33 protein-coding genes and 2 tRNA genes are annotated in these 48,390 nt (G+C 60.8%); 10 read left to right on the top strand and 25 right to left on the bottom strand.

Annotated features, from left to right (window positions below):
- The 3 genes from H3V08_RS07555 to H3V08_RS07215 form a co-directional block, all read left to right on the top strand.
- Nucleotides 1-184 (top strand): hypothetical protein (locus H3V08_RS07555; RefSeq protein ID WP_232340447.1); only part of this gene is annotated, 184 nt, incomplete at its 5' end.
- A 148-nt stretch (nt 185-332) separates the two neighbouring features.
- The gene (locus H3V08_RS07220) at nt 333-503 is read left to right on the top strand and encodes a hypothetical protein (RefSeq protein ID WP_198182218.1); all 171 of its coding nucleotides are present in this window, start codon (nt 333-335) and stop codon (nt 501-503) included.
- A 34-nt stretch (nt 504-537) separates the two neighbouring features.
- Nucleotides 538-1,299, top strand: coding sequence for a Sir2 family NAD-dependent protein deacetylase (locus tag H3V08_RS07215; protein WP_198182217.1), 762 nt, complete (start codon nt 538-540; stop codon nt 1,297-1,299).
- On the opposite strand, the gene ilvA is transcribed toward H3V08_RS07215, so the two are convergent.
- The 6 genes from ilvA to H3V08_RS07185 all read right to left on the bottom strand — a co-directional run bounded on the left by ilvA (nt 1,293) and on the right by H3V08_RS07185 (nt 10,569).
- Nucleotides 1,293-2,558 carry a threonine ammonia-lyase gene (gene ilvA / locus H3V08_RS07210; protein WP_198182216.1) on the bottom strand — a complete coding sequence of 422 codons (1,266 nt, stop codon included), beginning with the start codon at nt 2,556-2,558 and terminating at the stop codon, nt 1,293-1,295. The two genes, H3V08_RS07215 and ilvA, sit on opposite strands and share 7 nt — an antisense overlap.
- Before the next feature lie 179 nt (nt 2,559-2,737).
- Entirely contained in the window at nt 2,738-5,188 is a 2,451-nt protein-coding gene (locus tag H3V08_RS07205) for a bifunctional alpha,alpha-trehalose-phosphate synthase (UDP-forming)/trehalose-phosphatase (RefSeq protein ID WP_198182215.1), read from the bottom strand.
- 174 nt (nt 5,189-5,362) lie between these two features.
- Complete coding sequence (locus H3V08_RS07200) at nt 5,363-7,273, bottom strand: glycoside hydrolase family 13 protein (protein ID WP_198182214.1); 1,911 nt, start codon at nt 7,271-7,273, stop codon at nt 5,363-5,365.
- A 161-nt stretch (nt 7,274-7,434) separates the two neighbouring features.
- The gene (locus H3V08_RS07195) at nt 7,435-8,328 is read right to left on the bottom strand and encodes a carbohydrate ABC transporter permease (protein WP_198182213.1); all 894 of its coding nucleotides are present in this window, start codon (nt 8,326-8,328) and stop codon (nt 7,435-7,437) included.
- 1 nt (nt 8,329) lies between these two features.
- On the bottom strand, nt 8,330-9,247 hold the full coding sequence (locus tag H3V08_RS07190) for a carbohydrate ABC transporter permease (RefSeq protein WP_045920938.1): 918 nt from the start codon (nt 9,245-9,247) through the stop codon (nt 8,330-8,332).
- Nucleotides 9,244-10,569, bottom strand: coding sequence for an ABC transporter substrate-binding protein (locus tag H3V08_RS07185; RefSeq protein WP_442859361.1), 1,326 nt, complete (start codon nt 10,567-10,569; stop codon nt 9,244-9,246). Before H3V08_RS07185 ends, H3V08_RS07190 begins: the two co-directional genes overlap by 4 nt.
- A 164-nt stretch (nt 10,570-10,733) precedes the next feature.
- Here H3V08_RS07185 and H3V08_RS07180 point away from each other — a divergent pair, with 164 nt between their 5' ends.
- Nucleotides 10,734-12,059, top strand: a complete 1,326-nt coding sequence (locus tag H3V08_RS07180) for an ROK family protein (RefSeq protein ID WP_232340446.1) — start codon at nt 10,734-10,736, stop codon at nt 12,057-12,059.
- Between the two features lie 77 nt (nt 12,060-12,136).
- On the opposite strand, the gene H3V08_RS07175 is transcribed toward H3V08_RS07180, so the two are convergent.
- The 4 genes from H3V08_RS07175 to H3V08_RS07160 all read right to left on the bottom strand — a co-directional run bounded on the left by H3V08_RS07175 (nt 12,137) and on the right by H3V08_RS07160 (nt 19,118).
- A complete protein-coding gene (locus H3V08_RS07175) occupies nt 12,137-14,428 on the bottom strand; it encodes an alpha-galactosidase (RefSeq protein WP_198182212.1) in 2,292 nt (763 codons plus the stop codon).
- Nucleotides 14,429-14,598: 170 nt separating this feature from the next.
- Complete coding sequence (locus H3V08_RS07170; protein WP_197068961.1) at nt 14,599-15,576, bottom strand: ketopantoate reductase family protein; 978 nt, start codon at nt 15,574-15,576, stop codon at nt 14,599-14,601.
- A 191-nt stretch (nt 15,577-15,767) separates the two neighbouring features.
- Nucleotides 15,768-16,259 (bottom strand): nucleoside deaminase, encoded by a 492-nt coding sequence (locus H3V08_RS07165; RefSeq protein ID WP_332461792.1) that lies wholly within the window; start codon nt 16,257-16,259, stop codon nt 15,768-15,770.
- A 60-nt stretch (nt 16,260-16,319) separates the two neighbouring features.
- Complete coding sequence (locus H3V08_RS07160; protein ID WP_198182211.1) at nt 16,320-19,118, bottom strand: cation-translocating P-type ATPase; 2,799 nt, start codon at nt 19,116-19,118, stop codon at nt 16,320-16,322.
- A gap of 568 nt (nt 19,119-19,686) precedes the next feature.
- On the opposite strand from H3V08_RS07160, the gene H3V08_RS07155 reads away from it, so the two are divergent.
- Nucleotides 19,687-22,128, top strand: coding sequence for a cation:proton antiporter domain-containing protein (locus H3V08_RS07155; RefSeq protein WP_232340445.1), 2,442 nt, complete (start codon nt 19,687-19,689; stop codon nt 22,126-22,128).
- On the opposite strand, the gene H3V08_RS07150 is transcribed toward H3V08_RS07155, so the two are convergent.
- From H3V08_RS07150 to H3V08_RS07135, 4 genes are all read right to left on the bottom strand, one after another.
- A complete protein-coding gene (locus tag H3V08_RS07150) occupies nt 22,129-22,911 on the bottom strand; it encodes an alpha/beta hydrolase (RefSeq protein WP_198182209.1) in 783 nt (260 codons plus the stop codon).
- 220 nt (nt 22,912-23,131) lie between these two features.
- A complete protein-coding gene (locus H3V08_RS07145; RefSeq protein ID WP_198182208.1) occupies nt 23,132-23,950 on the bottom strand; it encodes a hypothetical protein in 819 nt (272 codons plus the stop codon).
- A 134-nt stretch (nt 23,951-24,084) separates the two neighbouring features.
- Nucleotides 24,085-24,318, bottom strand: a complete 234-nt coding sequence (locus tag H3V08_RS07140; RefSeq protein WP_033491456.1) for a DUF2188 domain-containing protein — start codon at nt 24,316-24,318, stop codon at nt 24,085-24,087.
- Nucleotides 24,319-24,598: 280 nt separating this feature from the next.
- Nucleotides 24,599-24,669 (bottom strand) — tRNA-Gly (locus H3V08_RS07135).
- A gap of 43 nt (nt 24,670-24,712) precedes the next feature.
- Here H3V08_RS07135 and H3V08_RS07130 point away from each other — a divergent pair.
- Nucleotides 24,713-24,928, top strand: coding sequence for a hypothetical protein (locus tag H3V08_RS07130; RefSeq protein WP_198182207.1), 216 nt, complete (start codon nt 24,713-24,715; stop codon nt 24,926-24,928).
- A gap of 46 nt (nt 24,929-24,974) precedes the next feature.
- Here the strand turns inward: H3V08_RS07130 and htpX are convergent, their stop codons facing one another.
- The 4 genes from htpX to H3V08_RS07110 all read right to left on the bottom strand — a co-directional run bounded on the left by htpX (nt 24,975) and on the right by H3V08_RS07110 (nt 31,950).
- Entirely contained in the window at nt 24,975-25,919 is a 945-nt protein-coding gene (gene htpX / locus H3V08_RS07125; RefSeq protein WP_198182206.1) for a zinc metalloprotease HtpX, read from the bottom strand.
- Between the two features lie 151 nt (nt 25,920-26,070).
- Complete coding sequence (locus tag H3V08_RS07120; protein WP_198182205.1) at nt 26,071-27,567, bottom strand: FAD-dependent oxidoreductase; 1,497 nt, start codon at nt 27,565-27,567, stop codon at nt 26,071-26,073.
- A gap of 193 nt (nt 27,568-27,760) precedes the next feature.
- Complete coding sequence (locus H3V08_RS07115) at nt 27,761-29,737, bottom strand: heavy metal translocating P-type ATPase (RefSeq protein ID WP_198182204.1); 1,977 nt, start codon at nt 29,735-29,737, stop codon at nt 27,761-27,763.
- Nucleotides 29,738-30,051: 314 nt separating this feature from the next.
- Nucleotides 30,052-31,950 carry a trypsin-like peptidase domain-containing protein gene (locus H3V08_RS07110; RefSeq protein ID WP_198182203.1) on the bottom strand — a complete coding sequence of 633 codons (1,899 nt, stop codon included), beginning with the start codon at nt 31,948-31,950 and terminating at the stop codon, nt 30,052-30,054.
- A gap of 262 nt (nt 31,951-32,212) precedes the next feature.
- Between H3V08_RS07110 and tgt the strand changes: the two genes are divergently transcribed.
- Together tgt and H3V08_RS07100 are read left to right on the top strand one after the other, a co-directional pair.
- A complete protein-coding gene (tgt, locus tag H3V08_RS07105) occupies nt 32,213-33,511 on the top strand; it encodes a tRNA guanosine(34) transglycosylase Tgt (protein WP_033498595.1) in 1,299 nt (432 codons plus the stop codon).
- A gap of 58 nt (nt 33,512-33,569) precedes the next feature.
- A tRNA-Leu gene (locus tag H3V08_RS07100) sits at nt 33,570-33,652 on the top strand.
- 102 nt (nt 33,653-33,754) lie between these two features.
- Here the strand turns inward: H3V08_RS07100 and H3V08_RS07095 are convergent.
- Nucleotides 33,755-35,107, bottom strand: coding sequence for a dicarboxylate/amino acid:cation symporter (locus H3V08_RS07095; RefSeq protein ID WP_110444363.1), 1,353 nt, complete (start codon nt 35,105-35,107; stop codon nt 33,755-33,757).
- Between the two features lie 169 nt (nt 35,108-35,276).
- Nucleotides 35,277-35,558 carry a metal-sensitive transcriptional regulator gene (locus H3V08_RS07090; RefSeq protein WP_033498596.1) on the bottom strand — a complete coding sequence of 94 codons (282 nt, stop codon included), beginning with the start codon at nt 35,556-35,558 and terminating at the stop codon, nt 35,277-35,279.
- Between the two features lie 136 nt (nt 35,559-35,694).
- On the opposite strand from H3V08_RS07090, the gene H3V08_RS07085 reads away from it, so the two are divergent.
- The gene (locus H3V08_RS07085; protein ID WP_198182202.1) at nt 35,695-38,550 is read left to right on the top strand and encodes a heavy metal translocating P-type ATPase; all 2,856 of its coding nucleotides are present in this window, start codon (nt 35,695-35,697) and stop codon (nt 38,548-38,550) included.
- 36 nt (nt 38,551-38,586) lie between these two features.
- On the opposite strand, the gene H3V08_RS07080 is transcribed toward H3V08_RS07085, so the two are convergent.
- From H3V08_RS07080 to H3V08_RS07070, 3 genes are read right to left on the bottom strand one after another with little or no spacing between them, the layout of a single operon-like run.
- The gene (locus tag H3V08_RS07080; RefSeq protein ID WP_198182201.1) at nt 38,587-39,678 is read right to left on the bottom strand and encodes an alpha/beta fold hydrolase; all 1,092 of its coding nucleotides are present in this window, start codon (nt 39,676-39,678) and stop codon (nt 38,587-38,589) included.
- An 11-nt stretch (nt 39,679-39,689) separates the two neighbouring features.
- Nucleotides 39,690-42,020, bottom strand: a complete 2,331-nt coding sequence (locus H3V08_RS07075) for a YhgE/Pip domain-containing protein (protein WP_198182200.1) — start codon at nt 42,018-42,020, stop codon at nt 39,690-39,692.
- Nucleotides 42,017-44,752, bottom strand: a complete 2,736-nt coding sequence (locus tag H3V08_RS07070; RefSeq protein ID WP_198182199.1) for a YhgE/Pip family protein — start codon at nt 44,750-44,752, stop codon at nt 42,017-42,019. The genes H3V08_RS07075 and H3V08_RS07070 overlap by 4 nt, the downstream gene beginning before the upstream one ends.
- A 305-nt stretch (nt 44,753-45,057) precedes the next feature.
- Between H3V08_RS07070 and H3V08_RS07065 the strand changes: the two genes are divergently transcribed.
- Nucleotides 45,058-45,759 carry a MerR family transcriptional regulator gene (locus H3V08_RS07065; protein ID WP_198182198.1) on the top strand — a complete coding sequence of 234 codons (702 nt, stop codon included), beginning with the start codon at nt 45,058-45,060 and terminating at the stop codon, nt 45,757-45,759.
- A 118-nt stretch (nt 45,760-45,877) separates the two neighbouring features.
- On the opposite strand, the gene H3V08_RS07060 is transcribed toward H3V08_RS07065, so the two are convergent.
- Nucleotides 45,878-47,125: an MFS transporter gene (locus tag H3V08_RS07060; protein WP_198182197.1), complete on the bottom strand. Its 1,248-nt coding sequence runs from the start codon at nt 47,123-47,125 to the stop codon at nt 45,878-45,880.
- Nucleotides 47,125-47,982: an ATP-grasp domain-containing protein gene (locus H3V08_RS07055; protein WP_198182196.1), complete on the bottom strand. Its 858-nt coding sequence runs from the start codon at nt 47,980-47,982 to the stop codon at nt 47,125-47,127. The genes H3V08_RS07060 and H3V08_RS07055 overlap by 1 nt, the downstream gene beginning before the upstream one ends.
- Between the last annotated feature and the right edge of the window lie 408 nt (nt 47,983-48,390).

The following is a 48,390-nucleotide window of genomic DNA, read 5'->3' as shown; positions in this document are numbered from 1 at the left end:
CGGGCGGGCATCGGACTGGCAATCAAAAAGCTATAAAAGTAGCACAAACACGCTCTTGAGTTCTCAAACCACCACCACACCAACAAGCAGTCCACGCTCTTCTTGGAAGAGGAACCGCCGTGTTGAGCAGCAAGAGATAAACTTACCACGCATGCGTCATTTCGCAAATCAAAAATTATGGTGACCGTCGTTAATCCAGTAATTCCAGTCCTCGTATCGGCGTGTCGGAAATACGATTATCATCATCTGCTTTGTTCTGTCGGCCCTTTTCCCCGGTGCAGACCCCCTAATCTGAGCACATTTTATTCACATCTGCCCCCTTTAACTTCCGCATGACGGCGTGTTTCCACGACCGTTTTGATTATGACATCGCCAAGGTGCCGACCGTGGTAATCGGTACCTACGAACCATGCATATATCCGGTCTTCAATTCGGGCCTTGGCGAATCCGTCGATAGCTGCGGCGATACAGGGGGCATCAAGACCCGGGCGGCTCCCGGCTGATGATCCTGAAACCTGATGGTGTAAGACAAAGGGTATGAGCAAAACAATTGCGGTACTGACCGGCGCAGGCATTTCAACCTCGGCAGGAATTCCGGATTTTCGCGGGCCAGATGGGGTTTGGACCAAGCACCCCGACCAGGCGAGCGTGTACGACCTCGACCTCTTCATGAGTGACAGAGAGGCGCGGGAGTACTCATGGCGTTGGCAGAAGGAGTCGCCGGTCTGGAAGGCCCATCCGGGTGTGACCCACAAAGCCCTGGCCAGGTTGGAGAAGGCGGGCATGCTGACGCTCCTGGCCACGCAGAACTTCGACGCCCTTCACGAGAAGGCCGGCAATTCCAGCCAGGTAATCGTCAACCTGCACGGGACCATCGGCACCTCGCACTGCATGAAGTGCGGCCAGGAATACCGGACGGCCGACATCATGGAACGGCTGGACCAGGAGCCGGATCCCCACTGCCGCAAGCGCATGCCCTACCAGGGGAATATGCTCTGCGGCGGCATCATCAAGACGGATGTGGTCTACTTCGGTCAGGCCCTGCCCGAGGGTGCCATGGAGAAAAGCATGAAACTGGCCAGCAGCGCCGACGAATTCTGGGTGATAGGGTCCACCCTGGAGGTCTTCCCGGCCGCCTCCCTGGTACCCGTTGCGGCACAGGCAGGCGTGCCCATAACCATCATGAATCTGGGGCAGACCCAGTACGATTCCTTGGCCACACGGCTGATTCATGAACCGATAGAAGAGGCCTTGCCCAGGCTGGTGGACGAGACCATCGCACGGAACCCGGATCAGTAGTTCTGATGAACCTGGAAGCCCTGGCTACGTAGGGTATCCAGAATCTGGGTGATGTGATCGGGACCATTGGTCTCGACCGTCACCTCAAGGAGGACACCGTTCTCGTAGTGGCCCGAGGACTTGAACTGGTCGTGGTTGAGCTCGATGACGTTGGCGCGAAGATCGGCCAGGACCGTGGCGACCTTGACCAGCTGACCCGGGGTGTCGGGAAGCTCGACGCCGAACTGCATGATACGACCGCGGGATATCATCCCCCGCTGGATGACGGCACCGATGGTGACCGTATCGATGTTGCCGCCCGAGATGATGGGGACAATCACATGGGGCCCGGGGGCGGAGCGGAAGACATCCGACTGAAGATCGAGCTGGCCCAGGGCGGCCAGGGAGACGGCCCCGGCGGCCTCGACCACCAGCTTGTGCTTCTCCAGCATGAAGAGAATCATCTCGGATATGTCACTCTCGGTGACCTGCACCAGGTCGTCCAAATAATGGCTCAGCAGTGCATAATCCAGGTCGCCGGGGCGCTTGACCGCCACGCCCTCGGCCGCCGTGCTGACCTGGTCGGCCTCTACGACCCTGCCTGCGGTCAGGGACTCGCGCCAGGCCGGGGAACCGACCGGAGTGGCTCCGATGACCCGGACATCGGGCCTGAAGGTCTTGACCGCGAGCGCGACTCCGGCGCCCAGTCCCCCACCACCCAGCGGAACCACGATGTCGGTCACATCGGGCACATCGTTCAGGATCTCCATGGCAATGGTGCCCTGCCCACAAAGAACCTCGTAGTCGTCGAAGGGGTGAACGAAAGTCATTCCGCGCTCGTCGGCCAGATGCCGCGCATAGGCGAAACTCTCATCGAAGACGTTTCCCTTGAGAACCACTTCGGCACCGTAGGCCTTGGTGGCATCCACCTTCAGGGGCGGGGTTATCTGGGGCATGACGATAGTGGCCTGTGCTCCACGATGCCGGGAGGCGAAGGCCACACCCTGGGCGTGGTTGCCCGCCGAGGCGGTGATGATTCCCCGGTCCAGATCCTCCTGGGAGAGGGAGGCAATCTTGTTGTAGGCACCACGCACCTTGAAGGAACCGGTCAGTTGGAGGTTCTCGGGCTTGAGCAGCACCTTGTGCCCCACCCGGTCACCGAGTTCCTGGGATTGCTCGATCCGGGTGTGCCTGGCCACACCCTCAAGCCGCTTGGCGGCATCCCGCAGGTTGGCGGCATGATCCGCCCTCAGGTCAACATCGACTTCATTGGTATCCATGCTCAATCATTATCCCCGCCCCGCCCACTCGTGACGAGCCGGTGTCAACATGGTGGACATGGTCGCCCTATGAAAAGAAGCTGAATGGGCAAGACAGGGTCGGGAACCTCCATGAAGGTGTGAATATCCGGCCCTACGGGAGAAGCCGAATCGGTTGGAAAACAGGGAGGAGACTCCCCTCAGCCGGCATCGTCGATGATGGTGTGGTCATCTGCGAAACGGGCAGGCGAGGAACCATCATTATCCGAGGGCACCTGGGCCACACCCGCGGCCAGGTCGGCCATGAGGAGGTTGACCGCAACGGGGTCCTCGACCCTCAACCTGGCCTTGGTCTGACCGGGACCGACCTTGAAGGTCCACCCCGAATCGGGCATGACGGCAAACATGGTCTCGTCGGTGTCATCATCACCCAGAGCCATCATGAAGTCATAATCACCGCTGGAAACAAGCGGAAGAACCGCCTGCCCCTTGCTGGTGGCGACCGGGGTCACCTCGACCACCTTGGAGTTCTCCATGATCATCAGCCCCAGGCCCACAACCACACGCCTGAGCCGTTGGAGAAGGTCCTGCCGCTCGGCGTCGGCCACCCCGGCATCACTCATCCGATAGTGCCAGGCCACGGCGTCGGACTTGCTCTCGACGAAGGAGCCGGGCACCCGCTCGGTTGAAACATCCATGATGGGCTTGATGACCTTCTGCCAGGTCTGAGAGTCGGGCAGTCCCTTGGCACGCTCCCAGACATCCTTCTGCTGACCGGGGCAGTTCTTGCTCCAGGCCCCATGCTCGGCGATGAGACCGACCGGGAGCTGGCTGAACCAGTCCTCCATGATTTCGTGGCTGCGGCCCGAGACCAGAATCATGTCCACATCGGGGTTGGAACCGACCTGGGTCAGGAGCTTGCAAAGCGCCCGGGTGGGCCTGGCCCGTTCGGGTTTGCGGACCAGCGGGGTCAGGGTTCCGTCGTAGTCGCAAAGAACAAGCCGGCGCTTGGCCTTGTCCCATTGACGGACGATTTCGCTGTGGTGATCCATTCTGAACCTCTTGTCGGTCATACCGGGGGTGGATACCTGTTTGAGGGTCTCCAGGAAGGAGGTGCACCAGTTGGATGCCGTGCGGACCTTCAACCGTGCCTGCATACGGATATTCCTTTGGCGGGACTCCTCGGGGGATATCTCCAAGGCGTTGTGGAGGGCCTCACAGACCATGTCGATGTCGTAGGGGTTGACGATGAAGGCATCGGTCAACTCGTCCGCCGCCCCGCACATGTCCGAGAGGACCAGGGCACCATCACGCCCGTCATGGCAGGCCAGATACTCCTTGGCCACCAGGTTCATGCCGTCCCGCAGGGGGGTGACCAGGGCCACGTCGCCGGCTGTGTAGATACCGCAGACCGGTTTGATCGACAGGGACCTGGTGATGTAGTGGATGGGGGTCCAGGCAAGCAGGGAATAGCGTCCGTTGATCTCGCCCACCAGCTGGTCCACCTGATCCTTGAGGCGCTGGTAGGACTCGACGTTCTCCCGGGAGGGGGTGGCCAGGAGATAGTAGGTGACATGCCCCACCCATTCGGGGTACTTGTCGAGCATGCAGCCGAAGGCCTTGAGACGCTCTGGCAGACCCTTGGTGTAGTCCAACCGGTCAACCGAGACGATGACCTTATTGGATCGGCTCTCTATGGAGGAGGCCGCCTGCTTGGCCAGGGTGGTCTCGGGAATGCCCTCGCTGGCGTAATGGCTCCACCAATTACTGTCGGAGACGCTCGCCTCGGTGGCGGCCACCCCCTCGGCGGTGACCGAAGTCCGGTAGCGGTGGCGGGGCGACTTGCCGCAGGCCTCATCTATGCCCCGGCGCATGGCCCTGGCCAGACCGGAACGGGCCGTGCGGCTGTACAGGTTGTAGTCGATGCCTATGGGAAAGGCATCAATGGCTGCCCGATGCCCGTCGGGCATCTCGACCACCCCATCCTCATTGACCGGAATCTCAGGCAGAAGACGGTGCATGGAGGCCAGGAAGCTGGCGGAGAAGTCCACGGTGTGGAACCCAATCAGGTTGGCCCCCAGCACACCTTCCAGAATCTCACGGCTCCAGGGCAGGGATCGGAATATCTCGGCACTGGGGAAGGGGACATGCAGGAACCAGCCGATGGAGGCGTCGGGGTAGCGCTCGCGGAGCATCTTGGGCAGGAGCATCAGATGGTAGTCCTGAATCCAAATCGTGTCCCCTCTGCGAATCAGGGGTTCCACCACCTGGGCGAAACGCATGTTGACCTTGCGGTACATGTCCCAATCCTGCTGTTTGAACACGGCCTCATGGGAGAAATCATGGAAGAGAGGCCAGAGGGTGTTGTTGGAGAAACCGGCATAGTACCCGTTGAGCTCATCCTTGCTGAGGAAGACGGGGATGCACCGACTCTCCCGATAGGCCTTGCGGATGTCCTGGAGCTCCTTGTCGGAGTACTGCTCCGGGTCGATGCCGCTCCAGCCTATCCAGAGGCAGTCCTTGTGGGCGCGGTGATAGGGGCCGATGGCCGTGGCCAGACCGCCCACGTTCTGCCGCAGCGTATAGGATCCGTCATCCGTGGCCTCAAGTGACATGGGAAGCCTGTTGGAAACAATGATCAAACGAGACATACGGCACCACTCTCCTGTCCGGACCGGCCAAGCCAATGCCGGTCTACCTGTCGCTCCCCGGTCCGACCCGACCATCAGGGGCGGGCAGGTGAAAACCACGACATATAGGTTCCACTGTAGCCGCATGACCAGGTGGTTGCCATAAATTGACAGGCCGGAGTGGGATAACGAGACTCAGAGCCGGTAGACGAAGCCCTCCCAGGGGGCCAGACGGCCGGTCAGAAGAGAACCGACGGTTTGCTCGGGCCGATAGGTGGAAATCATGATCCTGTCAACGTCACCGACCCCCAGGGACATGGAGGTGGCGGCAACCTGGTCTATCCCGAGGAGGGAGGCGGTCTGTTCAGGCAGACCTGCGGGCTTGCTGCTCAGGTTGACCACGACCAGGAGACGCTGGCAGGGCACGGCCTCCTGGATGCTCCTGGCCTCCGGGCCGGACTTGCGCTCGGGGGCCTGATCCAGGGAACGGGTGAAGGAATAGACCTGCTCCGCTTCCGGATCCAGGAGGGAGAAATCACCGGCGGCCACTACCGGGTCGGTATGACGGAGGCGAATCAGCTCCCGGTAAAAGGCCAGAACCGAGTCCTGGTCGCGCAGCTCACTCTTGGCATTGATCTTGTCATGGTTGGGATTGACGGACAGCCAGGGCTCCTCTGGGGCATAGGGGGCGGTGAACCCGGCGAACTTGGTCGCATCCCACTGCATGGGGGTCCGGGCGTTGTCACGACTCATATAGGCCAGGGCATCCATCATGGATTCCGGGCTCTGCTCGTGCGCCTGATCGACCCGCTGATGATAGAGATTGATGGATTCGAGATCGCGATACTGATCGAGCCGGGTGAACCCGGCGTTGGTCATGCCCAACTCCTCGCCCTGGTAGATGTAGGGGGTGCCCCGGTGCATGTGGAGGAGAAGGCCCAGGGCCTTGGCGGACCGGGTGCGAAGCTCCTCGGTGGAGGTGTCACCCCAGCGGGAGACCACGCGCGGCTGGTCGTGGTTGTTGAAGTAGAGGCTGGCCCAGCCCGCCTTGGCCACGGCCTCCTGCTGCCTACCCATGGCATCCTTGAGCCTGCTTGCCCGGAAGGGACGGATGTTCCACTTACTTCCATCGGAGTCGATACCGGTCTGGGTGAAGAGGAAGAGCATATCCAGTTCGCGATTGTCCGGGTCGGTGATAGCACCGCTTCGCTCGGGCGGAAGGTCCGGGGCCTCACCCACGGTCAGGTAGCCCTGGCGCCCCTCGAAGACCTCCCGGCGCATCTCCTTCAGGTACTCATCCAGCCTGGGACCGTCCACGCAGAAGGGCACCGGAGAGGAATATCCCTCAGGACCCACCGGCCCGTCCTGGACGGACGCCCCCTCTTCGCCCGGCAGAAGACCCTGGTCGTCGACCAGCTTGGAGATCATGACAATCACGTCCATGCGGAAACCGTCGATACCCCGGTCCATCCACCAGTTCATCATCCGGTAGACGGCCTGACGCACCTGAGGGTTCTCCCAGTTCAGGTCGGGTTGCTTCTTCGAGAACTGGTGGAGGAAGTACTCACCGCGGTGAGGGTCGTACTCCCAGGCGGAGCCGCCGAAATATGACCCCCACCGGTTGGGTTCCGCGCCCGGGGTTCCCGGTTCATGGCCGGCCCTGGCAGGGCGCCACCAGTACCAGTCGGCATGCGGATCGTCGGTGTTGCGCGAGGCCTGGAACCAGGCGTGCTCGTCGGAGGTATGGTTGACGACCAGGTCCATGACCACCTTGATTCCCCGGCTATGGGCCTCGTCCAGAAGCTCATCCATATCGTCCATGGTGCCGAAGATGGGGTCGATGTCCTGATAGTCGGAGATGTCGTACCCGTTGTCATCCTGAGGGGATCGGTAGACGGGGCTGAGCCAGATCACATCCACGCCCAGGTCGGCCAGGTAGTCCAGCCGCTGGGTGATGCCCGGCAGGTCGCCGTAGCCGTCACCGTTGGTGTCCTGGAAGGATCGCGGGTAGATCTGGTAGACCACGGCATTGGTCCACCAGGGGTTGGGGGTGGCCCCGTTGGTCCGTATTGCATCGGATAGCTGCGCGCGCTCTTCCTGGGTCATGGCTTTCCTTCCACAGGCTGGATTCGTAGGACTTCCTTGTTCTGCAACTCCCACTATACGGGCTGTCTTCGCCCGCTCCAGAGGAGGGGTTCCGTAAGGTGGGCGCAATCAACGATGCCCCGGCCGTTCAGACAATCGAAGACCGGAGCACCAGGATGGGGCTACTTGACGGCACCGCGCATGACGCCGCTGATAACCCACTTCTGGGAGAAGAGATAGACGATCAGAATCGGGGCCAAGGCCATCAGATAGCTGGAGAAGGCCATCGGATAGTTAGTGGCGAACTGCGAGCTGAAGACATACTGGGCCAGTGGGATGGTCTGGCTGGATTGGTCGGTCAGGACAATCAGGGGCAGGAGGAAATCGTTCCAGGCCCACAGCGCCGTAGTGATGGCGATGGTGGCGTTGATCGGTCCCATCAGTGGGAAGATGATGGTCCAGAAAATCCGCCAGGTCCCGGCTCCGTCGATTCTGGCGGCCTCTTCCAGGGCCGTGGGGATGGACCTGATGAACCCTGTGGCGATGAAGAGGTTAGTGCCCAGACCAAGAACCACATAGAGGAGGATCAGTCCGATGACGTTGTCCATGTGCCAGCTGCCGAACTGCTTGGCGATGGGAAGCATGACCACCGGGAAGGGCACGAACATGGCCGCGATGAAGAAGTAGTAGAGGAAGCGGAAAAAGCGCTTGTCCATGTTGCGGGCCACCGCATAGGCGACGAAGGTGTTGGTAAGCAGGGTGATGACCACGGCGCAGACCGTGACGATGCCCGAGTTCAGGGCCGCCTTGGGGTAGTTGACCTTGTTCCAGGCATCGGCAAAGTTGTGCCACTGCCACGAGGTGGGGAGGCTGAAAGTACCGGCCTCGGCAGGGGTCTTCAGAGCCGTGACCACCGTGAAGTACAGCGGCACCAGGATGGTCAGGGAAAAGACGGCGACGACGGCTGTAAGCCACCAGTTGATGTTGCGCAACCGGTCCTTCACCGCGCCCCTGCGGCGCGGTCGGGAAGAGGGTCGGGGTTCGGGCGATGATTCGATTTGTTGTGTCTGGCTCATCTCAGACCTTCTCTCCTCTTCTGGAAATACCCAACTGGATGAATGCGACCAGGGCCAGGACGATGAAGAACATGACCGCATTGGCCGTCTGATAGGCATACTCGCCCCCGGTAAGACCACCCTTGTAGATGAGGTAGGTGACCGTCTCTGTCTTGGAATCCGGTCCGCCGGCCGTCAAGGCCACCACCTGGTCGAAGGTGTTGAAGGCGTTCTTGAGGGTCAGGACCAGGTTGATTGTGAAGAAGGCACCTATCAGGGGGAAGGTGATCTTCCAAAAGGACTGCCAGGCATTGGCCCCGTCGATGGAGGCGGCCTCGTAGACCTCGGCATCGATGGTCTGGAGACCGGCCAGGTAGATCAGGGTGGAGTAGGCCACCGCCTGCCAGACCGAGAGGAAGACGATGGGTACCCATGCATAACGCTCGCTGGTCAGCAGGGACTGGGAGAGCCAGCCGATGTGCAGGGCCCGGCCCAGAGCCGGCAGGGGTGTCATGAAGATGTACTTGAAAACGTACCCGATGACCAGCACGGAGAGGGTGTAGGGGATGAAGTAGATGGCCCGGAACCCTTTCCTGAAGGCAATCTTCCCGTTCAGGGCCACGGCGATGAAGAGGGCGATGAAGTTCACCAGAACGGTAATCACGATTGCGATCAGGAAGGTGAAGATGTAGGCATGACCTACACGCGCATCCTGGAAAAGGGCCCCATAGTTCTTGAAACCAATCCAGGAGAATTTGCCGTACCCCTGGGAGTTGGTGAAGGAGTATGCCACGCCCTGGAAGAAGGGCACATACAGGAAGAGGGCGAAAATCAGGGCTGCGGGAACGGCCATCCAGTAGAAGGCCCTGTCGACCTTCCGCCTGGAATGGCCTCCCCTGCCCGACTTGGACTGCTTCATATCTGATTCCTGGCCTTTCATTGGAAGTTCCTTGCCTGCACCTTGTCCCACTCGGTCTGCATGGAGTCGATGAACCCGTCCACATCACCCTTGGTCACCATGGTCTGCAGGTAGCCACCGATGTTGATGGAGGAGGGAATGTAGTGGTCGCAGAAGTCCGCCAGCCGATTTTCCCGGAAGAAGGGCAGGACACCATTGAGCGCCGGATCGCCGGCCTCGACCGTCCTGGTGGGCATGAATGCCGTTTGGGCCTTGGCGTAGGTACGCAACTGCTCAGGCTTCATCAGGTATCGAATCAGCCTCATGGCCTCCTTGGGATGACTGGTGTTGGCACCCATGGTGAGCATCACATCGTCACCGGCGGTCAGAATCTGCTCGGAGGGTGAATCACTGGCCGGCATCTGGGCGAATCCCAAATCGACATCAGGGTTGATCATCCTGATCTGGGGGATGGCATAGGTGCCCAGCGGCAGGACGGCCACCTTCCCGTTGGCCATGTTCTGTGTGCCCTGCTGGTAGGTCACCCCCTTGTCACCGGTGGAATGGCGGAAGAGCTCCACCTCTCTCCTGGCGGGGTCCGACCAGATGGATCTGAAATCCGTCTCACCTGTCATCAGGTCTGCATATCTGCTCTCGGGAACCATGGTCCCGGCCAGGGAAGCCAGGGGGGCCTGGGTGGTCCAGGAATCCGAGAGAGTGGCCTGAACAGGCTCGACGCCCTGGTCCTTGAACCTGTCAAGTATGGCTGTGAACTCCGTCCAGGTGCGAGGCGGGTTCTCCGGATCCACACCAGCCTGACGCCAAAGGGTCTTGTTGTAGATGTAGCCGCTTGCATTCCCGGCGAAGGGGAGGCCATAGAGACGCTTACCCTCGGGATTCTTGGTCTGCACCAGGTTCTTGGCTATGGAGACCATGCCCGGGTTGAGGTCGTCGACCAGGGGGTCATCGGTGAAGTCATGGAAGACTCCTGAGGCGGCGAACATACCAAAACTGATGTCACCGTTGAAGGTGATCACATCAGGGACCCTGTTCTTGACCAGGCGGGTGCGCAGGTCGGTCTGGGAATCTGCCGAGTTGTTGATCCTGACCCTGATATCAGGGTTCTCCTTCTCGAACTGGGCGACCATGGCCTTGAACTGGTCGGCGGCCTCGAACTTGAACTGGAAGAAGTCCAGAGTGACCACCCCTGATTCGGTGGACCCGCAACCAGCCAGTCCCACGACCGTCAAGACGGACAGAGCGGCGGCCAAACCGGTCTTCAACCAGGTCAGCATCCGCTTGGTGGGCGTGGAGGAAGCCCGGGGACCTGCCCAGGTTCGTCCGCCACCGTGTGCATCAGACATATACGGCTCCTTTACCATTCAGATGGGCATCAGTGCCTCATTGCTTCTGCGGCCCAGCATAGGGTCGACCTCATTTTCATTCCCACTTTCGGCGAGTTCCTTTCGTTCGGAAAGTAATAGGGGTATCATGGGTGAAAGCGGTATGACAGGCGGAAAGAGGCCCCATGAAAATCGTGCCCAATCAAGCACGCAGCATGGCTGGTGACGCGGAGACCGAACCCTTCCCCACCTGGTTCAGCGCCTCCAGCTTCACCCATCGAATAGCTGTGGACATCCTTCAGAACGGCCCCATCTCCCGCGTATCACTGGCTCGGCGGTTCGGACTGACACAAGGGGCGGTGTCGCGAATCACCAGTGACCTGGCACATTGGGGAGTCATCGAGACGGCAGGGCTTCTTCCATCCTCAAAGGAGAGGCAGACCGAGGACCCGAAGGCGAATCAGGACAAGACCGAAGGGGATTTCAGTGAAACCGGCGCCGCCAGAACACGACTCCGGGCAGGCAGACCCCAACAAGCCCTGGTCATCCGACATGACGCCAAGACCTTTATCGGCGTCAATCTGCATGGCGCGACTGCCATGGCCGTCGCCGTAGACCTTGCATGCCAGCCGGTGGGGATGCCCCACCAGAAAGAAATCCAACACCGGGGCCCCGGCCAAGTGACGGAGGTTCTGACCGGTCTGGTCCGTGACTGCATGGCCGAAATCAGGCAGGCCGGCCTGCCTGAACCATCCGGACTTGGCATCTCCCTGGGAGGGCGGGCCGCAGAAAACCGGGTGGTCACCTACGCGCCCTTCCTGCAGTGGAGCGAACATGTCGACCTGGCTGCGGCCATGGAAAAGACCTGTGGCCTGCCCTGCCTGGTCTTCAACGACCTTGATGCCCTGGCCCTCTATGAGGGTTGGTTCGGGGCCGGAATCGGACTGGACAGGTTCGTTCTCATCACCATCGGATCAGGAGTGGGGTACTCCCTGGCCGAGCACGGCATGCCCGTTTCATCCTCGGACGAGGGGTATGGGCTAATAGGACACCAACTGGTGGACCCGGACGGGCCGACCTGTTATCTGGGCCACCGGGGTTGCGCACAGTGTCTGACCACCGGGTCGCTCGTGGAGCAGTACTCCCGCAAAATCGGCCGGGCGGCCACCGTAGAGCAGTTCGTTCACGACCTGGACCAGGACCTGCCCCAGGCCAACACACTCCTCAACCTGACCGGGTTCCGGCTCGGGGTCCTGATTGCCTCGGTGGCCAATGTGGCAGTACCCGAGAAGATCCTTATCGGCGGAGAAACCTCATACCTGATGAGGCGGTGCAGCGAGTCCATCCGCAAGGGAATCGACTCCTACCGCCACAGTCAGATGGCCGAGGTATCCCTGCAGATCATTGACAATGACTGGAACCGCTGGGCCCAAGCCCCGGCAGCCAGAGCCATCGCCTCCTACCTCATGGCACCGGACGGGGCCGACGGGCCACAAACCAGGTACGCCTGAGATTACCGAGGGGCAAGGCGGAATACGCGAACGCCATTGGAGCAGCACGGCCAGGCTGCAGCCGTGCCAGGAAGTCGCTAGATACGCTCCACCTGGAAGATCACAGCTTCCGCCGGGTGAATAACCGGGGGACGAAGACCCTCATCGACCAGGACGGCACCGGGCAGCACGGCCCCTTCGCCCTCCCACCAGGCCAACGGGCTCTGCCCACCGCCAATCACAGCCAGGGACCTGCAGACCTCCAGAGGCCTGACCCTGTAGTTCTCCTCGGGATTCAGACCGGGCAGGGCGACGGTCTGGGCCGGGTAGTTGACCGAGGAGGCGAGCTGGGTAAAGCGGTAGACGGCCAAGGAACCATCGGTCGCAACAATCCCGTCAAGCCTGATTGCCGGGTCGAAGGCATCTCCATGCACCAGTCGTCCGGTCCGGAAGAGTTCGCGTCGCTCCTTATATGCCGCAATCCAGCAACCCAGTTCATCCAATTGTTCCTGGGAAACCTTAAGCAAATCCCATTCCACACCCATATGGCCGAAGAAGGCCATGGCCGCACGGAGCTGGAGCGAGGTCGCACGCCCGGTCGAGTGGGCCGGGGAATCCCCCACGTGCTCCCCCATCATCTCCGGAGGAACCAGAAGGGAGGTATAGCGCTGGATATCGGCTCGCTCTACCGGGTCCACACAGTCGGAGACCCAGACACGATCGGCGTACTCCAGGATGCCCAGATCGATGCGGGCACCACCTGAACTACAGGTTTCGATTTCCAGATTCCCATGCCTGGTCTTCAAATCGCGCATGATCCGGTAGACGGCCTCGGTCTGCTCGTGGACCGCCGGGCGGCCACTCAAGGGGGAGCACGCCTCAATGACGTAGCGGTTGTGATCCCACTTGATGTAGTCGATGCCCAGGCGGGAAACCAGGGAATCCATGGCTTGGAAGACGTGGTCATAGGCTTGGGGATTGGTCAGATCCATGACCTGCTGACTGCGGCCTTGGACGGGAAGACGTGAGTTCAACGGTTTCATGACCCAGTCGGGATGCTCCCGGAAGACCACGGAATCGGGGCTGACCATCTCCGGTTCGAACCAGAGCCCGAACTCCATGCCCAGCTGATGAACCTTGGAGGCCAGGGCCTCCAGGCCATGTGGCCCCTCAGGCCAGACCCCGGTATCGATGGACCAATCCCCCAAGCCCGATTCATCCGACCGCCTGCCGGCGAACCAGCCGTCATCAACCACGAACCGTTCAACTCCGGCCAAGGCCGCCTTATCCGCCAAGGCGGCGAGCTTCTCATAGGAGTGGTCGAAGTAAACCGCCTCCCAGGTATTAAGGGTGACCGGACGGGGACGGGTGGCGAACCCCGGATGAAGAGAACGCAGGTGTTCGTGGAACCGCTGCGCCACCTGGTTCAATCCCTCTCCCCAGGAGCCGTAGAGCCAGGGAGCGGTGTAGGTCGGTGGCGTCTGGTCGCGAGCCGACGCGGGTGGAAGGACCATTTCGCCCGACAAGAGGACCTCACCACCACCAATAAGAGCGGGGGCCGACGGGATGCGCTCGACGTTCAGCCCGCCGTTGCCGCTCCACCCGAGGTGGACGGCCCTGACGCTTCCGCCCTCGAAGCCAAACCCTGGCGTCCCCGCACAGAGGAGAAGAGAGGAATCAAAATCAGGCCTGCCTACAAAGGTGGAACGCTCCATCCGGCCGACATTCAGAGGTTGGCGTTGGGGACTACGTTCCCTCAGGTGATGACCTGTAGTCGTCATGACCTCGCAGTCCCTAGGTGGGAGGGGAAAGCCCAGCTCCAAACGGTTGACAGCCAGGGAGCGGGTCGGATCAAGATTGATAAGGCCCATCCGCTGACGAATCAACCCGGATGCCAAAAGCTGGCAACTCCAGGTCAATCCCACCCCCTGGTCGGCGTCGGCGGCCTTGACCGTCAGCGTGGGGACCCCGGAATCACCGGAATCCGTGCCTTCATCTTCGCATTGGCCCAAGGGAGACCCGGCAACCTGCTGTGCCAAATCGGTCGCTTCGACCTGGAAGTGGCAGAAGACCTCTACACCCTTTCGGCTGATACCGAGTCGGGGGGCACCGGTCCAGGCCTCGGACTGTGTGGGCAGGATGCTGGGCCAGGCAGTCTGGTCAAGACCACCGGAAACCCGCTGGGGGGCCAGGGCATCGTAGGCACCCAGAAGGGCTGAAGGATCGGACAGCCGACGACCCCAATGAACGATTCGGGGCAGTTCCCGGCCGGGCAGGAGTATACCCAACCCCACATCGGCCTGCTCCATATACACCAGGGTCAAGGTTGTACCGTCTGCAGATCTTCCCAGATAGGACTCCACCCCGGCCCTGTCCCGCTGAACGTCCATGACACCTCCGTCACAAGCCCATGGCCCGACCGGTCCTCATGGGCCGGACGAAGCACATCCACAGTCAGGGACCATGCTATGAATTGACAACTAACTTGTCTCGCTGTGCGCGTTTTCCTGTTTTCGGAAAGTAATTCCGGGGGGAAGAGACCGTGACAAGGCCCGTCGGTTTACTTGGCAGTTTCCTCCCGGTGGACCTGGAAGGCCAACTCGGCCAGGTGGACGCCATGGGTCAGGAACTCCTGGGTCCGGCAGACGTAGTCGTTCTCACGGCCAAGTCTGGCTATGTACCCATTGATGTAATCCACCTCGGTCTTGCGCCCGCGCGACATGTCCTGGTACATGGATGGGTAGTGGAGGGGGTTGCCCACGCGGCTGACATAGTCCACCTCGTCCAGGGTGGCCTGTCGGGTCTGAATCAGCTGCTTGCCGGCTCGCTCGCAGGCATCATAGGCCTCATCAATCAGCTGTCTGGCCATGTCCATTGCTCCCGGGTAGGAGATGAACTGGCCCATGGTGATCTGGTACATGGTGCAAATCGTGTTGACCACCGAATTGAAGATGATTTTTGCCAGACAGGTCCCCTCGAAGTTCTCGGTAAGGATCGGGTTCAGGTTGGCCGCCTTGAAGTCGGAGGCCATCTCCCGCTCCAGATCCGTGGTCTTCTCGGTCATGGCACAGAGGTGCATGGAACCGGCCCCGGACTTGCCTATGAAGTCCACATCCCCCGGTCCGTTCAGGACCGTGCCAATCATGGCCGTGCCCCCGTAGATTCGTTCCTTGGGGAAGTACTTGAGCATCTTGTCGAAGTGACCCCATCCGTTCATGGCCGAGAAGACGACCTGGTGGTCCTTGAAAAGGTGGGCGCACCTGTCCAGGACCTCCTCCAGTTGCATCTGCTTGAGCATGATGATCCAGACATCAGGGTCGCCCTGATAGTCCTCCGGAGTGAAAATGTTGATGGGAACCAGATGGCGGCCTTCATGGTCACGTGAGACGTAGACCCCGCCTTGATCGCGCACCTTATCGACATTGGGCATCCAGGTATCGACGAAGTCCACCTGCAACCCCGCCTGCTCCTGGAGGAGCACACCCAATCTGTATCCCATGGCACCGGCACCCATCACCGCGTACTTCATTGCAATCAGCCTTCTTCGCTATTGATAGTCTGTGCGGATAAACGTCCCCGGAGCCATCGGACCCCGGGGAGTTACTGGCAGTATGCAGACGGCGGAGCAAACAAGGTCGGGGTCCGTTCGGATGTTGGACGGAATGGTCGATTAGGCAGTTCCGAAAGTCACACCGGCGCTGGTGGGACGAAACCACGCAACAGCCCCGCTCAGGAATCCTGACGGCGGGCCTTGAAGAAATGCGAGAGGAGGTCGGCACAAGCCCCCTCCTCCACTCCGCCTATGACCTCGGCCATGGGTCCGGTGTGGGGGTCGCGGGGAATATCCCAGACCGACCCGCAGGCACCCATCTTGGGGTCCCATGCACCGAAGACCACACGGTCGAAATGGCAGGCCAGGATTGCCCCTATGCACATGGGGCAAGGCTCCAGCGTGACGACCATGGTACAGCCCGACAGGTCCCAACCCCGGTCACCGTCGGTCCTGTCGGCAGGGCCATGGGCCGAGGCGGCCTGGGTGATGGCCTCCATCTCGGCATGAGCCAGGGGCCTCCCCTGGGCCTGCCGACGGTTGCAACCTCGACCCATCACTTGCCCACGAGCGTCCAGGACCACGGCCCCCACAGGGACGTCGCCCTGGTTGGCCGCCTGTTCAGCCAGATCCAGGGCCTGGCCCATGGCCTTCTTCCAAGATTCGTGCACAGGGCCAGTCTGGCAGTCCAACCTGACAGGCTCCACCGGACCGGCCCCGTGCTTTTCGACTCAGGACCGGCCGCTCAACATGTCGGCGATGCTGCGCCGCACATGGCGGAAGTGGTTGGCCCGACCGTGCTGCCCGTACCCATGCTTGGCCAGGAAGGATCGAATCAGCTTGTCGCCCTCACTGAAGATGAGGGCCGTCAGGCCGATGCCCAGGCAGATCAGCCACTGCGTACCGGTCAGCGGGGCCATGCCCAGCACGGACGCCACCGGAGCCAGGTACATGGCACCGGCGTGAATGCCCAGGGCCACGAACGATGCAACCAGGAGGAACTTGTTGTCGAGCGGATTGAGCTGGATGATCAGCTTCTTCTCGGATCTGGCGGACATGGCGATGAAGAAGTTGAAGAGCACCAGGAGGGTCAGCGCCATGGTCCGGGCCACGGTCAGGCTCATCCCCCTGTCGAGGTTGGACCGGAAGAGGACCAGGATGCAGGTGGCCATCCAGAGGCCGCAGACCGCCAGACGAATCCAGAGGACACGAGAGAGCAGACCCTCTTCGGCCGAGCGGGGCGGGGATTCCAGCTCGTCCCCATCACCGGGCTCAAAGCCCAGGGCGATGTCCTGGACACCGTTGGTAACGAAGTTGATCCAGAGCATCTGGAGGGGAAGGAAGAGGAGCGGCTCCTCGGCGATGACATTGACACCGACCGCAATCATGGCAGCGGCCGCGGTGGAGAGGAGGAAGTAGGCCGAACCACGTATGGCCTTGAAGGTGGCCCTCCCCTGCCGGACGGCCTGGGTGATGGTGATGAAGTTGTCATCGGTCAGAACCACATCGCTGGCCTCACGGGCCACGTCGGTGCCGGATTCACCCATGGCGATGCCCACCGAGGCGGCCTTGAGGGCCGGGGCATCGTTGACGCCGTCACCGGTCACAGCCACCACGTGCCCCTCGTCCTGGAGGGCTTCGACGATGCGAAGCTTGTCCTGGGGCGAGACCCTGGCGGCGATGGAGGTCTCGCGCAGACGGGCACGGAGAACTTCGTCACTCATCTCCAGCATCTCACTGCCGGTCAGGGTCTGCTCGGTGTGCTCCAATCCCAGGCGCTTGCCGATGGCGGCGGCGGTCACCGGGTGGTCACCGGTTATCATGACGACCCTGATACCGGCCTTGGCGCAGTCGGCTATGGCCTCGCGGACACCGGGGCGGGGCGGATCCAGCATTCCTTCCAGACCGAGGAAAGTCATGTCGTGGGCCTGCTTGTGGTCTTTCAGGTCTTCATCCGGGTCGATGGTCCGGCTGGCAACGCCGATGACGCGCAACCCTTGGGAACCCATCATCTTGTAGGAGGCATGGACCGCATCCTGGTCCAGGGGAATCCGGTTCCCGTCCGGGCCGACCATGGTCGTGCTCATGGACATGATCGCATCGGGCGCCCCCTTGACGTACTGGGTCAGAGTCCCGTCCGGATTGCGTCGGATGGTCATGGAATGGAGAAGTTCAGGTTCATAGGGGGTCTGGGAGGCGATCGGGGAATCCAGTTCCTCCCGGGTCACGGCCCCTGTCTGATCGGCGACCCGGGCCATGGCCATATCGACCGCATCACCGCTGTACCGGATTGTTCCGTCCTCGTCGGCCTGTCGGTGGGCCTCGTTGGTCAGGGCTCCTCCGCGCATCAGAGCCATGAAGGCCCAGGTACGGGGATCGTCGGCACCGTCAGCACCGATCTGATCGACCTGGATCGGGTCTCCCCCTCCCAGGGTGCACTGTTCAACGGTCATCCGGTTCTGGGTCAGGGTGCCGGTCTTGTCGGAACCAATCACCGTGATGGAGCCCAGGGTCTCAACGGCCGGCAGGGACCTCACGATGGCGTTGTAGTCGGCCATCCGGGAAACACCCAGGGCCATGGCCACGGTCAGAACGATGGGCAGGGCCTCGGGCATGGAAGCCACGACCAGGGAGACGGCGGAGAGGAAGGCCTCGGTCGCGTCCCCGTTGATGATGGCTCCACCGATGAAGACGAAGACGGCCACCAGGATCACCGCCACGGCGATGCCGACCTCGGTGCGGTGGATGATTCGCTGGAGCGGAGTACGCCCCTTGGCCACATGGACCAGATCATTGATTTCGCCCAGCTCGGTGTCCGAACCGGTGGCGACGACCAGTCCCCTGCCACGTCCGCTGGTGACCATGGTGCCCGAGAAGGCCATGCACTTGCGGTCGCCCAGGGAGGCATCCTTGTGAACAGCGTCCGTACTCTTCTTGGCCTCATCGCTCTCGCCGGTCAGCATGGCTTCGTCGATGCGGAGTTGAAGGGCCTCAACCAGCCTGAGATCGGCTGGGACCCGGTCACCGCTCTCCAGCACCACCAGATCACCGGGGACCAGGTCGGCCGCATCGATGTCCTGAAGCCGTCCATCGCGCATGACCCGGGTGGTGGGCGTAGCCAAGGAGGTCAGTGCCTCTACGGCCTTGTCCGCCTTGGATTCCTGGTAGTAACCGATGATGGCATTGAGGAGGAGGACGATGAAGATGGCTGCTGCATCGACATAGTGTTTGAGGAAGATCGTGACGATGCCGCAGACAATCAGGACGGCAATCAGGGGGCTGGTGAACTGCTCCAGGAAGAGTCGCCACTTGGGCTTGGTCTCTGCCTCGGCCAGGGTGTTCTGCCCGAAGATATCCAGGCGGCGGCGACTCTCCTGCTCGCCCAGACCCTGGTCGCTGGTTTTCAGCGTGGTCATGGCCTCGCTGGCGTCGAGGCTGTGCCAGGCCGTATCTTGCAGTTGTGTGTTCCCTGTCTGCTCCAGGGATGTGTTCCGTGGTTCGTTGGTTGGCGGGTTGGTCGGATTTGTCATATCGGCCAGGCCTTTCCATGTGGATTGGTCGTACTGTCCGTAGTGCGTAAGGCATCCGTGAATGCCTTGGTGAGGGGCCCAGGTGGCCAGTTACCATTCAGCTGACGCGGGCGGGTATGGAGCCCAGGCGTCCTGAGGACATGTTGTTGTCTGTCGGTTCGGTTTGCAGCCGGCCCATCATGCGGGGGTCATGATGGATATGGAGTGCGGCGGACTTGTTTGTGAAAGCCGCCGGTACACGTTCGGGGTCCAGCGCCTTGACCGACCCTTGCAATGGTACAGATTCAAGGATTCAGGATGAGCGCCGGGGCTTGAAGGCAGTCCACATCTTCACACATTTACGCCAGTCGCGAGCGCCGGGAAACCCTGGCGACCGATACCGTCCGAATCGGCCCGACAGACAAGTTGTGGGTTTGGCACCGATACGCAGAATTTTCCCTCTGTGGATAATTCAATTCCGTATACTGAAATCGGTAAGGTACGGGAACAAACTCCTCCCTGCTGGTTCGGCCCCATCCCAAGTTTCATCCCGGGCACGATGATATCGGGAATCCGCCAGACGCATGGCATGGGTGGGGCTTCCGAGCGAAGGAGGCAGCCAGTGGAAGTGTTCGTCCTGATTCTGTGCGTCGTGGCCGCCGTCCTTATATCCTCCTTTGTTTCACGGTTCATCCCCAGGGTCTCGACTCCCCTGGTACAGATCGCCCTCGGCGCGATCATGGCCTGCCTGCCGGTTTTCCCGGAAATGCAGCTGGACCCGGAACTCTTCATGGTCCTCTTCATCGCCCCCCTGCTCTACCTCGAGGCCCACACCATCAACAAGGTGGAACTCCTCAAGGACATCCGCTCCTCCTTGTCCCTGGCAATCGGTCTGGCCGCCCTGACCATGGTCATGGTCGGGGTCATCCTGCACGCGGCCTGGCCCATGTTCCCCCTGGCCGCAGCCGTGGCACTCGGCGCCGCCCTGGGACCGACCGATGCGGTGGCCGTTTCATCCCTCGGCAAGAGCGCCGACCTGACCGCCAGTCAACGGTCCACCCTGGCCGGCGAATCCCTCTTCAATGACGCCACCGGAGTCATAGGCTTCCAGTTCGCCATTCTGGCCACGGTCACCGGCTCATTCTCCATGACCCACGCCCTTCTGGAGTTCGTCGTGGAATTCGTGGGCGGCATCGGATTCGGCATCATCATGGGCTTCCTGGTCAATTGGATCTTTGAATCCGCCCGCCGGATGGGCTGGGAGACCACGACCACCAGAATCCTCCTGGAGCTCTTCCTGCCTTTCGTGATCTACCTGGTCGGCCAGAACGTTCTGCATGTCTCCGGGGTCCTGGCCGTCGTGGCCACCGGCCTCATGGCCCGGTTCGACCACACGGGCGTCGGCCCCAACACCTCCAAGGCCAACATCGTCTCCACCAGCGTTTGGAAGGTCCTTTCCTTCAGTCTGAACGGGGCCGTCTTCATCATCCTGGGCATGCTTCTGCCCACGGCGATGGGCACCAGTTGGCGTGACCGCCGGGTCAGCAACTGGATGCTCGTAGCCACCATCGTCGTAGTGGCCCTGACGGTCATCCTCCTCCGGTTCCTCTGGGTGACGACCGTACTGGTTTTCGCCAGGGACAAGGAGACCGGGAGGCGCCGCCCCATGACCGCCCGGCGCTGGCGTTCGGCCGCCGTCATGACCTTCGGAGGCCCCAAGGGAACCATCACCCTCTCCCTGGCGCTGACCATCCCCTACACCATCTCCAACGGAAACCCCTTCCCCATGCGCAACGAGCTGATTTTCGTAGCCGCTGGGGTCATCATCGTCACCCTGGTCCTGGCCAACTTCGCCCTGCCCCTGCTTGCACCCTCCCGTCAGACGGAGGTACCTGCCCAGCAGGTGGAGAAGTCCATCGACGTTCTGCGCAGAACCATCAGGGAGCTTTCGACCAGGATAAACGACGAGAACCGCCTGGCCATCCAGCACGTCATCAAGCAGTACAACCATCGAATCGCCAAGCTCAAGTCGGAGATTGGGCAGTACTCCCCCAAGGAATTCGAGGACCTGCAGGTCCAGACCATGGAGTGGGAGCAGGATTACATGGCCGAGCGGCTGAGCCGGATCGAGGATGCCGCCGACCAGATTGAAACCCGCCTGAACCAGGAGCCGAAAGGTAACCAGGAGAAGAGTGCCCCGGCAGCTGCAGACACCTTGAACGACACAGCCGACGCACCCTCCGCTGCGGTTGGGGCCGATACGGAGGATGCCGCGGCCAGGGTCCCCCAGTCCGAGGAAAGGACTGTGCCCGAAGCCGGGAACCCCTCCCCCGCGGTCGATGATGCTGCGCCGACCGGCCAGTTGCCTGCGGGCACCGCCGCCGACCGGGATGCCGATGCGGACATGACCCGCAGCCTGCAGAAGGCCGAACAGGCTCGCGATAACGCCGAAGGGGAAATCCGCAGGCCCGAGGAAATCCAGGCGAGCGAGGATCAGAACCGTCTCTTGGAGCTACGTTGCCAGGAGCAGGCCGCCAGGAAAATCCTGTCAACCATCTCCTCCTCCCTCTTCCATCTGGACAAGGGCGGGGAGATTCGCTGGCGCACATATACAGCACACAGACGGGTACGCGGCCTCGTCCGCAGCATCTTCTACCGTCTAAGGCACAAGACGTTCAAACTCAGCGAAAACAAGGTCTTCTTGGCAGGACGCCATCTCCAGGCGGAGATGAACCATTTCCTGATTGAGAAGCTCTACGCCGAGCTGGGCAAGGGACGGTTCAAGACCGAGGACCTCCTGACCACCATCATCAACCACCAGATGATCGAGTCCTCCGCTGAGGGCCGGACCGATTACTCCGGCATGCCCGCCGTCAGGGATAACGTGGAGGAGGCCAAGCACGAGGGTTACGCCATTGAACTGGGCCAGATACAGGACATGTTCGAGGCCGGTGAGATCTCCCGCTCCCTTGCCAAGGAACTGCGCCGCAACGTATACGTCATGCAGGTGGATGCGGACTCGGCCCTCTGATTACATGAGTCCCGAGCTGACGTTGATGTCTGCCAGCCACTGGCGCAGGTCGTTGAGCTCACGGATGTCAACACTATGGTCCAGGTGGTCGTACTCATGGGCCTGCAGCCAGGTGTGCTCGTCCAGCCAGGCCGCCAGGGCCCTGAACTCATACTTGGGAACGATCGTGTCCTCGGAACCGAAACCGAAGAAGACCGGCTTCTCCAAATCCGCCAGGCGGGCATCGGCAGGGGCCGTGCCCTCCACCAGTCCGGGGGCCAGGAATCCTGAAAGGCAGACCGAGGCCCGGTAACGCTCCGGATTGACCCTCAGCAGATGGACCGCCAGCATCCCTCCCTGGGAGAAACCCATGACCACAACCTGCCTGTCGGCGGGAATGTGCTCCCCCACCCACTCGTCTATGGCCTTGGCCGCGGCATATCCGTCCCGGTCCAGATTCTCCCGCTCCGGGCGCATGTCGTGGAACCAGGTGTATCCGGGGCCGAACATCCCCTTCTCGCTGCCCGGTACCACCATGGGGGCCCTGAGGGAGATTGAATCATTGTAGGGAGCCACGTAGCGCATCAGATCCGCCACGTCCTCCTCGTTGGAACCCCAGCCGTGCATAATCAGGAAAAGTGGGCGGCTGGTATTGGCGGCGGCCTCCTTACGGGAATACAGGGCGTACTCCACCGTGAGCGGGTCACCGAATCGCCCGGGAACCGCTGTGGACTCCCTGCCAATCAGGCCCGTCCGGTCTTCTGCGCCTTTCCCACCGTCACTGATTGCTTCAGCATTACCCATACCTCCACGATACCGTCCGCCGGAGGTGAATGCACGATAGGACCGAACGGCAATCCTGGTTGAGACCGCATAATGTAGTGCACCCATGCGGGGCAAGGCAATCACAATGAGACAGTACGAGAGACGAGGCAGACAGCTACCGCCGAACGGACGGAGCCGAGATGATAAAAGCGACCAAGGCTCCGGGTCAACAGTGATTCGGCGCCTTGTCTTCTCTGTTTTAACGTTCGGATTCCAGGGATTGGATCTGTCCACCCCAATCCGCCTGGAGCCTGGACATCTGGTCCGCGTTACCGATGACCACCCACCGTTTGCCCGAAAGCAGTCGCATATCCGAAACGGAAAGAGCCTCACCACCACCGAATCGGTCCAAGAGATTCGCGGCCTGGGAACGAATGGGCCCCTTGGCCAGGGACGCAGCGGAATCATTGTTGAAGACCGCATATGCAACCTTGTTGCTGGCGCAGTACCTGACGTGGGAGACCCCGACGAACCTGTCCACACCGGCTTCCTGCCATCCCGAAGAACAGGAGCCCACAGCCCGATCTATGCCCTGGGTCATGGCCTGGGCTGAATCAATCGGAGCAGCATCGACCTCCTTGGCCTTGATCAGCCCCTGCGGATGACCCTCGGCGATGACCAACCCCGCAACCGTGAAGAGGACCCCACACAGGAGGAGGATGATTCCACCCGAGCCCACAGAACGGTGCCGGCCCGCAGGCATATATGTGTGCCTGGCAACAATGACCAGGACCACCGTCAGGAGGGCAAACCCCAGGGAGGCACCCGCCCAGGCGGAAATCGCAACCCGACCGATGACCCCCAGCCTGGTCGGCGCAACGGCATGGGCCAGGAGGGCAAGCCCGGCCAGGACCGAGACCAGACCGGTAATGATGGCGAGCCTGGCCCAGATGTTGGCATGCTGAACCTGAACGGGACGCTCGTCGATATAAGGGCCAGGAGGATAGGCAGCGGGCAAGCCCTCGCCGTATTCGCCGTCCGTCAACTGCTGATCGAGCTGGTTGAATCCATCAGCCATACGACTCACCGCCCTTCCGCCCAGGCTTCATCGACTTTCGATACTGCCCAGTCTATGGTCGGTACGCGCACGAAACCCTCCAGGCGGGCAATGATTCACCATCCTGTCAATTCCGCCGACGGGCGGGGCGCGGCTCAACCCTTGGTGGAGCGGGGGTCCTCCTTGCCAATGGTCCTCTTGTCGCGCACCTGATTGGCTCCCTTCTTGTGGACGTTGACCTCGCCGCCACCGGACCTGTCCGCATAGACCTTGGCCTGCTTTGCTGCCTCCGCCTGGGTGGCAAAGGTCTTGGAGGCGCGTGAGGCCCCGGCCCTCTTGACGCTCCAGACGTCACGCCCCTTCTCGAATTGCACGTGATAATCAGCCATGATGACTTCCTTTCAGTACCTCGCTGTACTTACTCATCATCCACCGCCGACCCAGGGCGCAAGTGCTCCGACACGCCTGCCCCCTGCACGGAAATCGTCGGGCAGATTCGCCACATTCCACGAGCCTGGACTGGCCGCCCAAGCCGATTTAGACCGGCGCATATCGCAATCCGCCACAGATAGGCACGATTCCCCAATTGAGCAGGCCAAGAGATACAAGAACAGAAACTGAATATAAAGGAAGGGAAAATCGAACCACGAGGGAAATGGAATCTCCGAGAGCGGGCGACGGGAATCGGACCCGCCTCTGAAGCTTGGGAAGCTTCCATTCTACCAATGAACTACGCCCGCAGTCGCACCGTCAGTACTTCGTATGAACAGCACGCAGGTCTTTATGATAGCAGTTCCTGAGGATACGCGCGAGTCCGCTCCCCAGGCCGTGGCGGCGTCCACACTGGCACCGGCCCGCGCTCTGGGTCCGGACCGCCCCGGCAAGACCACTATGGCCTTGGGCTGGTGGCACCCGGATATGCCGCCGACTGCCTGCTGTCGAATCCTGGGGGTTTCAGTGCAGACCGCCATCTGCGACGGCCACAGGATTGAAGCCTGAGCACACGGCCCACAGCCCACCAAATCCCGTCAGCACCCCAAACGGTTCAGTAGCCGATTTGGCTACCTGCCCCGCCTTCTGCATCCACCTGGGTCTGGCCCATCTCCTGGCTCATGCGCATAAGGCGGGCGATGCGCTCATCAGTAGGCGGGTGGGTGGAGAAGAGTCTGCTGAATCCCTCGGCCGAGAAGGGGTTCTCAATCATCATGGCGGCCGCGCTCTGAGTACCGGAGGTCTGTGGCATGGGCACGGCCTGGGCACCATAGGAGATCTTGTTCAGGGCGGACGCCAGGGCGGCCGGATCACCGGTCAGGCGGCTCCCATCCTCATCAGCGTCATATTCACGTGTACGGGAGATGGCCATCTGAATCAGGGAGGCGCCCAGAGGGGCCAGGATGGAGCTGATCAGAACACCAATCAACCCCAGGGCTCCTGTCGAATTATCCCGTTCACGGTCGCTACCACCGCCGAAGTACATCAGGGAGTACCCCAGATACGTGATGACCGTGGCCATGGCCGAAGCAATTGCCGAGGTCAGGATGTCGTGGTTGTAAACGTGCATGAGTTCATGCCCCAGCACGCCCCGAATCTCGCGTTCGTTGAGGATGCGCAGGATTCCCTGGGTGCAGCAGACGGCTGCATGGCGCTCATTGCGGCCGGTGGCGAAGGCATTGGGCGATTCGGTCGGGGCAACGTAAATCCTGGGCATGGGCTTGCCTGCACGGCCCGAGAGTTCCCGGACAATCCGATAGAGCTCCGGGGCCTCCTGTTCACTGACCGGCTGGGCGTGCATGGAAGCGATTGCCACCTTGTCGGAAAACCAGTAGGACCCGAATGTGGTGGCCAGACCGACGATGATGTAAACGCCCAGGGTCCCCTGCCGACCTCCGGTCAGCCACCAGATCAGCATAATGACAGCCCACATGAGGGCAAACAGCAAGGTCGTTTTAAGACCGTTGAAATGCCCGTGAACCTTCAGCTTGCCATCCATGAGTCATATGTTAGTCTGCGTTGCTGGATTTTGACTGAATAGAAACTGTGCGGTCCCACCATGCATGGCGAGACTGCACCATCGACCCCGCGGAAAGCAGTGGGGCTGAAAATCCGCCCTAAGCGCCACCCTCCAGGGTCCTCCTCCGGAACTACTCGCCGTGGGCCAAACTTCTGAGCTTATCGGGGTCGGTGACCTTGATGTGCTCACGCCCAACCTTGGCGCCCTCGGCACGTTCGTAGGCGTCAACCCGCTTCCAGCCGGCGAAGTCGATGGGGGTTATCCCCTTGGAGGCCAGGAGACGGTCGATGGAATCGTCGGCACGGTCGGGGGCCAAACGGCCATGGGACTCAGTGGAGGCCAGATCATCCAGCATGTTGCCGATGGTCTCGAGGGCATCGGACTTCGTGGATCCAATCAGGCCTACCGGGCCGCGCTTGGCCCATCCCGTAGCATAGAGGCGATCGATCGGGTGACCACCCTCGGCCTGGGGGGCGGAGCAGACCCGACCATGTTCGTTGGCCAGGGTGTACCGGGAGAAGTCGTAGGGGATGCCACTCACCTCGGCAGGCTTATAACCGATGGCATGGTAGACCGCCTGGACCGGGCACTCCTCGTACTCGCCGGTTTCGCCCATAACACCCTCGGGGGTCACCTCGGTCTTCTCCAGGCGAATGCCGCTCACCTTGCCGTCCTGACCCAGAATGGCTGCCGGCATCCGGTTGAAGTGAATGCAGAATCGACGGTCGGCCGGGTTGCCCTCGAAGTCGACGCCGCCATCCGCTTCCATGTCTTCGGCCATGTCCTTGATGGCGTAGAGCTCCTCCAGCATCTGCCTGGTCAGCTTGTCCTGTGCGGCCAGGTCGATGGTCTCCGGATCAAGGTCGAAATCCTCATCGTCAAGAACAATCTGAACCCCGGGCAGCTTCTCCAGCTCGCGCAGCTCCTGGACGGAGAACTTGGCCTGGGCCGGGCCGCGGCGGATGAACATGTGGAGCTCGCGGGCCTTGTTCCCCTTGATGCCCTCGTACACGTTATCGGGGATATCGGTGCCCAGAAGATCATCTGCACGGCGCATCAGAATCCTGGCCACATCCATGGCCACATTGCCGCCGCCTATCACCGCCACCTGTTCGGCATCCAGGGGCCACTCCCGACCCGCTGTCGGGTATCCGTCATACCACTCCACGAAGTGGGCGGCACCGTATACGTGATCCAGGCTGTGCCCCTCGATCTCCAGAGGACGGTCGTCCACGGCACCAGTAGCGAAGAGGACCACGTCATAGCGGTCCCTCAGGTCATCAAGGGAGACATCACGGCCGAATTCCACATCCGCATAAAGGTGGATATCGGGGTTATCCAGCGTCTTTTCCAAGGCCCCGGCGATGTACTTGATGCTGGGGTGGTCAGGCGCTACACCGTATCGGACCAGGCCGAAGGGAACCGGCAGCTTCTCGAAGAGGTCGATGCGGGCACGGTTGCCAAGCCCGAGCTCGTCACCCTTCTCCTTGAGCTGACGAAGAAGAATGTCCGAAGCGTAGACCCCGGCAGGGCCGGCACCCACGACTGCAACACGCAACTGCCCATCGGCTACGTCGCCGGTCGGAGAGGCTGAATTGTTGGAATCATTGACCTTGTTATCGCTCATGCCGACCAGCCTAACGTAAAGTCGGAATCCGCAACAGACAGGGTCGGAGTCACTCCCCGGGACTTTCACCAAATTTTGGCAGCCCTGTTTTCCCTGGATGGAGTCGCAGGTGTGCCTCTCCAGCCGGACGAGGGCAGGTCACCGTTTCACCCGCAAGGATGCCACACCCGGGCCCGGGGAATACCAGAAGGGTTCAGTCCCCGTCAAGGAGCGCGGTCAGTGCCCAGAGGATGGAGACCACGTCGATGGCCTCCTGCATGAAGGCACCGACGACAACCGGAATCAGGTCGAAGGCCGCACAAAGCATGCCTACTGTGGCCAGGGAGAGTCCGGCCAGGACCGCCTGAAGCATGACCCGTTTGGTTCGGCGGGCAATGGCGATGGACCTGGGCAGACTGGCGATATCGTCATTCATGATGACCGCCTGGGCCGATTCGGAAGCCGCCGTCGTGGTTCCGTCGGTAATGGCCATGCCCACATCGGCCGCGGCCAGGACCGGGGCATCGTTAACCCCGTCACCCACCATCAGCGTGATGGATCGGGTTATCGATTCACCGACGAATTTCGAGAGCCACCGGTCCCACCAGGGTTCCCGGTTGGGCTCTGCTTTTGCAGCCTCGGCAATCAGGTCTGCCTTGTCCTCGGGGAAGAGGCCAGCATGGACGTCACTGATGCCCACCTGGTCGGCGATGACCCGGGCCGATTCCTCCTTGTCGCCGGTCACCATGGAGAGGCGTTCTATACCCAAGGCGCGAAGGTCGGCAATGGTCTGCGCGGCATCATCCCTGGGTACATCCTTCATGACAATCCGCGCCGTCACATCCCCGTCAATGGAGACGTAAGCAGCCATCTCGTCAGGGGCGAGAGGTGCAAAGGCACTCTCTGAGACAGCCGGGTCACCGCCGGATACATAGGCCATGCGGCCCACACGCACCGTGTGCCCGTCAATGAGCCCCCGGACCCCGTTACCGGCCTCCTCCTGAACATCCTGGGCCTTGAAGCGGGCATCTCCCTGACGAATCCGCCCCTCCTCAACCCGGTTGCCTGCCGCCGTGATGCCGTTGGCCAGGATATGGACCGAATAGGACTCAACGGCCCCGGCCATGGCCAGAACCTGCCCGGTCTCCCATTCGGCGTTCTGCTGGTCGGCCATGTCAACGTGGGTGACCTGGGGCCGCTTGACCGTCAGGGTGCCCGTTTTGTCAAAGAAGATGTGCGAGACCCGGCCCAGGTTCTCAATGACATCCTGGGTCTTGATCAGGAGTCCGGCCTTGGCCAGTCTGCCGGAACCGGCCATGTAGGCCACCGGAGCGGCAATCAGCAGGGGGCAGGGGGTGGCCAGGACCAGGACCTGGGCAAAGCGGGTCGGTTCCCCGGAGATGATCCAGGCCACGCAGGCGATGATGAAGGCCAGAACCGTAAAGGGAACGGCCATCAGGTCGGCCGTCTTGACCACGGCCGCCCGGGAGGATTGGGCCGAGCGGACCAGGTTGAGAATCCGCTGGTACTGGGAATCCCGGGAGAGCTGCCTGGCCCTCATCAGGAAGGTGCCCGAACCGTTGACCGCACCGGACATAATCTGGGAACCCTCGTAGAACTGCCGGGGCATGGGTTCCCCATTGATGGTCGAAAGGTCCAGGGTTGCCGAGGGGCTGACCATCTCGCCGTCGACAGGCACGGTCTCTCCGGGTTTGACCACCAGGAGGTCGTCCAGAGCCACCTGAGCCACCGGGACGGTCTTCCAATCCGATTCCTCGGGCAGGCTGTGCCCATCAATCCGGGCCTCCCTGCCGCCATCGACCACATGGGCCACCTGGGGCGCCGCCTCGACCAGGAGGGTCAGGTTGCCTTGGGCCCTGTTGTTGGCGTATTGCTCGATTGCGTCGCCCGAGTAGAGCATGAGAACCACGGCCCAGCTGGCCCAGTACTGCTTGACGGCCAGGGTGGAAAGAATGGCCACCACCGCCAGGATATCCACGCCGACGTGACCATGACGGACGTCGTCTATCATTCCGCGAAGGGTGTCAATAAGGGAAATGGCGACCAGGATCGTAACAACCCACTGAGCAATCACCTGATGGGGCCGCCATAGCAGGCCCATGGCCAGACCGCAGGCCAGGACCAGCCAGAGCATGGGTACCTTGGAGGCAAAGGACAGGATTTTCTTCATCACCGCTCCCGGAGGTCGACAGACGACGAGGCGCCGATGGATGCCCCTCGCTTCTCCCGTCCACCCTATATCCAGATGTGTTTCCCCGAGCCGAACGACATGAGGAAAGACCGACTGCCCGCATGGCGAGCGCCGCAGGACCATTCCGTGGATTTAGACGGGAGAAGCTGAGGCGATGAAAACAGGTGGGGTTCCCGGACACCAGCCTATGATGTCCAGAAACCCCACCTGTCAGAGCGCTCTACCCTGCCTTCGGGGCGCGAATCGCTACCCCACGGCGCGAACGGTCACACTCGGGAAAAGCGTTCTCCGGTTCACTGCCCGAAGAAGAACCCGAAGGGATCCTGCGGGTTGTTTCCGTTACCGCTACCGGAATCATCCTGTCCGGAACCGTCATCACCGGAACTCCTCTTATTGGACTTGGGCCTGCCTTGCACGGCCTGCTCTTCCTGGTCGAGGGTGATATTCAGATCGACGGCCTGGTTGTTGCGCACAACCGTAATCTTGGCCGAACTGCCGTAGGCCGCGGCCCGCACATATCCCAGGAGGGAGTAGTTGTTGTTGACCGCATTGTCGTTGAAGGCCACGATGGTGTCGCCGGTCTTGATGCCCGCCTTTTCCGCGGGGGAACCGGCGACCACCTTGTTGACCTTGGCACCGCCACGGGTGACCCCATCGGCCTCGACCGTGCCGCTGGTAATGGTCACGCCCATGGAGACGTGCCTTGCCTTGCCGTTCTTGATGATCTCCTCGGAGATCCTCTTCACCAGGTTGGAGGGGATGGCGAAGCCGATGCCGATGGAACCCGCCTCGGACTGTGAGGAGGCCATGGATGCGATGGAGGAGTTGATACCGATGACCTGACCGGCGGCATTGAACGTAGGACCGCCCGAATTACCGGGATTGATGGCCGCATCCAGCTGGATGGCGTTGGTCACGACGGGGTTGTTGTTGCTCTCATCCATGACCGAAACAGGGCGATTCAAGGCCGATACGATACCCGTGGTGGCTGTGTTCTCATAGCCGAGCGGGTTTCCGATTGCCATGACATCCTCACCGACGGCCAGCTGGTCCGAGTCGGCGTACTGAATCGGTTTCAGGTCACTCGGGGCCTTTTCCAGGGCGATGACCGCCAGGTCGGCCGTGGTATCCACCCCGACCACCTTGGCTGTATATATCTGGCCATTGGACAGGGTGACATTGATCTCCTGGGCACCATCGACCACGTGGTTGTTGGTGACCACATGGCCCTGGTCGTCAATGACCGCACCAGAGCCTGCACCCACACCGTTGTTGACCTTGACCTGAATGGAGACCACGGAGGCGGAGACATCCTTGCTGATGGCCTGCCAGTCAGGGGCCTTCCCGCCCTCGATCTTGGCGGTCCCCTGCCCGGAGGAGTTGGAGGAGATCCCGCTCAGGCTGGATGAGCTGGGAAGACTGACCCAACCGTTGGAGAGGGCGGCCCAACCAAGACCCAGCATCAGGGCCGCAGCGACCAGAGCCGCCACCACGGCGGTGAAGACATACTTGCCGGAGCCACTCAAGGAACCCCCACGCATGGAGCCGTCAGGAGCCTTGCCGTCGCCACCCGGAGGGAAGGACCCCTGACCCTGTGCGGCAGGCCGACCGAAGACGGGGTATGGAGCACCCGGACGGTTACCAGCGGGGGCACCACCATTGGCGGGCTGCCCGAAGACTCCGCGCCCACCGGGCTGGCCCTGTTGGCCCGAGGCGGGCTGTTGCCCGGGTTGACCCTGTTGATTCTGCTGGGTCTGCTGGGTCCCGGGTGCGGTCTGTCCGGTCGGGGCATAGGCACCATACAGCGGAGCCGGACGATAGTAGGCCTGCCCCACCTGCTGTGGCCGCGCATCCTTCGACGCATCGGATGACGAAGTGGGAGTTCCACCCGCACCGGGAGTTCCAGGATCCGCGTTGAGGGACTGGGCCGACACCCCGTCCCCGTTCTCCGGGACTATATCCATCGGGTTGGGTGCGTAATCGGTCGAAGCCGCTTGCGGCTGGGCGATGGGCTCGGGCCGGCCCATCTGGCCGGCTCCATCCTGCTTGACGGGTTCACTTCGTTCTGCGGACTCCTGCTGGTTGGGTGCCTCAGCCCGCGAATCGGCAGTCTCGTTCTCGATATGGCCGGTCTGCCATGACTGGTTCCCATCCGACCCCTTCCAGGGTTCGGGCCTGTTCTCTTCAGCCATTCCTGCTCCTTCGAATCAACTCTATGCACTGCCTATTGCTTGGCCGCTCCTGATAATCTACCCCGGCAACCCGCGATATTCGTTGATTATACGTAGGCTATCGGGTCCTTATTATCATCCGAACCGCTATCAGACTAAGACAGGTGGCCTGGATGATTTCTGAACGTTCCATGAAAGCGGATTGTGACCTTCCATCCAATCTGCCGAGAGCGTGCCTCCTGGTGGCGAATCGCTTAGCCATGCTTTTGGATACAGTGAAACCATGACCTTCCTCATGAATCCCCTGGGAGCGGAACCCGGTCGACCGGGCGACCGTTCCGCCTTCTCGTTCGAAGCCATCACCCAACTGCCCTCCGCTGCAGACGGACTGGGCCGCGAGGGGCGGCGGTACGGCCGGACCGGAATCATCCATACCCCCCACGGCGATATTCATACGCCGGCTTTCATCCCTGTGGCCACCCAGGCCGCCATGAAGGCCGTGCTGCCCGAGCAGATGCGCGAAATGGGTGCCCAGGTGCTTCTGTCGAACGCCTTCCATCTCTTTGAACGTCCCGGCGAGGATATTCTGGACCAGGCAGGCGGACTTGCCCGGTTCATGAACTGGGATGGCCCCACCTACACGGATTCCGGCGGATTCCAGGTCCTCTCCCTTGGAGCGGGATTCAAAAAGACCCTGGCCATGGATGTGACCGGAATGCAGTCCGACGAGGTCATCGCCGAAGGGAAGGAACGCCTGGCCTTCGTCGATGAGGACGGAGTCACCTTCAAATCACCCCTGAACGGGGACCAGCACCGATTCTCTGCCGAGATATCCATGGGAATCCAGCACAAGATCGGGGCCGATGTCATGTTCGCCTTCGATGAGTTGACCACCCTGATGAACACGCGCTCCTACCAGGAGAAATCAGTGGAGCGGACCTTCCGGTGGGCCAAGCGGTGCGTGGCGGAGCATGAACGCCTGACCGCAGAGAGGACGGGAAAGCCCTATCAGGCCCTGTTCGGCGTCGTGCAGGGGGCCAATTACGAGGACCTCCGCCGCAAGGCCGCCGGTCAGATCGCCTCCCTGGACTTCGACGGGGTGGGCATCGGCGGGGCCATCGAAAAGCGGCTTCTGGGCCAGACCTGCGCCTGGATATGTGACGAGATGCCCGAGTCCCGGCCCAGGCACGTTCTGGGCATCGCCGCCGTGGACGATATCTTCGCCGGTGTGGAAAATGGCGGCGACACCTTCGACTGCGTGGCACCGGCCAGGTGTGGCCGCAACGGGGCCGTCTTCACCCGCGACGGCCGTTGGAACATCAAGCGCGCCCAGTTCAAGAACGACTTCAGGCCCATTGAGGAGGACTGCGACTGCTACGCCTGCACCAACTACTCCAGGGCCTATATCAACCACCTTCTGCGGGCTCGGGAATTCAACGGGTTCACCTTGGCCACCATTCATAATGAGCGCTTCTTCGTCCGCCTCCTGGACGAGATCCGCGCCTCCATCGATGGCGGCTATTTCGATGACTACAAGAAGGAGACCCTGGCAAGGTTCTACGCCAACGGATCCAGGGGGTAAAACCAACACGCTTGTAATTGCGCCACCTGCGGGGACATGCTATCATTTCTGTTTGTCTGCGAACGTGGCGGAATGGTAGACGCGCTGTCTTCAGGTGGCAGTGAGCGAATGCTCGTGAGGGTTCAACTCCCTCCGTTCGCACGGAGACGAAACGCCGTCGACAAGGGTCCTTCCCTGTCGGCGGCGTTTTCCATATCTTCAATCAATCAGGTGCCGGAAGCAGCACTCCCGGCATCTCACTTTTTATAGACCCTCCGGGTCTTCTTCGATGTCCTGATCATCGAAGACCTTCCGCCCACTGTAGAGGTCCATGTCCAGCTCGTTTTCCGTCCTGGCCACAATGACGGCCGTATTGGCGGCACCAGCCACGTTGACCAGGGTGCGGCCCATGTCGACCAACTGGGAGATGGGCTGCATGATGGCGATGAAGGGAACGGGCAGACCCGCCGCCGTGAACAGGGAGGTGGCGGTAATCGTGGCCGTACCGGGCACACCCACCGTCCCGACGGAAACCACCAGGGCGAAGACAATCAGAAGGGCAAAGCGCACGAAGGAGTACGAACCACCCTGGGCATTGATGGCGAAGACCGCCAGGAGGACCGGCCAAAGACCGGCGCATCCGGGCATACCCAGATTGGCGCCCAGGCTGGCCACGAAGGAGGCGGTCTCCTCCGGAACGCCGGCCGAGCGCAGCTGGCGGACGGTGACGGGAATGGTGCCGATGCTGCTCTCGGAGGTGAAGGCCACCACACCCGCAGGCCAGAGGGCCCGGAAGAAGGGCAGGGGGTTGACGCGTCCAACCAAGGCCAGAATCAGGGGCTGGGCCAGGAAGAGCTGAATGGCCAGTCCCAGGTAAGCCACCAGGAGAACACCCAGAAGAGGCAGGAGACTCTTGAGGCTACTGTTCCCGATGGCGGCCGCAATCAGGGAGAGGACAGCGTAGGGGGTAAAGCCGACGATGATCTGGGTGGCCTTGGAGAGCACCACATTGCCGGCCTCGACGAAGGCCTTGAAGGGGGCCACGCTCTTCTCGCCACGCGGGGTGGAAGCGGCCTTGTTCATGGAAACAGCCAGGAGGATGGCGAAGATCACAATCGGAATGACCTGGTTATTGGCCCAGTTATCGGCAAGATTCGACGGGAAGAGCCCTACCAGGGTATCGACCACACCGGGCACCTCGCGGGGTTTGACCCCCTTGGGCAGGGCCTGGTCAAACCCCTTGCCCACCTGGAAGAGCAGTCCGAGGACCAGAGCAATCACGGCTGCCGTGAAGGTATTGACCAGCAGGAGCACGATGGTCTTCAGGCTGATGTTCTTAAGCCTGCCGGCCCCGCCTATCCGCCCGATGCTGGCCACGATGCTGAAGAGCAGGAGGGGGACCACTATGGCCGATATGACCTTGGACCAGATGGCACCGAAGGCTCCCACGTAAGCGGTGTGGCCCGAGAAGCCAACCCCCACGATGATTCCCAGTACCGTGGCTATGATGACCCGCCAGCTGAAGTTGACCTTGGTCTTCTTGCTCAGCAGGGCCAGCCCTGCAAAAAGGACGACGACGACTATCAGAGCCGCCCAGTCCCAACTCGTTTCCGACATCGGATCTCCTCTTTTAGCAAACCTTCCCAGAGACCGGTCGGCCCAGGGGTGGGGTTTAATCTAGCAGGAGAAAAACGTAAGTTCATCCGGTTCGGGCCTAATGCATATATCTGTTGCTTATGAGGCGTTATTCCCGGACCGATCAGGCCGATTGAAAGGCGGTTGCCGACTAGGAGCGGACCAGGCGGGCGATGGCCTCGGAAGCCTCTTCCATCTTCTCGTCGGCCTCCTCCCCACCCTTGGCGGCGGCCTGACGGACACAGTGGTTCATGTGGTCATCCAGAAGCGTCAGTGCCACCGATTTCAAAGCGCTGGTGGAGGCTGCAATCTGGGTGAGGATGTCGATGCAGTAGGTATCGGACTCGACCATCTGCTCGATGGCCCTGACCTGACCCTCGATACGCCGAAGTCTGGTGATGGTTCTCTTCTTGTCGTTGGCATATCCGGGCAAGGTCCACTCCATTCCTGGTCGGACCATGGCCTGCCGGGCGGGAACCGGGGATTGTCCATGAAATCCGTCTTGAAATCTACCATCAGTATACCCCCCGGGGGTATTATGGAGGCAATCCACTCCGAAAGGGTGATTCATGAGCAGCACTCTGGTTCTCATTGCGGCCCTGGTCATAACGGCAGGCATCATCTGGTACTTCTTCGCGCCCAAGAAAGCCGCCCAGGCCAAGGAAGAGGACGGCGTCCAGACCGTCCGCATCACAGTCAAAGGCGGATACAGCCCCCAACTGATCCAGGTTCAGGCCGGGCGGCCGGTCAAGCTGGTCTTCGACCGCCAGGAGAGCGGAGAGTGCTCCTCGCACGTGGTCTTCAACGACTTCAACATCGACAAGACCCTGCCTGCCTTCCAGACCTCGACCATCCAGCTGACACCGCCCAAAGCCGGCGACTACCCCTTTGCCTGCGGAATGAACATGCTCCATGGGATGCTCCGGGCCACCGACGGACCCCGGGCAGGGGATACCGCGGACTCCACCCGCGCGGAGTCGGACGAAACGCAGCCCAATCAGGAACAGAGGAACCGGGGGCAAATCAACCAGTCTCAGGAGGACCAGGGCGAAGCGGACCAGGAACGAACGGCTGAAATCCGCGACCTGACCCGACGGTTCATCGTGGCCCTGATCTTCACCCTCCCGGTCTTCATCCCGGCCATGTTCGGCATGTTCATCCCCATGCCCCGCATCCTGATGAACCCCTGGGTTCAACTGGTCCTGATTCTGCCGGTCATGTTCTACGCAGGCTGGCCCATCCACCGCACCGGATGGCTGGCCCTGGCGCACCGGACTCCCGAGATGAACTCCCTGGTCGCCCTGGGCACCGCCACCGCATTCCTCTACTCGCTGGTGGTCACCATAGCGCCGCAACTCCTCCCCGTCGGCAGTCGTGAACCCTACTACGAGGCGGTGGGAACCATCATCACCCTGATGATTCTCGGCCAGATACTTGAGGCACGGGCGCGACGCGGCACCGGTGATGCCATTCGCGCCCTGGTCGGATTGAGGCCGAAAACGGCCACCGTGGTCAGGACCGACCAGGATGGCATGGAGACCACCAGGGAAATCCCGGTCGACGATGTGGCCGTCGGAGATGTGATCCAGGTTCACCCGGGCGAGAAGCTGCCAGTGGATGGCCAGGTCATTTCGGGGTCATCCTCGGTCGACGAGTCCATGGTGACCGGCGAACCCATGCCCGTTCTCAAACAAGAGGGCGACTCCCTGGTGGGGGCCACCGTCAACGGGACAGGCTCCCTGCGCTACAGGGCCACCCAGGTCGGTCAGGACACGGTCCTGGCCCAGATCATCCGCCTGGTCAAGACGGCCCAGACCTCCAAGGCGCCCATCCAGAAACTTGCCGACCGGATATCCTCCATCTTCATCCCAGGGGTCATCCTGGTGGCGCTGTGGACCTTCGTGGTCTGGTGGGTCTTCGGCCCCATGCCCCGCGGGGTCTACGGAATAGTGGCGGCGGTCTCCGTCCTGGTCATCGCCTGCCCCTGCGCCCTGGGACTCGCCACCCCACTGTCGGTGACGATCGGAACCGGGCGCGGAGCCCGGGCCGGCGTGCTCTACAGGTCGGCAGAGGCCCTCCAGGGGGCGCATGATGTTGATACGGTCGTGCTCGACAAGACGGGCACCATCACCCAGGGCCGTCCGGAACTGGCCGACGTTCTGACCGCACCGGGGGTGGACGACCGGCTCCTGATCAGGGCGGCCGCGAGCGCCGAGAGCAACTCCGAGCATCCCCTGGCCCAGGCCATCGTTCAGGCAGCCAAGGACCGCAACCTCGCCATGGTCCAAGCCGACGGCTTCGATTCGGTCACCGGCGAGGGCATCGACGCAACCTTCCCCCCGGGCTCCTTCCAGGAAGACAGGGCGGAAGGTCCCCGTAACGGGGATGCCATCCATGTCCTGGTCGGCAACCGCAGGCTCCTCGAAGGCAAGGGAATCGAGTCGGGTGCCGAACGGTCGGACCATGCGGACACACAGTCGCTCTTCGACACCGCCCGCAGCTGGGAAGACCAGGGGCGCACGACCATCTTCGTCGCCATTGATGGACTTCCGGCCGGGGTCCTGGCCGTGACCGACCAGGTCAAATCCGGCTCCAGGCAGGCCATCCATGACCTGAACGAACGCGGCATCCAGACAATCATGTTGACCGGCGACAACCAGGGCACCGCCGAAAAGGTGGGTGGTCAGGTAGGTGTCAACCGGGTGGTAGCGCAAATCCACCCCGAGGACAAGGCGGGCATCGTCAAGGCCCTCCAGGCCCAGGGGCACAAGGTCGCCATGATCGGGGACGGAATCAACGACGCCCCGGCCCTGGCCCAGGCCGACCTGGGTATGGCAATCGGCACCGGAACGGACGTGGCCATCGAGTCCGCCGACGTGACCCTGGTCTCGGGCGACCTGAATGCAGCCGTCAAGGCCATCGACCTTTCGGCGGCGACCATGCGCAACATCCATCAGAATCTCTGGTTCGCCTTCGGGTACAACGGCCTGGGCATACCCATCGCCGCCGGTCTCCTCTACCCCTTCACCGGCCTCCTCCTCAACCCGATGATCGCCGGGGCCGCCATGGCCTTCTCGTCCCTGTCGGTGGTCCTGAACGCCAATCGTCTACGCCGAACCCCGCTCAGGGCCAGACCGGTCAAGGGGGCCACCCCCATCGACATGGATGCCCTTACTGCGGATATCAACATTTCCGACCATCAAGAACACAACCAAGAGAAAGGACATGAGATGGGACTCTTCCACCGTCATGACGACAATCAGCAGAATCAATCCGCCAAGGTGACCGACCCGGTCTGCGGTATGACCATCGACCCCGACACGGCTGCGGCCAAGCGCGACTATCAGGGGAACACCTACTACTTCTGCTCGCAGAACTGCGCCGACACCTTCGACAAGGACCCGGAGAAGGTTCTGAACAAGTAGGTTGGGCGGCAGGCCAGCACCCGTGAGGTGGGCCGCCTAGTCCTCCTCGTCGAGTTGGCAGGGCTCATCCAGGAAGGCGAAGATACGGTCCAGATAGGGACCAAGAACCGCGTTCGGCATCTGGTAGAGCTCGTGCATACTGTCGGGTATCTTCACCAGCTCGGCCTGGCAACCCCCATCGCGCACCTGGGCCACGAACCGCTCCTGTGGCGAGGGAAGAACGAAGCGGTCGTGCTGAGCCTGGAACACCAGCAGGGGTGACTCCACCTGCCCACACTGGGATGGTCTCAGGACCGCCCTGCTCAGTTCCAGGCTCTCCCTTACCCAACCGAACGTGGCCGCGCTGGTCTGGAAGCGGACCTGGTCCCGCCTTTGCCGCTGGACCCAGGTCACCCGGGCCCGGCTTCCCCCGGGGTAGTTGTCCATGTTGATTTCCGGGTTGAAGGGACCGAATCCAGGCGCCATCCGCCTGCTCCACCCCATCAGACATGCACCATTCGCCGCACCCCAGGCCACAGCGGGCATAAGCCCTGTTCTGGGAACAATCATCGGTGAAGAGAGAATGGCCTTGTCGATCATGACAGGGAACCTCTCCAGGAGCCGCGCCCCCACACCGCCACCCATGGAATGGGCGTACAGGACCAGGGGTCGGTCACCTGCATAGGACCGCCCCACCTGGGAGCAGAAGGCCGCCAAGTCGGCCACATAACGCTGCCAGTGATCCACCCAGACCAGATTGGGATCAGAGACGCCCCGCCCAGAGAACCCGTGCCCCCAATGCTCCAGGATGCAGACCGAGTACCCCTCCATCAGGAAGTACCAGGTCAGCTCCTGGTACTTGTCAGCGAACTCCGTGAACCCGAAGGAGATGACCACCGCACCACGGCAGCGGGCCTGGCAGGGTTCCGAGGTGCGGTCCTGGAACTCGCCCCGGTCGTAGCAGACATAGTGAAGAAGCTCATCCGACCCGTATCGATCCCGGTCCGCCTCATCCACCAGGACGCCGCCCTTCCCCGAAGCACTTTGGGAGGTCATCCATCCCTCGTGGCGGCAGAGGGCAAGATCCGGCAGGACGGTATCCTGCATGATCCGGTCATACCGTTCCTCGTCAATCAGCTCGACGGTCATGGCTCAACCTCCTACATGAGCTTGGTGCTCTCCAGGTTCCGAACAATCCAGTCGTTGAAGCGAATCACGGGCTTGCGCAGAAGAAGGCCCAGCAAAAGGGAGGGAACCAGGAAGAGGGCCAGGGCACCCATCTCCCTCCAGAACTCCATCCCGTAAATACCGGCCACGGCGGATTGCATGGCCCCGATGGCGTGAACGAAGGGAAGGAACGGGTAGACCCCCTGGAAGAAACCGGGCAGGGTCTCCATGGGGAAGGTACCGCCCGAACCGGCCACCTGCATGACCAGGAGGATGACCGCGATCGCCTTGCCGATATCGCCGAAGGACACCACCAGGGTATAGATCAGGTTCATGAAGACGAAGGAGGTGAAAATGGCCACCACAATGAACAGGAGCGGATGGACGCACTGGACCTTCAGATAGAAGAGGTCACCCAGACCAATCAGGCATCCCTGAAGTATGGACAGGAGGGCGAAGATCGCGAACCGACCGAAGTACTCCTGATAGAGCTTGAGCCCGAAGCGCCGGGCATTGCCCGGAGACTCGGGGCGGAACTCTCCCCAGGGGTGGGGGTCGCCGGGGTCGGCCTCGTCTGCATCCGCCCGATTCCAGGCGGCCTGCAAGGAGTCGAGGTGGAGCACGGCCGCCTTCTTCCTGTCGGAGATGGCAACCTTCATCATGGCCGCGAGAATCGTGGCACCCACCCAGATGGAGAGGACGGTATAGAAGGGGGTCATGGCCGACCCGTAGTTCATGACCGGGAAGACGGCATGACGGTTGACCCCGACCGGGGAGGCCAGGAGAGAGGCCAAGGTGTCCGAATCGCCAGCCAGGAGAGACTTGACGCTCTCGGCATCCTGCCCCTGGTAGGCCTGCGTCAGGTGGCCGCTCAGGTCGGTCAACCGCTTCGCGGCCTGGGCAAGCCGCTGGGAAATGCCGGTCAGCTGGTCCTTGGTGTGGCTGATATCATCGGCCATGGAGCCGGTCAGGCCCGAAGCCCCCTTGATGGTGCCATCCAGGCCGGTCAAGAGCTGGCCTGTAGAGCCGACCACGGTATCGACGGCCCCCGCCAGGTCATCCAGTCGCGGCTTCAGATCCTTCCTGTACTGGTCGCGTACCTGGTCAACTGAGGAACGGGCCTGGCTGATTCTGTCCCTAAGGCCCTGGTGGAGTTCATCCAATTTGCCCGAGCCGTCCCTGACCGCCTGCGAAGCCTGGCTGATGTGGTCGGCCAGGTCGCGCTGGGAGGCCTGGGCGGTGCGCATGTTGGCTTGGGCCCGGTCGATGGCATCCAACAGGGCCTGGCGCTGGGCGGGAGTCAGACCCGCGTCGGATTGAACAGAGTCCCGCAAGGCATCCAGGCCGGCAATCAATCCGTCATAGTCGGCGGCCGAGGCGTTGACCCTATTGCTCAAATCGTCCAACTGACCGCTGACCGCAGCACTCTGATTCCCTACCTGGGCAAAGGCGTCGTCAACCTTGGAAGCGATGGTGTCATAGGCTCCGGAAGCCTGGTCCAGGGCCGTATTGACCGAGTCGGCCGAACCGGACAGGGACTTCCCCAGGTCCTTGGTGCCCTTGACTCCCCGGTTCAGGGACTTCCTGGTCTGGGAAAGGGCGGAGTCGGACTGGCCCAGAATCCTGCCGGTGGAGTCGATCATCTGTCCCGACGAGTCCAGCAGACCCGCGTAGGCGTTCACCTGATCGGATGCAGTGGCCAACCTGCCTGATATCTGATTGATGTGATCGGTGGCCCTGTCCAGATAGTCCTGGGCCTGGGGGCTCTTGGAGTATGTGAATACCTGGCTGGCGAGGTCAATCCCCACCTGTCCCACGGTCTTGACGAAGGTCTTGTCGATGGTGGTGGCCACCGTATCCGCACCCTGCTCGGTGACATGAGGGGCGATGGCGTTCTTTTTCTCGTTCAGATAGTACTCAAGCTTGGCATGTTGCATGTCGGGCGAGAACAGGGTCATCATATCCGCACTGAAATCCTTGGGGATGATGATGGCGGCATAGTACTCACCTGAGCGCACCCCATCCAACGCCTGGTCACGGTTGACGAACTTCCAGTCCAACTGGTCGTTTGCCCGCAGGGTGCTGGTGACCGTCTCCCCCACGTTGATCTTGACCGGAATCAGGTCGGACTTGTACCCCTTGTCGGTGTTGGCCACGGCCACCTTGATGGCCTTGGTGTTCTTATAGGGGTCCCAGCTGGCGGCGATGTTGAACCAGGCGTAAAGGGCCGGCACGATAACCAGCCCCATCAGAACTATGATGGCGATGACGTTGCTGGTGGCATCAGACAGGTCCTTGCGCAGTATCCTCCAGATGTTCTTCATCGGTTCCCACCACCTTCCGATTCCTCGAAACCCTTGGGGTCCGGCCCCGAACCGGCCGAACTCCCGGGTGCACCCTCGGATGCGCCGCCCTTCCCCTGGTCCGTTCCGGCCCCGTCACGTCTCCGGATGGATTCGTGGGCGGCAGCAGTCAGCCTGGTCGTGGCGGTGGCTCCTGCACGGCGCCCACGGGCCGCAGGCAGAATCAGGGAGCGGAAGTCGTCACCGGACCTCTCGGTCATACCAAGCTGCTGAACATAGCTGTCACAGATGTACTCGACAACAATCAGATAGGTATCGATCAGCACGATGGAGGCGATGCAGGCAATCAGCATGACAATCTTGGCCTCGGTGCTGAAAAGGAGGATGAGGAAGAGAACAGGCAGGAGAACCAGGGCCAGGCCCGCCCTGATCAGGGACGGATAGATTGACAGGAAGCGGTGGGCCCGCTGCCGCAGAATCGCATGGTAGCCTTCCTCGCCGCCGCCCATGAAGGCCCGGGCCAGGTTGCCGAGGTTCAGTCTCCGGTCGGCCGAGTGGTTCTGCTCGGTCAGCATCAGGTCGGTGGCGCCCAGACGCCGGTCGAAGAGGGCATTCAGATTGAGAAGGTACCGCCGCACCACCAGACCAATCAGGAGGGCAACCGGCAGGTACCAGAAGACATGGAGCATATCCGCCCAGTAATGGGACCCGTACATGCCGCCGATGGTCTCCCGCATGGCATTGATTCCGTAGGTGAAGGGGAGCCAGGGATTCAGGTTCCGGAAGAAGTCGGGCATCATTTCAATCGGATACATACCCGAAGAACCCGGAATCTGCAGGATGACCAGGACCACGGCCAGGGCCTTGCCGATGTGACGGAACGAGGCGGCCAGGGCGTAGATGATGTTGATGTAGACGAAGGAGGAGAACACCCCGGCAAGAACGAAAAGGAGGGGCTGCTGGCACTGGATGCCCAACATCAGGTCGCCCACCGTGGCAATCAGGGCCTGGAAGAAACCGACGAAAACAAGGAGGAGCCAGCGTCCTAGGTAGGCCTGGGTGGCGTTGCACTTGCCGATACCCTCCTTGTCTACCTCCAGCTTATAGATGGCGATCAGAATGAAACCACCCACCCAAAGGGCCAGATTGGTATAGAAGGGCGCCACCGAGGACCCGTAGTTGCTGACCGGGTAGACCGTATGGGTTTCCAGTTCCACCGGGGTCGCCATGGCCTTGCCGAACGACTCGGGGTTCAGACCAAGGGTCTGGGATATCCGGTTCCAGGCGGCCGAGGACCCCAGTGCAGCCACATCGGTACGAACCACATCCAGATCCGACCTGACCGAGGCCAGTGAGGTCTTGGTGGTTGCCAGGGTGGTCTGGGCCTGGCCGATGGTCGAATCCAGCTGGTCAAGGAGGGTCGATGTTTGAGCGGCTGTGGTCGACAGGCTGGTCAGGGCACCCTGGAGGGAGCCGTTGGAAGCATTGAGATTATCCAACCCCGTAAGGAGATTGGGCATGGTGGTTCCGGTCAGCCCCTGACTGGCCGTTGACAGTGCCGCAATGCCCGTATTGCCGGTACCAGCCATGGCCGAGCTGAGATCAGAAGTCGCCTGCTTCTCTGATTTCAGGGCGGCCGACGAGTTCTTCCTGAAACTGTCCAAGGAGGACTTCTGCTGCTGGTTGGTGGTCTTCAGACTGGTGATCTGCCTCTGGATGGTGTCATACACAGGATCCCCCGGTCGCAGTCCGGAATGGTCCAGACCGGACTGAAGTCCATCCACTGCCCTCCCGTTGGCATCGACCAGCTGCCCAAGACTCGAGTTGACGCGATCAACCTTGTCCTGGGTGGTGTTCAGGTCAGCGGTGATGCCGCCGGCCACCGTGTTCACATCCGCAATACCGTTCGACAGGTCTGTCGTGCCGTTGGCCAGAGCCTGGTTCAGAGCAGTGGAAAATCCCAGACTGTCATCCCGAACCTGGGTCATGGTGCCCTGGGCCTTGCTCAGGGTGGTCTGGGTTGAGGCTATCTGGGCCTGCAGATCCTTGATGTTCCGCTTGGAATCCGCCACTGTCTGCCGGGCCTGGCCCATGGTGGAGTCGATCCGATCCAGCTGCGCCGCCATCTGATCGATCTGGTCGATGGTCCGCCCCAGATCACCCACCACCTGGCTCCTGGTCTGCTCGGCCGCCCCTTGGGCATCGCCGGCCGTCTCCAGCACCTTCCCGGCCAGGGCGTCACTGACCGCCGAGATGAAGACCGTATTGATTTCCTGGTCGATTGTGGAGGCCCCCGTATCGGTCACCTTGGGGGCGATGGCATTCTTCTTCTCGTTGACGTAATAATCCAGGGCGGGTCTGCTTCCCGTCCCCTCGACCACACCGACCAGGTCCGAGCTGAACCGTTCGGGAATGATGATGGCCGCGTAGCAGCGACCTGAGTTCACCTCGTCGATGGCCGCCTTGTCGTCGTCCATGAACTTCCAGCCAAGGCTCTTGTTGTCCCTCAGCTCCTGGATGACCGACCGCCCGGCGTTGAGTTTGCCTGTCTGCGCCGACTGGGCCCCCCGGTCCATGCTGACCACTGCCACGGGGAGGTCCTTGGTGTTGCTGTATGGGTCCCAGAGGGCCATGATGTTGAACCAGGCATACAACGATGGGAGGATGGCCACGCCTATGGTGACCACCAGGGCCACGGGGTTGCGCAGTATTCTCCAGAGGTCTCGCCTGAAGATGGTCAGTATGGTCCTCACCGCCAGGCACCTCCTTCTCAATAGTCCGATCCGGTTCACGACAGGGTGTTTCCTGCCGCCAGGTCCGCCAGCGGTCTCGCCCCGCCCGAGTATAGCCACCCTGCCTTGAAGCTTGTCCGGGTCAGCTCTTCGTGAATCCTCATGTGGACCCCGCAGCCTCGTTTACATGCTCATGCCTATTCGACACTAGGATGGCGAGGCGGCACGAAACATGCAACAATGATGACTTCATCATATGCGTTCACAGCGTTTCAACCGTTTGACCACGCCGTCATGGGGGATGACGAGTTCTTGAAGGAGTGTGTATGAAGCTGGCTGAGCTCTCACGCCGGAGCAGGATTTCGGCAGCCACAATCAAGTATTACCTTCGTGAGGGGATGCTGCAACCGGGGACCAAGGTGAGGGCCCGGCTCAGTGAATATGAGGAATCCCACTTGAAACGACTGGACCTGATCGACACACTGATCCACGTCGTCGGGCTGTCGGTCAACCAGGTCAAAACCATCCTCTCCGCCGTGGATGATCCCGATATGAGCCTGGGCGACGTTCTGACCAGGGCCGCCGTTGCCCTCCCCTCCTATGACAGCAGGGCCAAGAGGTATTCGGAGGAGGACGACAGGGGAAGGGACGAATTCGGGGAAAACCAGATCGACGAGGAACACGATGCGGATAGGGACGAGCGTCTGAAACAAATTCGGGAGGACCTGAAAACGGTGGGATTCGAGGACCTGCCGGACCTGCCCTACGTACGACAGCTTGAAGATGCCATCGATGCCGCCCGCAAGGCGGGCATCCCCTGGGGCCGGGATGAACTGGCACGGTTTGCGGACCTTGCACGGGAGGTTGCCAAGGTCGACTTCTCCCTTGTGCCCTGGCCCAAGCGCAAGGACAGCATCACGGTCTCGGTCCTGGGCATGGTCATGACCGAACCGATCCTCATTGGCCTGCGTCGCCTGGCCCACCTGCAACTTTCCAAGGATCTTCCTCGGACGACCGAACCGTCCTGAACCTTCTGCAAACCGTATGTAGCGTCAGGCAGCAAGCAACCGGATACTTGCTGCCTGCTATCGCAAAATCGACTTCCACGGATGACAAGCCAGGGGTCCGCCTGTCATCAAAGACGGCTTACAAAACAGCCTCTTCCCATTGCGCGGAACTTGGTATTTGCCGAATTGAGCGTGATGTCAAAATCATCAAGGTGCCCAAAAAGAATGTGGAGGAAAATACCATAACTGTTGCGCGGAACCCGATGGCCGTAAGCAGGGTTCCCGCTATAGCACTACAGAACGCCGCTGCCATTTGCGATGGAGCCGTAAGAGTAACACCAATTCTGCCTTGCATCTGGTTTGGGGCTTTCGCAAAAATGAAGCCAACAAGCAAAGAGTTAATGATTGGGAAGGGAATACCAATCAGAGAGTTGCAGGTGATAATCACAAGTTGATTCCCCGACACGACCATGGGAATCATAAAGAGACTGATGCAGGCAAAAGCCAGACACACACTCTTGCCGACAGGTGCGGTATTGCTGATTTTGTTTGCAATGAGCGATCCGGCAATCATACCAAGGCAAATTCCGGCGCCAACGAGACCGATGTAGGTGGAATTTACTCTCTTTCCAGTCAGATCGAGCTGGATGGCATATTGAATTCCATTGATGCCGAAGCTGGCAAGGCTGGCAGCGCTGACGGAGAGCACCACGGTCTTACGCTTCAGCGACCACTTCCAGCCTGACAAGAAGTCTTGACCGTAGGACTTCCTATCTGATTGAGTCTTCTCGATCTGCTGATTGCCGGTTTTTAATCCAAAAGCAGCGATTCCGGCGATGGCGTACATGAACGATGCTGTGAAAAACGGGAGCATCGGATGCAGCGAATAGAGAAATCCACTGAGTGGGCTGCCGGTCATATTGACGGTTGAGTCTCTTCCTTCGTTGATGCTTCTGGCCTTCGGGTAATTGCGGACACCAATAATTGACCGAAGCATGGCATCCGTCGCACCCCCCAAGAACCCGTTGATCGCCGATGCAGTCACTGATAGCACAATCAGAACCGTAAAAGAGAGATGGTTGACCAAACCCAGAATCGCTATTGTTCCCCATAAGACAAATCCGGCTAATGCGTTGAAAGCAATCAGCCTTTTCCTATCGTGGCGATCTATATATGTACCGCCAAATATGCTCAAGCCCTGCTGAGCCACCAGTGAAAGTGTTCCGAGCCAGCCTGCCGACACCAGCGAACCGGATACAGAATAACCAAGCAACGATAAAGACAGGGTTTTGATGGAGAGACCAACAGCGGAAGCGGTGTCCGCTGTAAACCAGGATAAGTACTCCGGATTTTTCCAGAAGGACTCTGAGCGTGTGGATTCGGCCATCAAGTCATTCTTTCAGAGAATAGGGAAAGGATGGCCTCACTCACCCTCGTGTCTCCGCCATGCTTTTCGAAATAACTCCAGTCACCCGAAAGGTTGATTTCGAGGAAACTATAAGTGGTTTTGTTTTTGAGCAGATCTATAGCTCCATAATCGAACTTCATGTTTTGTTGCAGCTCTTTAATCTTTCCAAGGATGTCATCAGGCAAAAAGCAGGGCCGAATATCTACACTGTCAGGTTTTTCCCAAATTTGCGCTGCTGTTTCTTTCCCACTTAGGCTATAGGAAATAATCTTATCTCCGATAACGTAGACTCGTATTTCACTCTCATGAGGTACAAACTTTTGAAACAGGCTAGGAACCGCTTCAACTCGGGCAATCTTCAGTACGTCAGCATCCACCATTTTAGGGAAATCACCGATAAAACGGTCTTCTGATTCCCTGACCCAATGCGACCCTAGTGCTTTGACTACAACTTTCCCTGCTTCAACACCGAGCATCGAAAGGGCCTTTCTAGGGTTATCAGTGATGACCGTTTCAGGGATATCGAATCCTGAAGCTCTAGCTATCGCCAATTGCCCGGGAAGGCTCTCTGCAGCAAGTCTGCCGTTTACTGAGTACTCACTCATTTCCCCGCAGATAGATTTCAGCGAGTCCATCTGTGAATAATAATACTCCATCAACATCTGGCTTTCCGTTGATACAGGACGCTTTACAAAGAAATGACGGTTCCAGAAAACACTAGGCTTCAGAACTTCGTGCCCCAAGATAATTCGTCCCTGTTTGTCGATTCCATCGATACCCGATCTTTCAGGAAAATCAGAGTCGACACGAATAAGCCTTAAACCTGCCTTAGCCATGGTGAAAGACAGTTTAGATATCTCGCTATCGCCGGAGTAAGTGAACACCACCGCACAGTTAGAGTAGACATCTGAAATTGGACGCGCGAGCCCTCTGTCGTACATGTTTGACTGGAAATCATCGTTGCGATGAGCAAAGGTCTGTCGATATGCATTTTCTATTAGCAAGGGCATTTAGCTCCTCCAATCCTGCAGTAAAAAAGTGCCGGCTCCGTTTGTGAGCCGGCACCTGATGAGCAGAGTTCCCAAAAATCAGAAGACCTTGACATCTCCAGTAGGCTCAGCACCAGTAACGACGGAGGTTTCATTAATGCCATTCGCGAAATTCTTCATTGCCTTTTCCATTGTTTCCTTCTTTCTTTTCCTTTGTGGTTCCAGCTCTTTTTTAAGAGCTAACCCGAGAATAAC

It is taken from the genome of Bifidobacterium sp. M0307 (assembly GCF_016100445.1).
GTDB classification, from domain to species: Bacteria; Actinomycetota; Actinomycetes; order Actinomycetales; family Bifidobacteriaceae; genus Bombiscardovia; species Bombiscardovia coryneformis.
Note: the sequence above shows the minus strand (reverse complement) of the source record. Positions and strands in the feature narration are given on the sequence as shown.

Bases quoted from the DNA above. Each gene is read 5' to 3' on its own strand.
- H3V08_RS07220 (WP_198182218.1), top strand. From the start codon at position 333: ATGACGGCGTGTTTCCACGACCGTTTTGATTATGACATCGCCAAGGTG.
- H3V08_RS07215 (WP_198182217.1), top strand. From the start codon at position 538: ATGAGCAAAACAATTGCGGTACTGACCGGCGCAGGCATTTCAACCTCG.
- ilvA (WP_198182216.1), bottom strand. From the start codon at position 2,558: ATGGATACCAATGAAGTCGATGTTGACCTGAGGGCGGATCATGCCGCC.
- H3V08_RS07205 (WP_198182215.1), bottom strand. From the start codon at position 5,188: ATGTCTCGTTTGATCATTGTTTCCAACAGGCTTCCCATGTCACTTGAG.
- H3V08_RS07200 (WP_198182214.1), bottom strand. From the start codon at position 7,273: ATGACCCAGGAAGAGCGCGCGCAGCTATCCGATGCAATACGGACCAAC.
- H3V08_RS07195 (WP_198182213.1), bottom strand. From the start codon at position 8,328: ATGAGCCAGACACAACAAATCGAATCATCGCCCGAACCCCGACCCTCT.
- H3V08_RS07190 (WP_045920938.1), bottom strand. From the start codon at position 9,247: ATGAAAGGCCAGGAATCAGATATGAAGCAGTCCAAGTCGGGCAGGGGA.
- H3V08_RS07185 (WP_442859361.1), bottom strand. From the start codon at position 10,569: ATGTCTGATGCACACGGTGGCGGACGAACCTGGGCAGGTCCCCGGGCT.
- H3V08_RS07180 (WP_232340446.1), top strand. From the start codon at position 10,734: ATGAAAATCGTGCCCAATCAAGCACGCAGCATGGCTGGTGACGCGGAG.
- H3V08_RS07175 (WP_198182212.1), bottom strand. From the start codon at position 14,428: ATGGACGTTCAGCGGGACAGGGCCGGGGTGGAGTCCTATCTGGGAAGA.
- H3V08_RS07160 (WP_198182211.1), bottom strand. From the start codon at position 19,118: ATGACAAATCCGACCAACCCGCCAACCAACGAACCACGGAACACATCC.
- H3V08_RS07155 (WP_232340445.1), top strand. From the start codon at position 19,687: ATGGGTGGGGCTTCCGAGCGAAGGAGGCAGCCAGTGGAAGTGTTCGTC.
- H3V08_RS07150 (WP_198182209.1), bottom strand. From the start codon at position 22,911: ATGGGTAATGCTGAAGCAATCAGTGACGGTGGGAAAGGCGCAGAAGAC.
- H3V08_RS07145 (WP_198182208.1), bottom strand. From the start codon at position 23,950: ATGGCTGATGGATTCAACCAGCTCGATCAGCAGTTGACGGACGGCGAA.
- H3V08_RS07140 (WP_033491456.1), bottom strand. From the start codon at position 24,318: ATGGCTGATTATCACGTGCAATTCGAGAAGGGGCGTGACGTCTGGAGC.
- H3V08_RS07130 (WP_198182207.1), top strand. From the start codon at position 24,713: ATGATAGCAGTTCCTGAGGATACGCGCGAGTCCGCTCCCCAGGCCGTG.
- htpX (WP_198182206.1), bottom strand. From the start codon at position 25,919: ATGGATGGCAAGCTGAAGGTTCACGGGCATTTCAACGGTCTTAAAACG.
- H3V08_RS07120 (WP_198182205.1), bottom strand. From the start codon at position 27,567: ATGAGCGATAACAAGGTCAATGATTCCAACAATTCAGCCTCTCCGACC.
- H3V08_RS07115 (WP_198182204.1), bottom strand. From the start codon at position 29,737: ATGAAGAAAATCCTGTCCTTTGCCTCCAAGGTACCCATGCTCTGGCTG.
- H3V08_RS07110 (WP_198182203.1), bottom strand. From the start codon at position 31,950: ATGGCTGAAGAGAACAGGCCCGAACCCTGGAAGGGGTCGGATGGGAAC.
- tgt (WP_033498595.1), top strand. From the start codon at position 32,213: ATGACCTTCCTCATGAATCCCCTGGGAGCGGAACCCGGTCGACCGGGC.
- H3V08_RS07095 (WP_110444363.1), bottom strand. From the start codon at position 35,107: ATGTCGGAAACGAGTTGGGACTGGGCGGCTCTGATAGTCGTCGTCGTC.
- H3V08_RS07085 (WP_198182202.1), top strand. From the start codon at position 35,695: ATGAGCAGCACTCTGGTTCTCATTGCGGCCCTGGTCATAACGGCAGGC.
- H3V08_RS07080 (WP_198182201.1), bottom strand. From the start codon at position 39,678: ATGACCGTCGAGCTGATTGACGAGGAACGGTATGACCGGATCATGCAG.
- H3V08_RS07075 (WP_198182200.1), bottom strand. From the start codon at position 42,020: ATGAAGAACATCTGGAGGATACTGCGCAAGGACCTGTCTGATGCCACC.
- H3V08_RS07065 (WP_198182198.1), top strand. From the start codon at position 45,058: ATGAAGCTGGCTGAGCTCTCACGCCGGAGCAGGATTTCGGCAGCCACA.
- H3V08_RS07060 (WP_198182197.1), bottom strand. From the start codon at position 47,125: ATGGCCGAATCCACACGCTCAGAGTCCTTCTGGAAAAATCCGGAGTAC.
- H3V08_RS07055 (WP_198182196.1), bottom strand. From the start codon at position 47,982: ATGGCTAAGGCAGGTTTAAGGCTTATTCGTGTCGACTCTGATTTTCCT.